Genomic DNA, 57,671 nt, shown 5'->3' with positions numbered 1-57,671 from the left:
GCGCAGGGCGCGCAGCGCGTCGGCGCGGGTGCGCAGGCCGCGGTCGCCCACGTAGGCGACGAAATCCGGGTCGTTCATGACGCGCAGGAAGAATTCGGCGTCGTCTTCGCCGATCAGGCGCAGGCGTAGTCTCTCGGTCTTAGCAATGTCCATCATTCATCCGAAGTGGGCCAATGGTCGGGGTCGTGCAATAACTGGTACATCACGTAGGCGTCGACATAGCCGAGCCGCTTGTGGCGGTAGGCCTTCGGCAGGGTGCCGACGATCGAAAATCCGAGCCGCTTCCAGAGCCGGATGGCGGCGGTGTTGGTGCTGACCACATGGTTGAACTGCATGGCCAGGTAGCCCTGGCGGCGCGCCTCGTCGAGGCTGTGCTCGCCCAGCATGCGGCCCACGCCCACGCCCTGGGCCGAGGGGCTGACCATGTAGGACGCATTGGCCACGTGGTGGCCGCGCCCGGGCTGGTTCGGCACCAGGCGGTACATGCCCAGCACCCGGCTGCTGCCGAGCGTGGCGACGTAGCTGCACACGCCCGCTCCCAGCCAGTAGTGGTGGCCGGCTTCGCGCGAAGTGGCGGTCGTGAAGGGGTAACTCTCGCCGATTGCGAGGTGGGCGCTGAAGATGCTCCACATCGCCTCGAAATCGGCGTCCTGGGCAGGGCGGATCTGGATGTCTTTCACGGCGGTGGACTGGAAGTTACCAAACTTGAAAGCGACCTATTCTGCCGCAAACCGCCCGGTTTTTCATCTACCGTGCGCGTCTTTAATTGTCTGGCATGCCATGCGGAAATCAACTTCGCCGGGCCGGCCGGGCAGGCTGAGACGCGCATGGGCCGGCGGAGACTCGGCCACGATCTGTCCGCGGCGCAATACCAGGCGGCGCGCGGCGCGCAGCCTGATCGCCTCGACCGTCGAGCCGGCGTCGAGCACCACCAGGTCGGCGTGGCAGCCCGGCGCCAGTCCGTAGCCCTCAAGGCCGAGGATGCGCGCGGGGGTTTCCGTCACCGCCAGGAAGCACTGGTGCATGGCCTCGAGCCCGGTCATCTGGGCCACGTGCAAACCCATGTGGGCGACTTCCAGCATGTCGCCCGAGCCCATGCCGTACCAGGGATCGAGCACGCAATCGTGACCGAAGGCAACGTCAACCCCGGCGGCCAACAATTCCGGCACCCGCGTCATCCCCCGTCTTTTGGGATAGCTGTCGTGGCGTCCCTGCAGCGTGATATTGATGAGCGGATTGGCGATCGCCGCCACGCCGCTTTCCGCGATCAGGGGCAGCAGCTTGCTCACGTAATAGTTGTCCATCGAGTGCATCGAGGTCAGGTGGGAGCCGGCCACCCTGCCCTGCAGGCCCAGGCGCTGGGTTTCATAGGCCAGGGTCTCGATGTGGCGCGACAGCGGATCGTCGGTCTCGTCGCAGTGCATGTCCACGCGCAGTCCCTGTTCCGCCGCGAACTCGCACAGCAGGCGCACCGATTCCGCGCCCTGGGCCATGGTGCGCTCGAAATGCGGGATACCGCCGACCACGTCGACGCCCATGCCGATCGCCCGCTTCAGGTTGTCGAAGGCGCCCGGGCTGCGCAGGACGCCGTCCTGGGGAAAGGCCACCAGCTGCAGGTCGAGGTAGGGGGCGACCCGGCGGCGCACCTCCAGCAGGGCCTCGACGGCCAGCAGGCGCGGGTCGCAGATGTCGACGTGGGTGCGGATCGCCAGCAGCCCGCGCGCCACCGCCCAGTCGCAATAGCGCATGGCGCGCTCGGCCAGCGCTTCCTGGGTCAGCTGCGGCTTGAGTTCGCCCCACAACTGGATGCCTTCGAGCAGGGTGCCGCTGCGGTTCACGCGCGGCAGGCCATAGCTGAGCACGGCGTCCATGTGGAAATGGGCGTCCACGAAAGGCGGGCTAACCAGGTCCCCGTCGAGCGCGATCTCGCACGCCCCCTGGGCGGCCAGGCTTGGTTCGACGGCGGCGATGCGCCCTCCGGCGATGCCGATGTCGATGCCGGTCCTGCCGTCCGGCAAGGTGGCGTTGCGTAGGACGAGCTCCATGCACACTCCTGTAATGGGGATAGCCGATTGTAGCGATTCGGCGCCCGATGTGGCCGTGTTCACAAGCAAACCAGAAATTAATGCTGCAACGCAATAATATCCTTAAATAATTGTTTATGATTGTGCGTTGCAACAAGCCACAATCATGGATACACTAGGAATATTGCAGTGCGCCATATTTGACCGACAAGGAAATCTCATGACTTCACTTCCCGAGCAATTGTCCGCAGCACGCAGCGCCCAGCTGGAGGCCCAGTTCACCCTGTTCCGTCACCTGACGACGCGCGCCTTCGACAGCGCCAGCCGGGTCATCGCCCTGAACCTCTCCACCTCGCGCGACTCGGTCGAGCGCTCTTCCCAGGCGGTGCGCCAGCTGATCGCCGCCAGCGGCCCGGCCGATCTGGCGGCCCTGCGCGAGCACGCCGAGGACCAGGTGCGCAGCCTGTTCTCGTACAGCCGCGAGCTGTTCAGCATCGTCGCCGGCGCCCAGCCTTATGCGGTGCGCCCGGCCGCCGCGCCCCTGCTGGCGCCGCCCGCTTCGGCTCCCGCTTCTGCTCCCGCTTCTGCTCCCGCTTCGGCTCCTCCTTCGGCTCCGGCTCCCGAAGCCGAGACGGCCGCCACCGTCGCTGCGGTCGAGCAGGCCGTGGCCGAGGTGAGCGCGCCGGCCGCCCAGGCCGCCGAGACGGTCGCCGCATCCACGCAGGAATCGGTGCAAGCCGCAACCGAGGCCGTGGCCGAAGGCGCCGCGGCGGTGAGCGACGCCGTCAAGGCCGAGTCGGAACAACTGGCCGCCTACGTGCAGGAGCACGTCGGCGCCGAGGAGCCGGCGGTGGTCGCCGACGCCATCGCGCCGGTGGACGAGCCGGCGCCGGTGGCCAAGCCCAAGCCGATCGCCCGCGCGGCCGGCAAGGGTGCACCGAAAGCGGCCGTGGCGCCGCACCCGGCCGCCGCCCCGGTGGCCGACCTGGCGGCGGTGCCGGTGCCGGCGCCCAGAGGCGAGCAGGGAGCCAAGCGCAAGAAGTGATCGCGCGCTGCGCCCGGTTTGCAAACCGACTACACTAGCGGGCTTCGGCCCGCTTTTTCATTGGTCGGGCGCATCCCAGGGAATAAACATGAGTTTGGCAAGGCTGATCGGCGGCTTCGTCCGCCGGCATTGGCAATCCTATGCCTCGTCGGCGGTGATGCTGGCGGGCGTGGCCGTCTGCACGGTGCTCATCCCGCGCAAGGTCGGCGCACTGATCGACGGCCTGGCCGCGCACAGTCTCGACCAGGACGCCCTGATGCTCGGCCTGGCCCAGCTGCTCGGGCTGGGGGTGGCGATCTACGTGCTGCGCGTGGGCTGGCGCATCCGCCTGTATTCGGCGGCCTACAACCTCGGCGTCGAACTGCGCACCCGCCTGTACGCGCGCCTGGCCAGCCAGGGCCCGGCCTTCTACCAGCGCCAGCGCACCGGCGACCTGATGGCCCTGGCCACCAACGACATCGACGCCATCGAGATGGCGGCCGGCGAAGCCATGCTGGCCGGCTTCGACGGCACCCTCACCCTGCTGATGGTGCTGGGCATCATGACCCTGGGCGTGGACTGGCGCCTGGCCACCATCGCCCTGCTGCCCTTCCCGCTGATGGCCTACGCCTTCTGGCGCATCTCGACCCGCATCCACACCGCCGAGAGCGACGCCCTCAAGCGCTTCTCGGCCCTCAACGACCACGTGCAGGAAACCCTGAGCGGCGTGCGCACCCTGCGCGCCCTCGGCCTGGAAACGCGCAGCGCGGCCCAGTTCGGCGAACTGGCCGGCCAGGCCGCCAAGGCCAGCCTCACGGCCCAGAAATGGGAAGCGGCCTACGAACCGGCGGTGGGCCTGACCCTGACCGCCGCCACCGGCCTGACGCTCGGCCTGGGCGGCTACCTGGTGTGGCAGAACGAATTGACGGTGGGCGCGCTCACCAGCTTCTCGATGTACCTGGGGCAGCTGATCTGGCCGATGTTCGCGGCCGGCTGGGTGCTGTCCCTGATCGAGCGCGGCCGCGCCGGCCTGGCGCGCCTGCAGCCCCTGCTCGACGCCCCGCTGACGGTCGAGGACAAAGGCACGCTGGAGCGCATCGGCAAGGGTCCGCTCAGCCTGGAGCAGGTCAGCTTCAGCTACGGCCACGGCGCCGCCGAGCGCCCGGCCCTGGACGGGGTCTCGGTGAGCCTGCAGCCGGGCCAGACCCTGGGCCTGGTCGGCCCCACCGGTTCCGGCAAGTCGACCCTGCTGCGCGTGCTGCTGCGCCAGGCCACGCCCCAGCGCGGGCGGGTGAGCTGGGCCGGCCAGCCGCTCGAGGCCTACCGCCTGGCCGCCCTGCGCGCGGCGACCAGCTGGGTGCCCCAGGAATCCTTCCTGTTCTCGGCCACGATCGCCGAGAACATCGCCCTGGCCCGCCCCGGCGCCTCGCGCGCCGAGATCGAGGAAGCGGCCAGGATGGCGTCGATCCACGACGACATCCTGCGCTTCCCGCACGGCTACGACACGCCGGTGGGCGAGAAAGGCATCACCCTCTCCGGCGGCCAGCGCCAGCGGGTGGCGATCGCGCGCGCCCTGCTCGCCGACAGCCCGCTGCTGCTGCTCGACGACGCCCTGTCGGCGGTCGACACCGGCACCGAGACCCGCATCCTCGAGCACCTGGCCGAGCTGCGCGCGGCGCGTCCCGAGCGCGCCGCCATCATCGCCAGCCACCGCCTGTCGGCCGTGGTCGGCGCCGACCGCATCGTCGTGCTGCGCGAAGGCCGCATCGTCGAAGCCGGCACCCACGAGGAACTGCTGCAACTGGACGGCTGGTACGCCAGCCAGTGGCGCTATCAACAACTGGAGGCCAGCATTGACGCCGCCTGAGGACGACAAGAAGAAGGACTTGCGCAGCCAGGGCCGGCGCGCGCTCGGGCTGCTGCGGCGCGCCGCCGAGCCCGACCGCCGCCACCTCTACTGGGCGGTGTTGTGGCTGGCGCTGGCCGCGGCCTTCGAAGTGGCCGGTCCGCTGCTGGGCAAGGCCCTGATCGACGACCACCTGATCCCGCGCAATCTCGACTGGCCACGCATGGCCCTGCTGCTGGGCGGGCTGGTGGTGACCGGCTGGATCGCGAGCTGGGTGCGCTACCTGCAACTGGTGCGCCTCTCGGGCGTGGCGATGCGCTCGGTGCAGCGCCTGCGCGAATGGGTCTACGGCCACGTGCTGCGCCTGCCGATGGCCTTCTTCGACCGCGCCATCACCGGCCAGCTGGTGAGCCGCGTCACCAACGACACCGAGGCGGTCAAGACCCTGTTCATCCAGGTGCTGTTCGTGATCCTCGACAGCACCATCGTCCTGATCGGCACCATGATCGCCATGGCCTGGCTGGACTGGCGCCTGATGCTGATCGTGCTGACCCTGGTGCCGGCGGTGCTGGGCATCGTCTGGCTCTACCAGCGCCTGTCGGCGCCCGCGGTGACCCGCGCGCGCGCCCTGCGCAGCGACATCAACGGCCAGATGGCCGAGTCGATCGGCGGCATGAGCGTGCTCCAGGCCAGCAATGCCGAGGGCCGCTTCGGCGAGCGCTTCCTGGCCACCAACCGCAGCCACTACCACGCGCGCCTGGCCGAGCTCAAGGCCAACGCCTTCCTGCTGCGTCCCGCGCTCGACCTGCTCAACGTGGTGCTGCTGGCCATCGTCATCTATGGCTTCGGCCAGCGGCAGATGAACGCGGTCGAGGTGGGCGTGCTGTACGCCTTCATCAGCTACATCGCGCGCGTGGTCGAGCCGCTGATCCAGATCACGATGCAGTTCAGCGGCCTGCAGCAGGCGGTGGTGGCCACCTCGCGCGTGGCCGCCCTGCTCGACGAGGAAGGCGCGGCCGAGCATGCGGCCGGCCGGGTCGGCACCGAGCTTGCCCACGATCCCGAGGCGCCGGCGGTGCGGGTGCGCCACCTGGAGTTCGCCTACGTACCGGGCCAGCCGGTGCTGCACGATCTCTCGCTCGACATCCCGCAGGGCGCCTTCTTCGGCATCGTCGGCCACACTGGCAGCGGCAAGTCGACCCTGCTCTCGCTGCTGCTGCGCTACTACACGGCCGACAAGGGCAGCATCGAGATCGGCGGCCTGCCGCTGGCGGCCATCGGCAACGAGCGCTTCCGCAACGAGGTCGGGCTGGTGCCCCAGGATCCCTTCATCCTCGCCGCCAGCGCGCGCGAGAACATCGACATGGGTCGCGGCCTGCCGCTCGAACGGATCGAGGCGGCGGCGCGTGCCGCCCATGCGCACGAGTTCATCGCCGCGCTGGAGCAGGGTTACGAGACCCAGCTGGGCGAAGGCGGTTCGCGCCTCTCGTCGGGCCAGAAACAGCTGGTGGCGATCGCGCGCGCCCTGGCCGGCCAGCCGCGCATCCTGCTGCTGGACGAAGCCACCTCGCGCATCGACAGCGCCACCGAGCAAATCGTGCAGCAGGCGCTGGAAGAGCTGCGCGGCCAGGTGACCATCGTCGCCATCGCGCACCGCCTGTCCACCATCCGCGAGGCCGACCGCATCATCGTGCTCAACCACGGCAGGATCAGCGAGGCCGGTGCGCACGACGAGCTGATGCGCATCGAGGGCGGCCTCTACCAGCGGCTCTACCTGCTCCAGCAGATCGCGGTGCCGGACGGCGACAAGGCCTGAGCGCTTCCTGCGCTAGCGGCTGGAATTGAGGCAGCCGGCCGCCAGCGCGGTGCCGCTCACCAGCAGGGCGCCGTGGCGGTAGAGCTCCCAGCGCCGCGCCTCGTCCACCGCCACCACCACCACGCCCATCGCGCGGTCGCTCCACACCAGGCGGCCGTCGACCGCGTCCAGCGCGGCCAGGACCTCCCGGGGCGTGGCGCCGGGCTGGAACACCACGGTCGCCGTCTGCGCCGGGACGCCGGGCGGCGTGCGCAGCGCCCAGGCGCCGGCGCCGCCGGTGAAGGCGCACAGCAGCAGCATGGTGGTGGCCGAGCCGCGCAGCTCCGGCCCGCCTTGGCGCAGCAGCCTCCAGCCGGCGACCAGGGGGACGAGGCCGAAGGCGGCCAGCCAGGCCAGGTCCCATGCCAGGGGGTTCGCGCTGTCGATGCGGATGCGATGGATGCCCAGCAGCCAGTGCGAGAGCACGGCGTCGATCAGGTGCCAGACCCCGAAGCCGACCAGCAGCGCGCCCGCCAGCGGCCAGCCCCAGGCGACGCCGCGCTCACGCCCGGTGCGCCACAGGCGCCACAGGGCCAGGGCCGCGACCAGGTACATCAACAGGTGGAAGTAGCCGTCCCACAGCACCTGGGTGCGCAGGTCGTCCAGGCCGGGCACGAGGCTGAGCAGATGGTGCCATTGCAGGATCTGGTGCAGCAGGATGCCGTCGAAGAAGCCGCCGAGCGCGAAGCCCAGCGCCGCGCCCCATGTCGTCCATGGTGATTTCCACATCCTTGGCCTCCTCGCGTCTGAGAAGGGCCAGTATAGGGCGCGGGCGCGGCGCGCGACGCCGGCTTCGCGGGAGCGCGGCAAGCACGCGTGCCTGGCCCCGGACCGGGGTGGACTGTGGAGAGCGGAGAAAGGGCCGCCTGGCCGGTCTGACACTGGTATGTGTCTTTTTGGTGACAATTGATGAGAAAGTGGAATTGCTGAGCTGCAACGACCCTATAATTGGTCCGACTCCACTTCGTCGGTTGAAGGCCGACGCCAAGAGACCGACCCATGTCCGCCGCCCTGCTCCGCGTCCTGAAGCGTCCACGCAGCCTCGCGCTTGCCGCGTCGTTGTGGGCCTCGCTCTGCGTGCTGCCGGCGCAGGCGGATCCGGGCGCGCAGACGCCGCTGGCCCAGCGCCTGGCCGAGATCCGCGAAGTCAACCGCTTCATTCCCGAGCGCGCCCTGCCCATGCTGCAGGCGATCGACGCCGAGGGACGGGCGGCGCCGCTGCCCGAGCGCACCGAATTCCTGAACCAGCTCGCCGCCGCCCAGTACGCGCTCGGCCACGACGCGCTGGCCCTGGCCACCACCAATGAACTGATCGAACTGGGGCGCACCCACCAGGACAATGCGGCGCTGGCCAAGGGCACGCTGCGCAAGGGCTACATCGCCTTCGGCGAGCACCGCCTGGCCGAGTCGCACCGCCTGATCTGGGAAGCGGAAAGGCTGGCCAAGACCACCCAGGACTTCGACCTGCGCCTGCGCACCACCATCTCGTCCGGCGAGTCGTATGCCGAAGACGGCAACCTGCCGGTGGCGCTGGAGCGCCTCGAATCGGCCGCCGCGATGGCGCGCGAGAAAGGCGACCCGGTGCAGGTGGTGATGGCGCTCAATGCGCTGGTGCGCCTGTACGGCACCATGCGCGAGTTCGACAAGGGCTTCCGTCTGCTGGAAGAAGCCACGACCATCGCCCTCAAGACCAATTCGCCGGGCCGCATGGCCACGCTCAAGAGCGCCGAGTACGGCCTGGCCATCGAGACCAAACAATACCAGCGCGCGCTGCGTGCGCTGCAGCATGGCATCGCGCTCGAGCGCCAGATCGGCGCGCATTCGATGGTCGCCTATTCGCTGGTGAACCTGTCGGACTGCTATCTGAAGATGCACGACTTCCGCAACGCCGCCAGCTATGCGGAGCAGACCATCGAGGCCGCGCGCCGCCTCAACGACCCGGGGTTGGAGACGACCGCGCGCCTGAACCTGGGCCAGGCCTTGATGGGCCTGGGCCGCCTGGCCGAAGGCAAGCGCCAGATGGAAATCGGCATGCAGGGCTACGAGGCTTCCGGCGCCAAGCCCGAGCTGCAGGCGGTGCTGGTGGAATACGGCAGCGCGCTCGAACGCGCCGGCGACCTGGCCGGGGCGCTGCGCGCCTACCACCGCGAGCGCAAGCTCTCGAACGAACTGTTCGAGCAGCGCCGCCAGGAAGCCATGCTCGACCTGCAACAGAAATATGAGGCCGACAAGAAGCAGCGCCAGATCGAGCTGCTGCGCAGCGAGAACCAGGTCAAGTCGGCCGAGATCGACAACCGCCGCCTGCAGCAGCGCATCTGGTGGCTGCTGGCCCTGGTGTTTGCGCTGGCCTCGGCCGTGGTCGGCCTCCTGTACCGCAAGGTGCGCCACGCCAACGCCGCGCTGCACGAGAAGAACCGCGAACTCAAGCAGCAGAGCGTGCGCGACCCGCTGACCGGCCTGTACAACCGCCGCCACTTCCTCGAATTCATGCGCAGCCTGCCCGCCAGCGGAGCCGGTTGCCTGCACGAGGAACAGACCGGCGCCCTGTTCCTGCTCGACGTCGACCACTTCAAGCACATCAACGACACCCACGGCCACGCGGCCGGCGACGCGGTGCTGACCGCCATTTCCAACGGCCTGCGCGAGATCCTGCGCGAGACCGACATGATCGTGCGCTGGGGCGGCGAAGAATTCCTGGCCTACCTGCCGACCATCCCGCGCGGCGGGCTGGACGAGGTGGCCCAGCGCATCCTGAACGGCGTGTCCGAGATCCGCATCCCCTACGGCGATGGCACGCTGACGGTCCACGTGTCGATCGGCTTTGCCCCCTTCCCGATCGCGGTCGGCGCCCAGATGCTGGCCTGGGAACGGGTGGTGAACCTCGTCGACATGGCGCTCTACCTGGCCAAGTCGCACGGCCGCAACCGCGCCTACGGCGTGCGCGGCTTCGCCGACCCGCACAAGGCTTGCATCGACGAGATCGAGCGCAACCTGGAACAGGCCTGGCGCGCCGGCCAGGTCGACCTGTCGGTGGTCCTGGGCGGCGAGTGGAAGGAACTGCGGGTCGTCAGCGCCTGAGGCCGAACCTCTAGTTCGCCTGCATCTTCTCGCCGGCGCGCTCGACCCGGCGGCCGAGTTCCTCCTTGGCCTTGTCCAGCTCCCGGCTGGCGTCGCGCGTCGCGTCCTTGACCTTGTCGCGCGCCTCTTCGGTGGCGCGGTCGGCCTTGGCCAGTTCGTCCTGCACCGTGTCCGACACCCGCGCTCCCGCTTCGTCCAGCACCTTGCCCGCCTTCTGGGCCGGACCCATGCCCTCGTCGTCGCGGCCGCAGCCGGCCAGCACGGCGAGCGCCATCAGCGTGCCCACCATCATCGCTTTCATCTGTACCCTCCTCGGTTTCATGTGGTCGTCAGCTGTAAAACCGTCGCACCGGCGCAGGCCGGTGCCCAAGTTTGCATGCACTGCCACAAAACTAGCAACTTGGGCACCGGCCTGCGCCGGTGCGACGTGTACGGGTGACAGGCGCGAGGCGCCACATCACTAACGCGCATCGGGGTCGCCGCGCGACGGATCGGCGAGCGGATGCTCGCGCCGCCCCTCGTCGATGCGCTTGCGCAGCGCCCTCGTCTCCTCGTCCTCGCCCCAGCGTTTCGTGAACGCGGCCAGCCGCTGCCGCGCCTTGTCGTAGGCATCGGCCTTGATCAGCTTCTGGATCGCGCCGCGCGTCTCGAACCAGGCTTCGCGCCGCCGCTCGGCGCGGGTGCAGGCCGCCGCCGCCTCGTTCAGCGACTGCTGCACCTGCTTCAACTGCTGCTGGGTGGCGCGGGTAGAGCGCAGCGCGATCAGCTCGTCCTGGGCTTCGCGCGCCTTGCATTCCGTTGCCAGCGCCACCGCCTTGTCCATGCGGCGCTCGATCAGGGCCTTGGACGGCTTGGCGATCAGCCAGACCACCCACAGCACGGCCAGGGCCAGCGCCCACCAGCGCAGGCGCACCGGGCGGCGGCCCGGCTGTTGCTGCTGCGCCGGCCTGGGCGGCGGCGGGGGCGGTGGCGGTGGCGGCGGCGGCGGCGGCGAGCGCGGCGGCGCTGGTGGTGGCGGAGGTGGTGGCGAAGGCGGGGGCGCTGCCCGTGGCGGCGCTGGCGGCGGCGCTGGTGGCGGCGACGGCGGCGGCGGGACCGCGGCCTGCGCGGCCGGCGCCGCAGCCACAGCGGCCGGCGCGACCGGCTTGGCAAGCGGCGACGGGGCCGCGTGTGGCGCCGCCGGCGATGGCGCGGGCGCGCCCGCCGCCTGCTGGGCCGCGCCGCACCAGGGGCAGAAGTTCACCCGGCGCGGGAAGGCCCGGCCGCAGCCGGGGTTGACGCAACGGTAAGAGTCGTCGTTCTCAGCCATGCCGTCCTTTTACTGCGGGTCCGGAATGCCGTCGTCGGGGTCGGGGATCGCCTCGCCCAGCACGGCCGCCAGTTCCGGCAGCGCGCCCACCGTGCTCCAGGTGTCCTGCTTCGGGTTCCAGCGCATGTCCCAGGCGCGGGTGGCGTGGTCGATCTCGCCGCGCGCCGCCTGCTGGGCGATCTCGGCCACCGTGTATGGTCCGCGCTGGGCGCCGTTCACGAACAGCTTGTAACGGCCCGCGCCCGCCGCCGGCATGGCGGCTTGCGGCGCGGCCTTGCGCTGCAGGACCTCGCCCGCCCTGTCCTCGCCGGCCAGCACCTCGGGCAGGATCACGCGCTTGTCGACCGGACGCTCGACTTCCCAGCTGTAGGCGTCGCCCGCGGAACCGAGCACGGTCTCGGTCCACAGGCCGATGTTGGCCAGCGCCGCCTCGATCTGGACCGGCGACAGCCCCGGGTCGGCCGCCTGGGCGCGCCGGATCCACTGGTCGTAGAGGCGGCGCGCGGTGATGTTGGGCAGCGAGGGCGAAGGCAGCTGCGCGCCGGTCTCGTCGACTTCCAGGCGCGGCTCGTAGACCCGCAGCTGGTAGTGGCGCATCAGGGTGGCCAGGAGGGCCATCTGCTGCGGCCCCATGTTCGCCAGGCGCGATTGCACCGCCGCGATCACCTGCTCGCGGTAGTAGGGCGGCAGGCCGTTGGAGCGGATCGCGTATTCGTTGCCGATCTGTAGCCACTCGCCGGACCCCGGCTCGACCTCGAACACGTACTGCCCGCGCGGCTGGAAGCTGGCTTCGCGGTCGCCCAGGTCGGGCTTGCGGCGGATGACGCCCAGCGCGATCGCCTGCAGGAACCACTCGTAGTCGTCGGCCAGCCGGTTGAGTTCATCCATCGAGGGCGAGATCGGGTGGCGGAAGCGGGTGGCGTCGAAATGCAGGTGGGTCGGGATCTTCGGGTTCTCGATCTGGTAGGAGGCGCGCCAGGTCGGCAGGCCGCGCAGCACCGTCATCGGGTAGCCCGACAGCTCGATGTAGCAGACGGCGCGCCCGTGCATGCCGGTGTTGACGATCGAGACCAGGTCGCCGTGGAAGTACCCGGTCGGCACGGCGGCGCGGATCTCGGCTTCCATCTTGCGCCACTGGCCGACGTCGCCCACGCCGATGAAGCACTTGAACTGGTCGGCGGCGGGCGTGAACTCGGCCGAGAAGCGCGCGTTCACCCAGGGCATGGCGCTGCGTATCCACTCGGCGAACACGCGCTGGCGCTCCTGCGGCGACAAGGCCCCGAGGCGCTCCAGCAGCGGGTCGACCGGCTCCGGCCGGGCCAGCTCCTGGCTGGATAGCTGGAGCTGGGCGCGGCGGAACAGCTTGAGCAGCAATTGCGAGCGCAGGCGCTCGTCGCCCAGCTGCGGGAACAGGCGCGCCGAGCCGCCGAATTCGAGCAGCACCTCTTCGCTCCAGGCGCTGACGTCGCCCGTCAGGCGCAGCGGCGGCGGGACGCCCTCCCCCGCCAGCTTGATGTAGGTGGCGTGCTCTTGGCGCGCGTCGGCGCGCAGCTGGCCGATGCGCTGGTCGGCCGCCGCCAGCATGGCCTGGACCTGGCGCCTGCCCTCCTGGAATTCGCCGGCGACGCCGCTCCACTGGGCGTTGCCCTGCTCGTCGGTGCTCTGCGGGTCGCCCAGCCAGGCCGACAGGTTGCGCATCACCTCGATCGCCTGGCCGGCGCTCACCGCCAGCAGGTGGAAGCGCAGGTAGTCGGCGATGTCGCGCTTGAGGTGGTTCATCACCTCGCGCGCCTGGGGCTCCTTGCCGAACAGGCGGCCGGCGGCCTGCGACAGGTTGTTGAGCGATTCCTCGACCTGACGGGTGCGCAGGGCGTCGCGGATGTCCCGGTAGCGCCGTCCATTGCGCTCGGCGTTGCCGAGGTCGCGCTGCAGCAGGCGCGCCTTGACCTGCTCCAGCAGCGAGAGCACGAATTCCAGCCCGCCCTGCTTGCGGTCGTCGAGCAGCGCATACAAACGGTCGCGCACCCTGGTCTTCAGGCGCGCCGTCAGTTCGCCGGTGTGGCGCTTGATGCGGTCTTCGCTGGTCTCGGCGGTGGCGCCGGCCTCGCGGATTGCGTCGCGCTCGAGGTTGGGCAGCAGCTCGGCCACCTTCTCGCGCCACAGCTTGATGTCGTAGGAAGCCATGATGCGGTCGACCTCGAGCTGCACCTTGCTCTCGACCCGCTCCAGCAGCGAACGGCCGTCGCGGTCCAGCAGCAGGGTGTGGGTGAGCGTGTACTCGGGGAAGGCGGTGACGTCGACCGTTCCCTTGCGGAAGTCGGGGAACTCGTCGAAGGGACGCTCGGCCATGTCCATCTGCTCGCGCATGAAGCTGTCGCGCTCGGCGTCGCCGGCGCGGCGCGCGGCCGTGCCGTCGGCCGATACCAGGCCGAAGAAGGCTTTCACCATCAGGCCGGCCAGCTCGTAGGCGCGGATGTCCTCATGCAGGCTTTGCTGGGTGTCGAGCACCGCCTGGCCGAAGCTGGAATAGACCTTGGAATAGGACAGGCGCATGTCGCCGAAGCGCTGCTCCGGCACCTTCGGATTGTAGGGGCCGAGCTTGTGCTGCTGCTGGTTGACCGCCACCGAGCGCTTGCGGTTGGCGAAATCGGCCGAAGCGAAGTCCTCGAACAGGGTGTCGGCCACCATCTGGTAGACGTCCTTGACGTCGAGCGTGGCCTTGTTGGCGAGGTTGGCGGTGTCGACGAAATACACGTCGTCGTAGGGCGCGCCGCTGCCGGCGATGCTGTCCGGCTCCATCCAGTGCACGCGCGCGTTCATGTCGCGCATCGCCGTCTCCAGCTCCATCAGGGTGGCGTAGGCATTGGCCTCGGTGCGCTCCTTGTTGGCCTTGGCGAAGCCCGAAGGCATGAGCAGCACCAGGTCGACCTGGCTGTCCGAGACCTCCTGGCGCGCGATCGCCTTGGCCAACCAGCCCAGGTCGATCACGCTGCCGGCGCCGGTGCCGCCGGCGCAGGAGGCGATGACGACGATGCGGAACTTGGAGGTGTCGACCTGCAGGCCGAGCCGCTGGTAATTCTCCTTGCGCTCGATGCCGGCGTTACTGCTCAGGAAGTTCAGCGCGCCCTTGATGCGGCCGCGCAGCTTGGGGTATTTGTCGAACAGGTAGAGCCGCGCCAGCGCGCGGATCTGGCCCGCGCCCTTGGAGGGGTCGATGCCCAGCGAACGCAGCTTCTTGGGGCGCAGCGGCATCCAGTTCTCGATCAGCGGGAAGCGCGCCAGGCTGTCGTCCGATTCGTGGTACTGCGGCAGGTCGAGCGGTTCGACCAGGCGTTCCTCGTCCGACAGGCGCACCAGTTCGTACCACGGGTCGGTGCGCTGCGATTTGCCCTCGTCGATCACCGCATTGTTGTCGAGGTCGAAGTGCAGGAAGCGCGCCACCGGGAAGTCGCCGATGGACTCGACCCGGGTCGGCTGGTGGCGGTTCCACACCGCCGACAGGATGCGGCGGCGGATGCGCATCATGACTTCCATGCCGGTGCCGCCGGCGCCGATGAAGAGCGTGGGGCGCAGGTCGACCTTGAGTTCGGTCTTGGGGTTGAGGGCGGAAGGGTTGGGGAATTCTGCCATGATGGTCTCGTCAGGTAGGCGTCAGCGGCGGCCGATGAAGAGCGCCGCGACCAGGGCCACCAGCCCGACCGCGACGAGCGGCCCAGTGACGGCGAAGGTCAGAAATTTGCTGGCGTTGATGATCGCCAGCACCGCCGCGGCGGACAAAAAGCCCAGGCCCACGAACAGCAGCCAGCCCGCGCTGCCCGCCGACGAGGGCGACACGCGCCGCACCACCAGGTGGTGCACGTAGGCGTTGCGGACGAAGAAGTAGACGACCAGCAGGATCAGGAACACCACGCCGCCGATCGCCAGGTCGCGGGTCGAGGTGTCGGTGGCCGCGGCCGCGCCCTCGGGCGGCGGCACCACTTCCAGCGGGCGGCCGGCGGTCTCCGGGCTGGTCTGCGGCAGCGAGTCCTGGGGCGAGGCCGATTCCTCCGGCAGCTTGAAGCCGGGATCGGCGGGCGAGGGAGCGGCGGGAGCCTGGGTTCCTTGCATTTCTTGGTCCTTTCTTCTTAGCGGCCCAGCCTCACCTGCGCGCCTTCGCGCAGGTCGAGCAGCTGGTGGCCGAACAGGGTGGTCTTGAGCTGGGCCACCTGCTGGCCGGCCTTGTCGTAGATCGGTTGCGTGGTGCCGGGGCGGGCCCGCATGGTGCGCGCTTCGTCCTCCACCGTGAGGTGGGCGACGCGCGGCCGGGCGTAGGCATAGGCCGCGGCGCCGGCTGCGGCCAGCAGGGCCAGCACGCCGCCGCCCAGGGCCAGCAGCGGTCCCATGCCGTAATGGACCCGCACCTCGACCGGCAGCACGGCGCTCGAGGCCTGCACGCGCGCCGGCGGAATGAAGATGTCGGGCAGCGGGTCGCCCGGGAACAGTTCGGCCATGCGCGCGCGGAAAGCCTCGGACAGCACCAGCTTCTGGTCGGCCAGGTGCAGCGCGATGGTCCCCGGCAGCACGTAGGCCGAGCCGGCCGACTTGAGGGCGGCGGCCGACCACCGGTCGGGGATCTGGGCCACCGGCAGGGACATCGTCGAGCCCAGCGGCGCCGGCTTGCCGGGCGCGAGGTCGTCGATGCGCGCGCCCGCCAGCCTGATCGGGCGCTCTTCGCCGCCCAGTGTCGAGCGTGCGCTCAGGGTGGCCGAGGCGATGGTGTAGGGGTAGATCGTGTTTTCCAGGTTCCACTCGATGCGCGCCGAGGGCTGGCGCGCCTCGGGGGCGACGTCGGCGCGCAGCACGCCGCCGGCCGCCGTGCGGAAGGACACGCCGTCCGCGTTCTCCACCTTGCGCGGGGCCAGCCGCACCGTGTCGCGGTCGAGCGGCTTGAGGCGGGCCGGCGGCTCGGTGATCACCTGGCCGATGCGGTTCGACGCCACCAGGGCGTCGAGCGCGCGGCTGCCCTCCTCGCCCACGGCGAAGGCGTAGATCATCAGGCCGTTGGCCTGGTAGTGGCGGCCGCGCACCGGCATGCGCAGCGGGAAGGCGAGCGCCTTGCGCACCGCCTGGCCGCCGTGGATCAGCTGGTAGAACTCGCGGTTGCGCGCGGCCGTGGCCTGGTCGTTGTTCGGGCTGTTGCGGTTGTTGGTGAACAGCCAGACGATGCCGGGCTTGCCGCCCAGGGCCTGGTGGATCCCGGCCTGCACCGCTTCGCCCAGGTCGGTATCGGCCAGCGCGCTGGAGCCGGGCTTGCGCGCGGTCTCCAGCCCGGCCAGGGCGGCGCCGACCCGCTGGCGCAGGTCCTGCCCCGCCTTGAACGAGGCCAGCGCGCGCGGCGACGGCGCGCCGGGCCGGGACTGGTTGAAGGCGGCCAGCACCACCGGCTCGCCCGGCTGCACCACGCTGGCGGCCAGGGCGCCTACCAGCGGCTTGAAGCGCGAGGCCGGATCGGCATAGAAAGGCTCCATCCAGCCCGAGTTCTGCACCAGGAACACGTGCGGGATGGCGCGCGCCGGCGCCGGCAGCAAGGCCAGCGCCAGCGCGGCCGGCAAGGCGAAGCAGCGCGCCGCGGACATGGGCAGGCCCGCCATCACGCCAGCTCGTCCAGGCGCCAGCCGCGCATCTGGTTCCAGTCGGGGTGGTGCAGCCACAGGTGGCCGTCGTAGACCAGGGGCACGCAGTCGAGCGGACGCGCCAGCCGTGCGATCTCGTCGAGGATGACGTTGCGGCGGCCGATCCATTCGACCGTAACGCGCGGGATCACACGCCCGTCCAGCGCCTCCTCGGCGCGGCCGGTGTACTTGTGCAGGCGCAGCACCAGGCCGCTCGGCTGGCTGCGGTTGTTGTTGAAGCTGCGCAGCAGGGGCACCACCAGGCTGTCGTCTTGGCTCAGGTCTTCCACGTGCTCGGCCGACCATGGCTCGTCCACCACCGGGTGGCCGCGCCGGAACAGGAAGTTGGCGAAGCCCAGGCGCGCGCCGTCGATGGCGGCATGGGCCGGCTGGGCGCTGCCCAGCTCGAGGAAGGAATAGCCCTGGCCGTCATGGCCGATGTGCCACAGGCGGCCGTCGCGGCTCTGGGTCGGCCCGCCGAAGTCCAGGCGCGGTTGCCAGCCGGGCGGCCAAGGCAGGAAACCGGGCGCGTCGCCCGGACGCCAGACCAGTTGGCCGGCCTCGTGCAGCCAGAACAGCCGGCCGTCGTAGCCGAAGGGGCGTGACCAGCCGGCCGCCGGCAGCTCGGGGCAGCTGAGCTGCTGTGGCTCGCTCAGGTCGAGGCGGGCGTTCCACAGGAAGACGTGGCCGGGGCTGCCCACCAGGCAGGCGATGTGGCGGCGCATGAGGCCGGGGGCGGCCAGCACCGGGGCGTCCATCGCCGTCTCCAGGCGGTAGGTCTCGCTGATCGGGTTGATCCACAGGCGCTGCAAGCCGCCGGCGGTGGGCAGCAGGGCGACTTCGCCGCGCCGGCCCTCTTCCCGCGGCAGCCATGCGTAGTCGGAGGCCGTGAACGCGAGGCTGGCGGCGCCGTCCTCGGGGGCCAGCACGTGCCACAACTGGGCCAGCGGGTCCCAATACTGGAGCACGCCGCGGCCCGGGGCCAAGGCCAGCAGGCGCTGCTCCGGAAAACCGTAGCGGGCCGCCGCGAACACGGCGTAGGCATTGGGCGGCGCCGGCATCAGGCGATCGGCGCGGCCGGCGAAGGGGGCGGCGGGACGCTCTTCGATCGAGTCGCCGAGCGCCAGCGCGGTGACCGGCAAGCCGTGCGGCACATGGCGCGGCAAGAGTTGATCCGCGCCCGGCCCCCACCAGCCGGGCTGGCGCGCGGGAATCGCGCCGCTCAGGCGCTGCAGCGGGCTGCCGCAATCCGGACAATGGGCGAAGCCCTCGGGGTAGATGGGCGAGCATTCGCAGACGCTGGGGAGCGAGGCGCCGAGCAGATGGGCGAGGTCGGGCAGGCGCGCACGGGCGTGGGCCTGCCAGTCGACCGGGCCCAGGCCGTCGGTCGCCAGCAGCGCGAACTCGCGCGTCCTCTCGTCCTCCTGCCAGATGCTGGCCGGAGTTTCCCATCGGTATGCCATGTGCTCACCGTTCGATGCGTCGTGATTTGCCGAAACAAGGCCTGTCGAGGCCGTTGTTGTTGCTCAAATCATAGCGCCGCGACCTGTCGAGCGGCGCGCCGTACACGGGGTAGCGCGCCCTGACACTTCCGGGATCAAATAGCGGGCTGTTCAGCGGAACTTTTTGCGCGCACCCGTATAATGGCGGGCTGAAACGCCTCTTCCTCCCACACCATGAACGCCGCCGTCCCCGCTCCCGCCACCGACACCCCCGACCTGCCGCCTCGCGCCGTCGATGCCGCCAGCGCCCACCTGGGCGACGTGCTCAGGATCGCGCTCGAACACGGTCCGCAACAGGCGGCCCTGGTCGTCTACGACACCCGCACGCCACTCGCGCGCGCCCTGCTGGAAGCCTACCGCCGCAACCTGCCGCAGGCCCGCTTCGTCGACTTCGACGCGGTCACGCCGGACGCGGTGCTGGCCGCCTTCCGCCAGATGGCGGCGAAGGACCTGGTGGTGCTGGTGCAGTCGACCAACTTCCGCCTCGACGGCTTCCGGGTGCGGGTGGAGCTGTTCAAGCTGGGCCTGAAGGTGATCGAGCACGTGCACCTGTCGCGCATGCCCGGCGTGCAGGGCGAGCACTACATCGCCGCCCTGGCCTACGACCCGGCCTACTTCCGCGGCACCGGGCGCGCCCTCAAGGCGCGCATCGACGCGGCCCCGCATGCGCGGGTGGAAGGCGGCGGCGAGGTGCTGCGCTTCGCCTCGCCCTTCGAGCCGGCCAAGCTGAACGTCGGCGACTACAGCGAGATGCACAACGTCGGCGGCCAGTTCCCGATCGGCGAGGTGTTCACCGAGGCGCTCGACCTGGAAGCGGTGCACGGCCGGGTCCAGGTGCACGTGTTCGGCGACACCAGCTACCGCTCCAACCGTCCGGACACGCCGGTCACCCTGGTCATCGACAAGGGCCGGGTGGTGGGCGCCGAGAACGCGACCCCGGCCTTCCAGGAAGTGCTGGACATCATCCGCGCCGACGAGGGCGAAGTCTGGGTGCGCGAGCTGGGCTTCGGCCTGAACCGCGCCTTCACGCGCGAGCTGCGGGTGGACGACATCGGCACCTACGAGCGCATGTGCGGCATCCACCTGTCGCTGGGCGCCAAGCACGGGGTCTATCCCAAGCCCGGCTTCAAGCGCAAGGATGCGCGCTACCACATCGACGTGTTCGCCGTGACCGACGCCGTCTACCTGGGCGAGGAACGGGTCTATGCCGATGGGCGCTGGCTGGTCTGAAGCCCATGTCCGACGCCAAAAAATCGGCTTTCCCTCTGCAAAAGTCATGCTATTATGAAAATCTTGCAAGCTTTCACGGGGCGGCCGAGATGCCGGACGAGGTCTACAGCCATGTCAGCGAGATCCAGGCCATCGGCGCGGTCCCGCGCATCCTGGAGACCGTCGCCGCCCTGACCGGCCTGCGCTTCGTCTGCATCGCCCACGTCACGGCGACCTCCTGGACCACCTGCGCCGTGCACGACCGGCTCGACTTCGGCCTGCGCCCGGGCGACGGCCTCGACATCGACACCACCATCTGCCGCGAGGTGCACGAGACGCGCCTGCCGGTGATCATCGACAGCGTGCGCCACAGCGAGCGCTATCGCGACCACCATACGCCGCGGATGTACGGCTTCCAAAGCTACTTCTCGATCCCGATCTTCCGTCCCGACGGCTTTTATTTCGGCACCCTGTGCGGCATCGACCCGGAGCCGGCGCGCCTGAGCGAGGAAGCCACCGTCTCGGCCCTGACCCTGTTCGCCGAGCTGATTTCGCACCAGCTCGAATCCGAGCGCTCCCTGCGCGAGGCGCGCACCGCGCTGTTCTCCGAACGCGAGACCGCCGAGCTGCGCGAGCAGTTCATCGCGGTGCTCGGTCACGACCTGCGCACCCCGCTGTCGGCCATCCTGAGCGGCAGCGCCGTGCTCGCGCACAAGGTGCAGGACCCGGCCGCGCGCCAGGTGGTCGAACGGATCGCCTCCAGCGCGCGCCGGATCGCCGGGCTGGTCGACGACGTGGTCGATTTCACGCGCGGACGCATGGGCTCGGGCATCGCGCTCGAGCTGCGCGAGCACCACGACATCGGCGCGGTGCTGGAACAGGTGGTGGACGAGCTGCGCGGCGTGCATCCGGGGCGCCGCATCGAGAGCGCGATCGCGGCCTCCCTCACCCTGCGCTGCGACGCCAGGCGCCTGGCCCAGCTGCTGTCCAACCTGCTCAAGAACGCGCTGCTGCACGGCGACGCGCAGCAGCCGATCCAGGTGCGCGCCGCGGTCGAGGGGCCGAGCTTCGTGCTCCAGGTAAGCAACGAGGGGCCGGAATTGAGCCCGGGCACCATCGCCCAGCTGTTCAAGCCCTATTGGCGGGCGTCCTCGCGCCCGGGCAGCGAGGGCCTGGGCCTCGGACTGTACATCGTCGACCAGATCGCCACCGGCCACGGCGGCGCGATCCGCGTCACCTCGGAAGCGGGGCGCACCAGCTTCACCTTCAGCATGCCGACCACCTGATCCCTCCGAGGAGGGAGGTGGCGTCAATACATGACGCGCTGTGGAACCGACAAACAGTCCATGTATCAGCTTTTTTACAATTCCCCCGAACAATTGACGTATAGGTAAAGCTAGAATAGTTTTTCCTAATTCCAAAACAATTCCAGGGGAAATATGATTCGTTTGCCCATTGGCCTGGCGGCCTTGTGCCTCGCCGCTTCGGCTTTCGCAGCAGCGCCTTTCGACGACAAGTTCCGCCAGCTCGATGAACTGCTCCCGACTCCGGGGGCGATCCGCACCGCCTCCGGCGCGCCGGGCCATGCCTACTGGCAGCAGCGCGCCGACTACACGATCCGCGCCACCCTCGACGAGAACCGCCGCGCGCTGAGCGGATCGGGCACGATCACCTACTACAACAATTCCCCGGATACCCTCAAGTACCTCTGGCTGCAGCTCGACCAGAACATCTACAAGCCGGATTCGGACGCGCGCCAGAGCGCCACCGTGGCTTCGCGCGAAGCCTGGGCCAAGCCGCGCAGCCCGGAAGAGGGCCTGAAGTTCGACGGCATGCGCTCGCTGCTCACCGCCGCCGAGTTCCCGGGCGGCTTCAACATCACCGCCGTCAAGGACAGCGGCGGCCGCGCCCTGCCCTACACCATCAACAAGACCATGATGCGGGTCGACCTGCCGCAGCCGCTCAAGCCCGGCGCGCGGGTCTCGTTCAGCGTCGACTGGAACTACAACATCAACGAGCAGAAGGTGCTCGGCGGCCGCTCGGGCTACGAGAAGTTCGACGACAAGAACGACCTGTTCGAGATCGCCCAGTGGTTCCCGCGCATGGCGGCCTACTACGACGTGTATGGCTGGCAGCACAAGCAGTTCCTGGGCGCCGGCGAATTCACGCTAGAGTTCGGCGACTACGACGTCAAGATCACCGTGCCGAGCGACCACATCGTGGCCTCGACCGGCGAGCTGCAAAACCCGGGCGAGGTCTTGACCGCCGCCCAGCGCGAGCGCCTGGCCCAGGCCCGCAACGCCAAAAAGCCGGTGATCATCGCCAGCCAGGCCGAAGCCGAGGCGCGCGAGAAGCAGCGCGCCAGCGGCACCAAGACCTGGCACTTCAAGGCCAAGAACGTGCGCGACTTCGCCTTCGCCACCAGCCGCAAGTTCATCTGGGACGCGATGGGCGTCAAGAGCGGCAACCTGAACGTGATGGCGATGTCCTACTATCCGAAGGAAGGCAACCCGCTGTGGGAGAAGTATTCGACCCAGGCGATCGTCCACACCATCGAGCAGTACAACAAGTATTCCTTCGACTACCCCTACCCGACCTCGATCTCGGTGAACGGCCCGGTGGGCGGCATGGAATACCCGATGATCACCTTTAACGGTCCGCGCCCGGTGAAGGACAAGAAGACCGGCGAGATCACCTATTCCAAGCGCACCAAGTACGGCCTGATCGGCGTGATCATCCACGAAGTGGGCCACAACTACTTCCCGATGATCGTCAACTCCGACGAGCGCCAATGGACCTGGATGGACGAGGGCCTGAACTCCTTCGTGCAGTCGCTGGCCCAGGAAGCCTGGGAAGAGAACTGGCCGGAGATGCGCGGCGAGCCGCGCACCATCACGGACTACATGAAGAGCCGTAACCAGGTGCCGATCATGACCAACTCGGAGTCCCTGCTCCAGTTCGGCAACAACGCCTACGCCAAGCCGGCGACCGCCCTGAACATCCTGCGCGAGACCATCCTCGGCCGCGAGCTGTTCGACTTCGCCTTCCGCGAATACTCGCAGCGCTGGAAGTTCAAGCGCCCGACCCCGGCCGACTTCTTCCGCACCATGGAAGACGCCTCGGGCACGGACCTCGACTGGTTCTGGCGCGGCTGGTTCTACACCACCGACGCGGTGGACATCAGCGTGGACGGCATCAGCGAATACACGGTCGGCACCAAGGACCCGGAAATCGAGAAAGCCTGGCAGCGCGCGCGCAAGCAGGCCGAACCCGTGTCGGTCACCGACCAGCGCAACAAGGGCATGGTCCGTCGCGTCGACCAGCATCCGGAGCTGAAGGACTTCTACAACGAGAACGACGACTTCACGGTCACCAACAAGGACCGCAACAAGTACGCCGAGACCATGGAAGGCCTCGAGGACTGGGAAAAGGAACTGCTCAAGTCGGGCAAGCACCTGACCCTGGTCGACTTCAGCAACAAGGGTGGCCTGGTGATGCCGCTGATCCTCGAGATCGAACTCAAGAGCGGCAAGAAGTACATCGAGCGCATCCCGGCCGAAGTGTGGCGCTTCTCGCCCGAGAAAATCACCAAGCTGTTCGTGACCGACGAGCCGGTGGTGGGCCTGGTGCAGGACCCGCACTGGGAGACCGCCGACATCGACACCAGCAACAACGCCTGGCCGCGCAAGGCCCAGCCTTCGCGCCTGGAACTGTTCAAGACCGAGCAGAACCAGAACAACCTGATGAAGGACTTCAACACCAAGCTGAAGACCAAGGAGCAGCGAGAGGCAGCGAAAGACGAGTAAGCATAGTCTTCGTTGCAGCAGGCATGGGCGGCGCGGCCGCCCATTCAACCGGCAGGGTCGCGCACCCTGCCGTTTCCACATCCAGAGCACCCATCGTTCCAGCATGACCAACAAGCACCTGCAGGCAAGCCTTGCCACCCTGACCCTCGGCCTCCTCGTCGGCCTGAGCTCGACCGCCGTCGCCGCGCCGGCCATCGAGGACAAGTTCCGCCAGCTCGACGAGCTGCTGCCGACCGCGAACGAATACCGCACCGCTTCGGGCGCGCCGGGTCACGCCTACTGGCAGCAGCGGGCCGACTACCGCATCCGCGTGAGCCTGGACGAGGCCAAACGCGCCATCAGCGGCAACGGGACCGTCACCTACCACAACAACTCGCCGGACACCCTGTCCTACCTGTGGGTGCAACTGGACCAGAACATGTTTCGCGCCGATTCGGACAACCGCGCCATCGCCACCCTGCCCTCGCGCGATGCCTGGCAGGCGCGCGGCAACGACGGCGTCAAGTTCGAGGCCCTGCGCTTCCAGCTCGCCTCGCGCGCGTTCGAAGGCGGCATCGCCATCCACGGCGTCACCGACAGCGACGGGCGCAAGCTGCCCCACGTGATCAACAAGACCATGATGCGCATCGACCTGCCGCAGCCGATGAAACCGGGCTCGCGCTTCTCGTTCAACGTGTCCTGGAGCTTCAACATCCCCGAGATGAACGTGCTGGGCCGCCGCATGGGCTTCGAGCGCTTCGACAAGGACGACAAGAACGACCTGTTCGAGATCGCCCAGTTCTTCCCGCGCATGGCCGCCTATTACGACGTGAAGGGCTGGCAGAACAAGCAGTACATGGGCGACGGCGAATTCACGCTGGAGTTCGGCGACTACGAAGTCGAGATCACGGTCCCGGGCGACCATATCGTGGCATCGACCGGCGAGCTGCAGAACCCCGGCGAAGTGCTCACCGCGGCCCAGCGCGAGCGCCTCGCCCAGGCCCGCAAGGCCAAGAAGCCGGTGATCATCGCCACCCAGCTTGAGGCCGAAGCGCGCGAAAAGCAGCGCGCGGCCGGCACCAAGACCTGGCGCTTCAAGGCGAAGAACGTGCGCGATTTCGCCTTCGCCTCCAGCCGCAAGTTCATCTGGGACGCCCAGGGCATCAAGAGCGGCGACACCGAGGTGATGGCGATGTCCTATTACCCGAAAGAGGGCAACCCGCTGTGGGAACGCTACTCGACCCAGGCCATCGTCCACACCATCGAGCAGTACAACAAGTACTCCTTCGACTACCCCTACCCGACCGCGATCTCGGTCAACGGCCCGGTAGGCGGCATGGAATACCCGATGATCTCCTTCAACGGCCCGCGCCCGGTCAAGGACAAGAAGACCGGCGAGATCACCTATTCGAAGAGCACCAAATATGGCCTGATCAGCGTGATCATCCACGAGGTCGGCCACAACTACTTCCCCATGATCGTCAACTCCGACGAGCGCCAGTGGACCTGGATGGACGAGGGCCTGAACTCCTTCCTGCAGTTCCTGGCCGAGCAGGCCTGGGAAGAGGATTATCCGGGCCGCCGCGGCGAGGCGCGCGACATCGCCGCCTACATGCGCAGCACCAACCAGGTCCCGATCATGACCAATGCCGAATCGACCCTCCAGCGCGGCAACAACGCCTACGCCAAGCCGGCCACCGCCCTGAACGTGCTGCGCGAATCCATCCTGGGCCGCGAGCTGTTCGACTTCGCCTTCAAGGAATACGCCGAGCGCTGGAAATTCAAGCGCCCGACGCCGGCCGACTTCTTCCGCACCATGGAAGACGCCTCGGGCACGGACCTCGACTGGTTCTGGCGCGGCTGGTTCTACACCACCGACCCGGTGGACGTGAGCGTGGACGGCATCAGCGCATACACGGTCGGCACCAAGGACCCGGAAATCGAAAAGGCCTGGCAGCGCGCGCGCAAGCAGGCCGAACCCGTGTCGGTGACGGACCAGCGCAACAAGGGCATGGTGCGCCGCGTCGACCAGCATCCGGAACTGAAGGACTTCTACAACGAGAACGACGACTTCACGGTCACCAACAAGGACCGCAACAAGTATGCCGAGACCGTGGAAGGCCTGGAAGACTGGGAAAAGGAACTGCTCAAGTCGGGCAAGCACCTGACCCTGGTCGACTTCAGCAACAAGGGCGGCCTGGTCACCCCGCTGATCGTCGAGATCGAACTCAAGAGCGGCAAGAAGATCGTCGAGCGCATCCCGGCCGAGGTATGGCGCTTTTCGCCCAAACAGGTCACCAAGCTGTTCGTGACCGACGAGCCGATCGTCGGCCTGGTGCAGGATCCGTACTGGGAGACCGCCGACATCGACCAGAACAACAACGCCTGGCCGCGCAAGCCGGTGCCCTCGCGCCTGGAACTGTTCAAGACCGAGCAGGACCAGAACAACCTGATGCGCGACTTCCGCACCCCGCTCAAGAAGCCGGCTGCGAAGGCGGCTGAGAAGCCGGCTGAGAAGGCCACGCCATGATCCTTCGGCTGATCAAGACCGCCTGCCTGGCCCTGCTCATCGCGCTGAGCACGGCGGCGCACGCGCACCGCTTCCACACCGGCATCACCGACATCTCGTACAACGAGCGGACCAGGAGCACCGAGATCGTGCACATCTACATGGCGCACGACATCGAGGCCCTCCTGATGAACCTCTACCAGCGCCAGTTCGACCTGAGCGACCCCGAGGACCAGCAGGTGCTGCGCAAGTACATCGACCAGCAGTTCGGCATCAAGGGGCCGGACAACAAGCCCCTGCCGCTGCGCTGGGTCGGCATGACGGTCGACGCCCAGAGCGTCACCATCTACCAGGAGGCCGAGCAGACCCCGCTGTCGCAGGCGGCCACGATCCGCCACGGCGTGCTGGTCGACTTCCTGCCCGACCAGGTCAACACCGTCAACCTGACCGAGAGCGGCGTCACCCGGTCCCTGACCTTCCTGCGCGCGGCGCTGGAGCAGCCGGCCCGCCAGCAATCCAAATAAAGCACCGATGAACTTACGCCTGATTCCCTGCGCGCTGGCCGCGCTCTCCGTCCACACCGCCGCGCAAGCCGACGACTTCATGCTCCAGCGCGTGCTGGTCGAAGGCGCGCGCGCCAGCCAGCTCGGCGTCGCCGACTCGGCCGGCGCCGGCAGCGCGGGCGCCAAGGACCTGGCCAACCGCATCGCCTACCGCCCGGGCGAGCTGCTCGAAGTTACGCCCGGCCTGATCGCCAGCCAGCACAGCGGCGAAGGCAAGGCCAACCAGTTCTACCTGCGCGGCTTCAACCTCGACCACGGCACCGACCTCGCCACCTGGGTCGACGGCATGCCGGTCAACCAGCGCAGCCACGCCCACGGCCAGGGCTGGACCGACCTCAACTTCCTGATCCCGGAACTGGTCGGCCGCCTCGACTACCGCAAGGGTCCCTACTCCTCGCGCGAAGGCGACTTTTCCTCGGCCGGCGTGGCCTCCCTCAGCTACGCCAACCGCCTGGCGAAGCAGATCGCCAGCGCCAGCGTGGGCCAGGACGGCTATGCGCGCACGCTGCTGGCCGGATCGCGCGAGCTGGCCGGCGGCGCCCTGCTCTACGCCGTCGAGGGCATGCGCAACGACGGCCCCTGGACCCGCGGCGACGGCTACCGCAAGACCAATGCGGTGCTGCGCTACAGCCGCGGCTACGCCAACAACGGCTGGAGCGTGACCGCCATGAACTACAGCGGCCACTGGAACGCCACCGACCAGATCCCCGTGCGCGCGGTCGAACAGGGCCTGATCGGCCGCTACGACAACCTCGATCCGACGGACGGCGGCGAAGCGCGCCGCGCCAGCCTGTCGGGCGTATGGCGCCGCACCGACGCCGACTCGGCCTCGAAAGTCAGCGCCTACCTGATCCGCAACCGGCTCGACCTGTATTCGAACTTCACCTACTTCCTGAACGATCCGGAGAACGGCGACCAGTTCGCCCAGCCGGACCGGCGCGTGACCACCGGCATGGACGCCCAGCACACCTGGCACCTGCACCGCGGCGAAGAATTCTCGTCCGATGTCACCATCGGCGCCCAGCTCCAGAACGACAACATCTTCAACGCCCTGCTCGACACCCGCGCGCGGCGCCGCATCGCCACCACGCGCGAAGACCACATCGTCGAAACCAGCGGCGCCGTCTTCGTCGAGAGCGCGGTGCGCTGGACCGAGGCGCTCAGGAGCGTGGCCGGCGTGCGCGCCAGCCGCTACCGCTTCCGGGTCGACAGCGACCGGCTGGAAAACAGCGGGCGCGCCCACGACACCCTGGTCACGCCCACGCTGAACATCGTCTACGGCCCCTGGACCTCGACCGAGCTGTACGCCAACTATGGCCATGGCTTTCACAGCAACGACGCGCGCGGCACGGTGGCCCGCATCGACCCCAAGACCCTCGATCCGGTCGATCGCACGCCTGGCCTGGTGCGTTCGCGCGGCTATGAATTCGGTATCCGCAGCGAAGCCATCCCGAAGATGCAGACCTCGCTCGCGCTCTACCGCCTCGACTTCGATTCCGAGCTGAGCTACATCGGCGACGCCGGCAACACCGAGGCGGGCGACCCGAGCCGCCGCTACGGCATCGAGTTCTCGAACTACTACCGCCCGGTCAAGTGGCTGTCGATCGACCTCGACGCCGCCTATGCGCGCGCCCGCTCGCGCGGCGGCAACCCGGCCGGCAACCGGATTCCCGGCGCGATCGAAGGCGTGGCCCAGCTCGGGCTGACGGTGGACCGCAGCGGCCCGTGGTCGGGTTCCCTGCGCCTGCGCTGGTTCGGCCCGCGCCCGCTGGTCGAGGACGACAGCGTGCGCTCGCGATCCAGCCTCACCCTGAACGGGCGCATCGGCTACCGGATCGCCAAGGACCTGCAGCTCGAACTGGAAGGCTTCAACCTCGCCAACCGGCGCGACTCCGCCATCGACTACTTCTACGAATCGCGCCTGAAGGGCGAGGCGCAGGCCGTGGCCGACGTCCATTTCCACCCGATCGAGCCGCGTTCCTTCCGCCTGAGTCTCGTCAAGAATTGGTGAGCATCAGACTGGCTGCGTGGAAAAGTGCTACGCTAATCGGCATGAGTACACCGCAAGCTCCCTACACCGAACCCTCGCAACTGGCGGACGCCCTGCGCACCCAGGGCTACGCCCTGCTGCGCCCCGCCGACCTGTCCCACCTGGCCGGCTGCAGCCTGGCCGAGCTGCACTCGCTCGTCCCGAGCTGGGACCGGCTCGAGCTCGACAACTACCTGAAGGACGGCGGCCGCTACCGCCGCCGCCGCCACTCCTGCTTCATCGACGACGGCGCCGCGCTTGCGCAAACGCCGCACCGCGCCCACTGGCAGCCGGTCGAGTACAACGCCCTGCACGGCGGCATGCACCGCCTGTTCGCGCCGATGGAGCCCGACACCGTCGCCAACCCGGCCTGGACCCGCCTGCTGCGCGCCCTGGGCGCGGCCTGCTCCCAGGTGCGCGGCCCGCAGCGCTGGTTCGTCGAAGCCCACCAGTTCCGCATCGACACCACCGACGGCATCGGCCGCCCGACCCCGGAAGGCGCGCACCGCGACGGCGTCGATTTCGTGGCCGTCATCCTGATCGACCGCCACGCCATCAAGGGCGGCGAGACCCGCGTGTTCGAGGCCGACGGCCCGGCCGGCCAGCGCTTCACCATGCTCGAACCCTGGACCCTGCTGCTGCTGGACGACGCCGCCGTCATCCACGAGTCGACCCCGATCCAGCCGCTGGGCGAACACGGCCACCGCGACACCCTGGTGCTGACCTGGCGCGCCGGCGGCTTCCAGGGCGAGGGCGCCTGAGCGTTTATCCAGCTGGCTTAGCGTTTGGTCAATTTCACGTAAGCAATAGACGATATAATTCGGGAACTGTTCCTCTACGATCTCCCGAGTATGTCGCCGTCGCGTCCTTTCCTGGCAGTGCCCTCCCTGTTCGCCACGGCGCCCGCGTCCACCTGACGGCGGCATGCGCTTCCCGGTTTCCCATCCGCTCTGCGCCCTGCTGCTCTGCCTGGGCGCCCTGCCGGCGCAGGCCGCGCCGTCCACCGACTGCGCCCGCCTGTACCGCGAGGCCCAGCGCGCCGGCGGCGCGGGCGCTTTCAGCTGGAGCACCCAGGCGGCCCCGCCGGCTGCCCTGCCTGCCGCGCCCCTGAGAATCGCCCTGTGGGGCGACAGCCTGACGTCCTCGCGCGACTTCATCGACGCCGCCCTCGAGGCCTCCGGCATCCGCGCCCAGGCGGCCCATCCGAGTTTCATCCAGGCCGGGGCCGCGATCCCGGGCCTGCGCCTGCCGCTCAAGGCCGCCTGCGCGGCGGGCAGCTGGCAGACCGGCCACGCCTACAAGGAAGTACGCAAGCCGGCCGGGTATTCGCCGGGCCTGGTCAGCATGCAGAGCGACACGCCCGGCGCCACCCTGTTCCTGGACTTCCGTCATCCGCAGGCGACCGCCCGCCTCAGGCAGCTCGACATCCTGTTCGAGAAGTCCGCGCCCCAGGGCTCGCTGCTGCTGGCCGTTTCGGTGGACGGCGGCGACGAAGAGATGGTGCCCCTGAGCCGCACTCCGGACCGGGTGCTGCGCATCCAGCCGGCCGCGCCCTTCGCCAGCATCCGCCTGCGCCTGGTCAGCGGCCTGCTGCGCCTGCACGGCTTCCTGCCGCTCTACCAGGACGCCCCGGCGGCCATCCTCGACACCCACAGCGTCCCGGGCGGCACGCTGCGCGCCTGGGCCAATGCCGACGAGCGCCTGTTCCCTCCCGCGCGGGCCGCCGGCGAAGACTATGACCTGATCCTGGTGCAGTACGGGACCAACGAGGGCGCCGCGCCGAGCTTGCGCCGCGCCCAGTACGAGAGCTACCTGCGCACCCATCTGGCGCGCCTGCGCGCCTTTCATCCGACGCCGCGCTGCGTCCTGATCGGACCGCCCGACCGCGGCGCCGGCTACGGCGCGATCCACCAGCAGATCGCGCAGGCGCAGAAGAAGATCGCGCCGGAATTCCGCTGCGCCGCCTGGGACTGGCAGGCCGCCATGGGCGGCACCGGGAGCGCGGCGCGCTGGGCGCGCATGGCGCCACCGCAGATGCAGGGCGACCTGACCCATTTGAGCGCCAAAGGCTACCAGGCCAGCGGCCGCAAGTTCGCCAACGACCACCCGCTCGACACTCATTGACACGGCTCCGATGAACTCTCACAGCCACAAGGGGAACGCCCGCTTTGCCGAACTGGATGGGCTGCGCGCGCTCGCCGTCGTCTCGGTGATCCTGTTCCACCTCGAGATCAGCAGCGTGCTCGACGCCGGTTTCTTCGGGGTCGACATGTTCTTCACGATCTCGGGCTTCATCATCACTTCCCTGCTGCTGCGCGAGTACCGCAGCGCCGGCGCCTTCGGCTTCATGAATTTCTATTTCAGGCGCCTGAAGCGCCTGATGCCGCCGGTGCTGGTGCTGATCCTGGTGGCCTTGCCGGTCACCGCCGCCGTCTCCGATTCGGCCTACGCCTGGCTCAAGGCGGACGTGCCGGCCGCCCTGTCCTATATGTCGAACTGGTGGCAGATCGTGGCGAAGCAGGACTACTTCGACACCACGCCCCACGTCCTCAAGCACCTGTGGTCATTGGCGATCGAGGAACAGTTCTACCTGGTGTGGCCGCCGGTCGCCTACCTGCTGCTCAAGCGCTGGGGCGTGCGCGCCGTAGGCGCCTTCGCGGCCGCGGTCGCGCTGGCGGGCGCCGCCTGGATGGCCTGGCGCTACCAGCTCGACCCCGGCGCGCCCGACCACAATCCGCTCTACCTGGGCACCGACACCCATACCATGGGCCTGTTCGCCGGCGCCGCCCTGGCCTGCTTCTGGGACCCCTGGGCCAGGAAGAGCGGGGACGCTGCCTCCACCACCTGGCGCGTGCTGGCCCTGGCCTCCCTGGCCCTGCTCGGCTTCATGATGCAGACCATGAACACCTCCCAGCCCTTCCTCTACCAGGGAAGTTTCCTGCTGGTGCCGGTGCTGACCTGCGTCGTCATCTACACCACCATGAGCGACCGCGACTTCGCAGTGTCGACCCTGCTGCGCAATCCGGCGGTCCAATGGGCCGGCCTGCGTTCGTACTCGCTCTACCTGGTGCACTGGCCGGTGTTCTGCTGGATGCGCCTGCTGGATGCGGGCGACTTCGCCGACTGGCGTAACCTGGCGCTCGCCCTGGGCCTGACCGCCCTGCTGTCCGAGGCGCTGTACCGCGGCGTCGAACAGACCTCTTCGCGGCTGGACCTGAACACCCCGAAAGTGTTGCGCAAAGGAATGGTTATCGGCGCCTACGTTATAATGGCCGGGCTGGTGGCCCTGGCCACCGTCCGTGACGGCGCCCTCCAGGCGCCGCTGCAGATAGCCGGGCCGGCGCCGCAGACGCTACCCGCGACAGCGAGCCCGGGCACGAGCGCCGGCGCGCCGGCGGCGCCCGCCGAGGACATCGATGCGGGCGCGGTGATCTCGGGCGGCGAGGACATCTACGCCATCGGCGACTCGGTGCTGCTCGGTGCGAGCAGCTACCTGTCCAGGACCATCCCGGGCATCCACATCGACGCCGCCGTCGGCCGGCAGGCCAGCCAGGGCTTGAAGGTGGTGCAGGAATGGCGCGCCAGGGCCGGCAAGGCTTCCACCGTGCTGGTGCACCTGGGGACCAACGGCTACATCAACGAGGACCAGTTCCGCGAACTGCTGCAGGCGCTGGCGGACCGCAAATCGGTCATCGTCATCAACGTGCACGCGGGCCGCCGCTGGACCGCGCCGAACAACGAGATCATCGGGCGCCTGGCGCGCGAGTTCGTCAACGTGCGCGTGATCGACTGGGACGCGCTGGCCGCGAACCATCCGGAGTACTTCGTCAAGGACGGCATCCACCTGACGAAGAAGGGCATCCTGGCGCTGAGCGCCCGGGTCAAGGCGGCCACCGGCGGCACGGTCATCGCGCCCGGTTCGCCCACCATGCTGGCCGCCGCCGGACCGGCGGCCCAGGCCGCGCCCGCGCCGCTGCGCAGCCGGTTTGAAGCGCCGGCGCCCGCGCCGGTCACCGAGCCCACGCCGGCCGCGCCGCCGGCGCAGGCGGAACCGGCGTCCGAGCCGGCGCCCGAATCGGCCCCAGTACATGCGCCGGCGCAGGAAGCCGCGCCCGAGCCGGCGGCCGGCGACACCGCGCCGCTGCCGGAAGGCGCGGCCGCGGGCGAGGCGCTGGCGATGCTGCGCTGGCAGCACGACGAATAACAGGCAGACGGACGGCCGCGGTCCCGCATGCCGCAGCTGAACGAAGGAGGCGCATGCGTGCCCTGCGTAATCTGATGATCTTGATACGGGTGCTGGGCGTGCTGGCGCTCGCCCTGCTCTTGTACGCCTGGATCGACCCGGTGCGCGTCAGCGGCTGGCTGGACGCCATGGGCGGCGAAGACGCCGCCCGCTCGGAGCAGCTCGAAGCTGCCGCGACCGAGATGCCCGACCTGGACGCCATCCCCACGGTGGCGCGCCCGCTGCACGTGAGCCGCGCCCAGGCCGCGATGGCGCGCTGGCTGGGCGCCCGCTACCGGGTGTCGCCGGCGGCGCTCGAGGCCCTCATTGTCGAAGCCGACCGGCTCGGCAAGACCTACAAGCTCTCGCCCAACCTGATCATCGCGGTGATGGCGATCGAATCGAACTTCCACCCCTACATCCAGAGCGAAGCCGGGGCCCAGGGCCTGATGCAGGTGATGCCCGGCATCCACGCCAAGCGCTACGAGAAGTTCGGCGGCAAGACCAGCTTCGTCGACCCGATCGTCAGCCTGAAGGTGGGCGCCGAGATCCTGCGCGACTGCGTCAAGCTCAAGGGCGGCTCGGAGACCGAGGCCCTGCGCTTCTATTTTGGCGGCGGTCCCGCGAGCGACGCCTATGTCGAGAAAGTCAGGGCCGAGCAGCGGCGCCTGAACATGGTGGCGGCCGGCGTGCGCGTGCCGACCAGCGATTGAACCTCTACTTCACCGGAGCCAGCATGCGCCGCGCCCTGATCCTCACCCTGTCCGTATTCGGCCTCCCGGCCGCCGCCAGCAGCGCGGCGCAGCCGCCGGTGCTGCGCCAGCTCCTGGTCCAGGCGCCCGCCGTCACGGCCGAGCTGCTGTGCGAGAAGAAGACCGCCGCGCCCCGCCCGGCCGCCGCGCCCGACCCCGATCCGCTCGAAGTGCCGAGCGGAGACCTGGTCGCCAGCATGATCGCCGAAGCCCTGCCCGCGCCCCAGGCCGCCGGGCCGGCGCCGCTGCCGCGCTTCAAGCCCGCCGGTGCCGGCCTGCGCATCGCGATCTGGGGCGACAGCCACCTGGCCGCCGGCTTCTTTTCCGACGAACTGCGCAAACAGCTGAAATTCCCGCTCGAAGCCAGCCCCAACCTGCTGCTGCCGGCCAACATGGGCCGCGCCGGAGTGCGCCATCCAATCCGCCAGTCCTGCGTGTCGACGCACTGGAAGTACGAACCGGGCTACCTGGGCGGCGAGAGCGCGGCCGCGCCCGGCCCGGGCTTGATGAGCATGTCGAGCGAGCAGGCCGGCGCCAGCCTGGCCTGGGACCTGCGTCAGCCGGGCCAGTGGGCCGGCTACGAGCGGGTGCGCATCCTCTACCAGCAGACCGACACGCCGGTGACGGTAGCGGTGGCCGTCAACGGCGAGCCCGACAAGGAAGTGGTGCTCGACGGCGCCGCCGGCCCCGCCGTGCTGGAACTGGCCTCCGAAGGACAGATCACCCAGGTGAGGCTGCGCCTGGTCGAGGGACGCCTGCGCTTTCATGGCCTGGAGCTGGCGTCCAGCCAGGCCAAGCCCGTCCAGCTCGACGTGTTCGGCTATCCGGGCGCCACGGTGGCGGCCTGGAAGCACGCCCGGCTGGACTATCTGTCCTCGTGGTTCACGGCGCGCGACTACGGGCTGGTGGTGCTGGAATTCGGCACCAACGAAGGCAACGTCAAGCCTTTCGACGCCGCCGCCTACCGCGCCACCCTGGTCGACTCGGTGCGCGCCATGCGCGGCCTGTTCCCGCAGGCGGCCTGCATCCTGGTCGCGCCGGGCGACCGCGGCATCCTGGTGCGGCGCTCGGCCAACCTGGGCAAGACAGCGAAGCCGCGCAAGGGCGGGAAGGCCGGCGTCGACCTGTTGCAGTATTCGCGTATCCACGCCGAGATCGGACGCATCCAGGCCGAGGTGGCGCGCGAGGCCGGCTGCGGCGTGTGGAGCATGCTGGATGCCATGGGCGGGCCCGGCAGCGCCTACCAGTGGGCGCGCCAGTCGCCGGCCCTGATGTCGCGCGACCTGATCCACTTCACGGTGGCCGGCTACCAGCGCCTGGCGCGCAAGTTTGCCGAGGACACGGGCCTGGGCGCGCAGCCGGCGCTGGCCCGCTGAGCGCCGCGCGGCGACGGCACAAAAAAAGACGCCCGCGAACCTTGCGGTAGCGGGCGGGAATCCAATTTTCGGAGAAAACTGGAGGAGACGGTTTCAATATAATCCAATTTATTGTGCAGTGCAATACCGTAGAACTACGGTGTGCCTTTTGCCGGAGAAACGTTTCCAAATACAGTGATTTTTGTTGTATTTGCGGCACTGCGTCAGTTACCGCTACCTTTTAGCGGTACCGAAAAGCATCATCTAACAACACATCGACTGCCGTCTCGGGCGCCGCACCGGCGCCGGGATCCATCCCGAGCGCTGCGCGCAGCCGCGCGGCCTGCAACGGCGGGGTGGGCGTGGCGGCAGCCATTGCCACCGCCGACGGGGTCGGCGCCTCGTGCACTGCGCTCACCGGGGAAGCGAGCGCGCCCGGCTGCGAGGGCGCGCCCGGGGTGGCGCGCAGGGGCGGCGCCGCCGATGACTGCCGCGCCCGCGACGGCGCCTCGGCCGCCAGCGGCAGTCCACCCTGCGCCAGCGCAAACGCGGTCCGCTCCCAGGCGCGGGGCTCCCCTGCCTCGAGCGCCACCTGCGCGTCGGCCAATGGCGCCGCATTCGCCACTTCCAGGCCGCCGGCCCGCAGCGCCGAGACCAGCAGACGAAACGGGTCCTTGCGCTTGCCGCCCCGGTAATCAGGCGCGAGGAAGTCCGCGCTCGTGAACAGGCTGCGCAGGACCGCGCGCTGCTCGCCGCCGCTGCGGCGCCAGGCGGCTTCCATCCGCTTCACCAGGCTGGCGGGCGGCCGCTCGCTGACGAAAAAAACGGCCAGGGACCGGCACAGCGACCGGGGCGAAACGCCCGCGGACAGGCCGGGCAGCGCCGCGCGCAAGTCGCGATAGGGACCGAAAAGGTGCGGACGCGCCTGTTCGGCGATGGCGGCCAAGCTCGCCGGGCTGGCGGGCGGCAACTGCGCCAGCCAGAACGCCAGCAGCACCTCCTCCAGCTGCCGCCCGCTCGCGATGGCGCGCAGCAGGCGTTCCTGGCGCGCCAGCGCGTCCGCCTCCCCGGGCCGGGCATCGGCGCGCGCCAAACTCAGCGCGTGCACCCGGCGCGCGGCGGCGCCCGTCAATCCCGGCGTGGCGGGATCGAGCTGGCTGTCGAGATGGGACGCCAGCCCGGAGGCGCGCAGGGCGCCGATCTCGCCCGGACGCGGCCCGTAACCCATCCGGTTCAGCACGTGCAGGGCCTCATCGGCGCTGAGCGGGGTCGCCGCGCGCGCGCCGTCCGCCAGCAGGCAGCAGAGGGCAAGCAGGGTTGTCGGCATCAGGCGCATGGCTTCTCCATGCAGACATGGTATATCGCGGACCGGGCCATGAACGATAAACGCGCGCGCCCGTTTCCGAAGCCGAGTTTGCTACACTTCTTCGCTTACCTAAAAGTGATAGAAACCTATGCAAATTCACCGGATTTCCCGCGCCGCCCTGGCTGCTTGCCTGGTGGCGCTGAGCCTGGCCGGCTGTGCGGGCGGCAAGGACGAGCAGGCGGCCGCCCCCAAGCCTGCCCTCACCGTCTCCACCGGCCTGCCCTCCACCGCCACCCTGCCGCTCGACCTGAGCGCCAACGGCAGCATCGCCGCCTGGCAGGAAGCCGTGATCGGCAGCGAATCGGGCGGCCTGCGCCTGCTCGAAGTGCGGGTCAATGTCGGCGACGTGGTCAAGAAAGGCCAGGTGCTGGCCGTGTTCCAGGATGAGACGGTGCGCGCCGACGTCGAGCAGGCGCGCGCTGCGCTGCAGGAAGCCGAGGCCAACGCGGCCGAGGCGGCCGCCAACGCCGAGCGCGCCAACAATCTGCGCAGCTCGGGAGCGCTGAGCGAGCAGCAGGTGACCCAGTACCTCACCGCCGGGCGCGCCGCCGCCGCGCGCGTGACGGCGGCCCGCGCCACCCTCACCCAGCAGCGGCTGCGCCTGAAGTACACCCAGGTGCTTGCGCCGGACGCCGGCGTGATCTCGGCGCGCAGCGCCACCGTCGGCGCCGTGGTCGGCATCGGCACCGAATTGTTCCGCATGATCCGCCAGGGCCGCCTGGAGTGGCGCGCCGAAGTCACCGCACAAGACCTGGGCCGCATCAAGCCCGGCATGCAGGCCCTGGTGCGCGCCGCCAGCGGCGTCGAGGTCAGCGGCAAGGTGCGCACCGTGGCGCCCTCGGTCGACCCGCAGAGCCGCATCGCCCTGGTCTACGTCGACCTGCCGCCGGCGCTGTCGCCCGGCGCGCCGCTCAAGGCAGGCATGTTCGCCAGCGGCCGTTTCCGGCTGGGCGAATCGACCGCGCTGACCGTGCCGCAGTCGGCGATCGCGGTGCGCGACGGCTTCTCTTACGTGTTCCGCCTGAACCGCGACAGCCGCGTCAGCCAGCTCAAGGTCGGCACCGGGCGCCGCCTCGGCGACCGGGTCGAGATCACCCAGGGCCTGGAGCCGGGGGCGCCCATCGTGGTGAGCGGCGCCGGCTTCCTGAATGACGGCGACCTGGTGCGCAATGTCCCGGCGCCGGCGCGCGCCGAGGGGCGGGCGCCATGAATTTCTCCGCCCTCTCGATCCGCAGCCCGATCCCGGCGATCATGCTGTTCGCCCTGCTCACGCTGGCGGGGCTCCTGGCTTTCAAGGCCAACAAGGTGCAGGACTTCCCGGACATCGAACTGCCGATCGTGACCGTGAGCGCGGTGCTGGACGGCGCCGCGCCGGCCCAGCTCGAGACCGAGGTCGCACGCAAGATCGAGGATTCGGTCGCTACCCTGCAAGGGGTGAAGAACATCTATACCCGGGTGCTGGACGGGGTGGCCACCGTCACCGTCGAGTTCATCCTGGAGAAGGACTTGTCGGATGCGGTGAACGACGTGCGCGACGCGGTCTCGCGCGTGCGCGCCGACCTGCCGGCCGAGATGCGCGACCCGACCGTGACCAAGACCGCCACCGCCGGCCGCGTGGTCGCCACCTTCACCGTGGCGCGCGCCGAGGGCGCGGGCAGCAGCGTGGATGACCAGGAACTGAGCTGGTTCGTAGACAACGATGTCGCCAAGCGCCTGCTCAGCGTGCCCGGCCTGGGCGCGGTCAAGCGCGTGGGCGGCGTCACCCGCGAGGTGCGGGTGGAGCTCGACGACGCGCGCATGGCCGCGCTGCGGGTCTCGGCCCTGGACGTCTCGCGCCAGCTGCGCAACGTGCAGCGCGAGGCGCCCGGCGGGCGCGGCGACGTCAGCGGCGCCGAGCAGTCGGTGCGCACCATCGCCACCGTCAAGTCGGCCCAGGAGCTGGCCGACATGGAGGTGCCCTTGCCTGACGGGCGGCGCATCCGCCTGAGCGAGGTGGCGACGGTGAGCGACACCGTGGCCGAGCCGCGCGCCATCGCCGAGAAGGACGGGCGCAAGGTGGTGGCCTTCGAGGTGTTCCGCACCCGCGGCGCGGGCGAGGTCGACGTGGCCGAGGGCGCGCGCGCCGCGGTCGCCCAGCTGCAGAAGGAAAACCCGAAGCTGGTGCTGCGCGAGGTGATCGACAACTCCTACGCGGTCGAGGAGAACTTCGACGCCTCGATGGAGATGCTGTACGAAGGCGCGCTGCTGGCGGTGCTGGTGGTGTGGTGGTTCCTGCGCGACTGGCGCGCCACCCTGATCGCGGCGGCCGCCTTGCCGCTGTCGGTGATCCCGGCCTTCCTCGGCCAGTACCTGTTCGGCTATACGCTCAACATGGTGACCCTGCTGTCGCTGGCCCTGGTGGTGGGGGTGCTGGTGGACGACGCCATCGTCGAGATCGAGAACATCTCGCGCCACCTCCACATGGGCAAGAGCCCGATGCAGGCGGCGCTCGAGGCGGCCGACGAGATCGGGATGGCGGTGATCGCGACCACCTTCGCCCTGGTGGCGGTGTTCCTGCCGACCGCCTTCATGGGCGGCATTCCCGGCAAGTTCTTCAAGCAGTTCGGCTGGACCGCGGTGCTGGCGATCCTGTCCTCGCTGGTGGTGGCGCGCCTCCTGACGCCGATGATGTGCGCCTACCTGCTCAAGCCGGCCAAGCCGCAGGAGGAAAAGGACGGCCCGATCATGCGCCGCTACATGGCGGCCATGCAGTGGTGCCTGCGCCACCGCCTGGCCACGGCGATCGGCTCGGCGGTCTTCTTCGCCGCCTCGATCGCCCTGGTGCCCCTGCTGCCGACCGGCTTCGTGCCGCCCGCCGACCGATCCCAGACCCAGATCAACATCGAGCTGGCGCCCGGCGCCACTCTGGCCGAGACCCGCGCGGTGGCGGAGCGGACCCGCCTGGCGGTGATGCAGGTGGCGGGCGTGAAGGACGTGTTCAGCTCCATCGGTGGCGGCTCCAGCGGCGACGCCTTCGCCCCCGGCGCGGCGGCCGAGGCGCGGCGCGCGGTGCTGACCCTGAACACGGTGCACCGCGACGAGCGTGACGTGGGGCTGTCCGACATCGAGCGCGCGATCCGCGAGAAGGTGGCGGCGATACCGGGCGCGCGCTTCACGGTGGGCGCGCCGGACACCGGCACCAAGATGCAGCTGGTGCTGCGCAGCGAAGACCCCGACGCCCTGGCGCTGGCGGCGCGCCAGGCCGAGCGCGAGCTACGTACCCTGCGCGGGATCGGCAACGTCAGCTCCAGCGCCTCGCTGGTGCGGCCCGAGATCATCGTGCGCCCCGACTTCGCGCGCGCGGCCGACCTGGGCGTGACCGCCGCCGCCATCGGCGAGACGGTGCGGGTGGCCACCGCCGGCGACTACGAGCAGGCCCTGCCCAAGATGAACCTGTCCGAACGCCAGGTGCCGATCCGGGTCAAGCTGCCGGACGCGGTGCGCGCCGACCTCGACGCCATCGGACGCCTGACGGTGCCCGGCGCCCAGGGCCCGGTGCTGCTGTCGAACGTGGCCACCATCACGATGGAAAGCGGCCCGGCCCAGATCGACCGCCTGAACCGCAGCCGCAACGTGACCCTGGACGTGGAACTCCAGGGCCGCTCGCTGGGCGAGGTGAACGCCGAGGCGCGCGCCCTGCCGGCCTTCCGCAACCTGCCGCCTTCGGTGACCATCGCCGAGCTGGGCGACGCGCAGGAGATGCAGGCGCTGTTCGCCAGCTTCGGCGTGGCGATGCTGATCGGGGTGCTGTGCATTTACGGCGTGCTGGTGCTGCTGTTTAACGACTTCATGCAGCCGGTGACCATCCTGGCCGCGCTGCCGCTGTCGATCGGCGGCGCCTTCGTGGCCTTGCTCCTGACCAGCAACGCGCTGTCGATGCCGACCATGATCGGCCTGATCATGCTGATGGGTATCGTGACCAAGAACTCGATCCTGCTGGTGGACTACGCGATCCTGGCGCGCAAGGCGGGCATGAACCGTTTCGACGCGCTGGTGGACGCCTGCCATAAGCGCAGCCGCCCGATCGTGATGACCACCATCGCGATGGGCGCGGGCATGGCGCCGCTGGCGCTGGGGCTGTCGGGCGATCCGAGCTTCCGGGCCCCGATGGCGATCGCAGTGATGGGTGGCCTGATCACCTCGACCCTGCTCAGCCTGCTGGTGGTGCCGGCGGTGTTCACCTACGTGGACGACTTCGAGCATTGGTTGAAGCGCATGGCGGGCAAGCTGCGCAGGCGTCCGGGGCAGCCGCCGGCGCCGGCGGAGAAGCAGCCGGCGCTGTGACGGCGCCCTGAGCGCTGGCCACCGGCCCGCGCTCAGGCCGCCGGCTGCTTGCGAAAGCCCACGCCGAGCCGGTTCCAGCCATTGATGGCGATGATCGCCACCGTCAGGTCGACCATCTCCTTGTCGCTGAAGTGCTCGCGAAGCTGCGCGTACTCGGGGTCGCCCGCCCCGGTCTCCGGCAGCCGGGTCAGCGATTCGGCCCAGCCCAGGGCCGCGCGCTCGCGCGGGCTGAAAAAAGGCGTCTCGCGCCATACGGTCAGGCCATGCAGGCGGCGCTCGGTCTCGCCAGCCTTGCGCGCGTCCGCGGTGTGCAGGTCGACGCAGAAGGCGCAGCCGTTGATCTGCGACACCCGGGTATAGACGAGGTGCAGCAGCGCGGGTTCGAGGCCGAAGCCGGAGACCGCCTTTTCCAGCGCCAGCATGGCGTTGGTGGCCTCGCGCGAGGCCTTGTAGTAGTCGATACGTGCGTTCATGATGGCTCCCTGGTGTGTTGATGCGTCCATGGTAAGAGGCCGGCCCCGGGCGCGGGGATGCCAATGCGAGGCAAAGCCGGGAGGCCAATCGGGGCAGGCTGGTTCACCCGGCGGCAGGCGCGTCGGGCACGCAGGCTTGCTAGGGTCGCGAGAGGATGAAGGAAATCCCCGTCCGCTCGTAGCATTTCGACCAGGTATTCATGCTCTCGAAGTCGCGGTATTCGCCCCCGTCGGCGGGGTCCATGTACTCGAAGGGAGACTGGCCGTTCAAGGGACGCCGCAAGACGTAATGCAGTCCGATCTTGAAGGTGGAGACAATGACGAGTTCGCGCTCCGCCCCGGTCGGTCCCGGCGAGGCGGTGTGCAGAATCGTGATGCCCTGGTCCTCGCAGGCCTGGAGCTGATCCTTGTACAGCCACTGGAGCAGGGATTTATAGGCCCCCGGAGCGGCATACATTTTGACATCCAGGCCCATCAGCCGGGCAGCCGCGATCACCCGGCTGGGCAAGGAATAACTGGCCATGTCGCCGCTCGTCACCGCGTAGATCGCCTTCTCGACCTTGGCCTGGCCGCTCACCAGCGCGTTCTCGTAGGGCTTGCTGTCCCAACCGCGCAGCGCTTCGTACACTTCGGTGGTGTTGCCGGTGATTGGCGTTCCGGGTTCCCTGGTCGACCACAGACCGCGTTTAGGAAGATGGTCCACGCCCAATTCCGAGGCGGCGCACATGAGCGACGCCGCCCCGCAGGAGTTCGTAAAAGTTTGCTGGTATCTCGCCACGACGCGTCTCCAAACGGCCACGGGGCCGGCCTGCCGTCACCCCATGTCAATGCAAAAAAATAAACCCCCTTCCCGCACCGAAGCGGTAGAAGGTTCTCCGCTCCTAGATACGCAGTGCAAGCCCAGCAGGATGCGGCCTTGATCGCCGCGGGTGCTGCTGCCCGGCCGCAGGAAGCCAATCCGCACACGACGGCGCCAGTTCGGCGACAATAAGGGAGCCAATTTTTCGACCACACCATGGAATTGCATCTCTTGCTCGAAGGCCGCAAGGATCTCGCCGGCCAACTGTTCCGTCAGCTGCGCGAGGCCATCCGCGGCGGCCGCCTCGCCGACGGCGTCCAGTTGCCGCCTTCGCGCCTGCTGGCAAGCCAGCTCGGCGTGTCGCGCAAGACCGTGGCCGAAGCCTACCTGCGCCTGGCGCGCGACGGCTACGTGAGCGCGCGCGTGGGCGCCGGCAGCTTCGTGCGCGCCACGCCCCAGGCAGCGCCGCGCCCGGTCGCCGCCGGCGAGCTGGCCGGCGCCGCCACCCTGGCGCGCTGGGCCAGCCTGGAGCGGCCCCTGCACCATGCCGCGCCCGCCGGGCAGTCGCGCTACGAATTCATCGGCGGCGCCGTGGCGCACGCCCGCTTTCCGCACGAAGCATGGCGGCGCTGCCTGCTGCGCGCCCTGCGCTCGCCCGGCGCGCCGGGGCGCTACGGCGAGGCGGAAGGCCTGCCGGCGCTGCGCCAGGCGATCGCGCGCCATGCCGGCTTCACGCGCGGCGTGCGCTGCACGGCCTCGGACGTGGTGGTGACCGCCGGCGCCCAGCAGGCGCTCGACCTGATCGCGCGCGTGCTGGTCGAACCCGGATGCACGGTCGCAATGGAGGAACCGGGCTACCCACCGGCGCGCCTGCTGTTCGCCAGCCAGGGCGCGACCGTGGTCGGCGTGCCGGTGGACGAGGAAGGCATCGTGCCTGAGCGGATTCCGGAGGGAGTGCGCCTGGTCTACGTCACGCCCGCCCACCAGTTCCCGCTCGGGATGGCGATGAGCGCGCCGCGCCGTCGCGCCCTGCTGGAGCGGGCGCGCGCGATCGGCGCGGTGGTCATCGAGGACGACTACGACAGCGCCTTCCGCTACGGGGTGCAAGCGGCCGACAGCCTGCAGAGCATGGACCGGCACGGCATCGTGGCCTACGTCGGCACCTTCTCGAAAGTGCTGCTGCCCGAGCTGCGTTGCGGCTACCTGATCGCGCCGCCCGCCATCCTGCAGGCGGTGGCGGCGGCCAAGCATTTGAGCGACTGGCACGTGAACACCCTCACCCAGGGGGCGCTGGCGGATTTCATCGACAGCGGCGAGCTGGGACGCCACATCCGGCGCGTGCATGCGGTGTATGCGGCGCGGCGCAAGCGCCTGCTGGCGCGGCTGGACGGTGACCTCGCGCCTTGGCTAGAGGCGCTGCCCGCGGACTGCGGCCTGCACGTGGCCGCGCTGTTCCGGCGACCGGTGGACTTGCCGGCGCTGCTGCGACTGGCGCGCCGGGTCGAAGTCGGCCTGTATCCGCTGGACGGCTTTTATACCGGACCGGCGCGCCAGGGCCTGCTGTTCGGGCTGGGAGCCATCGAGGTGCTCGACATCGATCCGGCCCTCGACCGGCTGGCGGCGATCCTTGGCGACTCAGGAGAAGTGGCGGGCGGCGGGCAGGCTTGACGATCCGCCCCTGCGCTTCGACGCTGCACAAAAAACAAAGCCCGGCCGAGCATAGGCTGGCCGGGCTCTCTACTTCCCGCCGGAAGGCGGTCCGCGATCAATAGTCGCGATAGTCGCGGTAGCGGGAGTCGCGCTTGTCGCTCGAACCGCCCAGCAGCTTGGCCAGCACGAAGCCGATGCCGATCGCGGCCAGCACGGCGCTGCCCGGATTGTTGCGGACGTACTCGCGGCCCTGGGTGCTCAGGTCCTGGTACTTCTCGTTCAGCTGCTGCTGGCGCTGGCCCATGCTTTGCTGGGCGCCGCTCAGCATGCCGGTGACGCGGTCGACGCCGGCGTGGGCGGTGCTGACCAGGCGGTCCACCAGCGGCTGGGCGGCCTGGGCTGCCTTGTCGATGCCCTGGTGCACGCGGTCCGGGGTGATGTTCGACAGCGCGCCCTTGATGCCGTTTTGCTGCTGGTCGGCGTTCATGTCGGACTGGCCGGACTGGCCTGCGCTGGCGCCGCCCATGCTGCCGCTGCTGCCCACGGAGCTGCCGGCGCTGGTGCCGGTAGTGCTGCCCATGGTGCTGCCCGAGGTGGACGAACCCAGACCGCTGTTGCCGCCGCTGGTGCTGTTCAGCGAGTTGCCGCTGGCGGAGGTGCCGCTGGCGGAATTGCCGCTGCTCGAGCTGCTGCCGAGCGAGCTGCCGCTACCGGCGCTGCCGCCCAGCGAACCGCTGCTGCCTGCGCCGCTGCTGGCGTTGCTGGTGCCGCCGACGGCGCCGCTGCTGGTGCTGGTTGCGCTGCTCGGCGAGGCGTTGGTGCTGCCGAGGCTGCCGCCCGACGCGCCGCTGCCCAGGCTGGAACCCGACGCACCGGTGCTGCTCTTGCCGAGATTGGAATCCTGGCTTTTACCGATGCTCGAACCTGCGCCTTGGCTTGCGTCGCTGCCTTTTCCCTCGGTTGACTTCTGATTATCCATGATGTATCCCTCGTAAAAATTTGACCAACGCGGAGTAGACCGATACTCGACTGTCCACCACATTCTTCCTCGATTTCGCCCGCTAATGAACGAAGCGACGAGAATGGCCTGCGCTACATCAACCAGTGTCGAAAGACTTTGCCCTTAGTCAGGTTTTCGAGGCCTGAGCACAAAGCGAGCTCAACACTTGCGAAGATAGTCGCCATTCCGTCGTCGTGGCCGGGCGCACGCCTCGTGGCGTCCGACACGAGCGCAGAATCGGACCACTGCGCCGCGATACAAAAAATACAACGGACAAGGTGACCGGACCGTGCGCTGACTAACAGAGCTCGGCTATCCGCCGCGATCCTGCTTGCATCGCGCCGGCAAATGCCGTCTGCATGCCGCCCGCACGCCAGATTTCGCTTGCATCGAAGCTCATCCTGTATAAAATACGAATGAGAATCATTATCAATTAGATGCGGAGCGATCCATGTGCGAGAAAGAAGCCCTGCGCGATCCCGGCCTGCCCTGTGCCCATGTACCTCAGGGATCGCGGCGGCGCCGGGTCTGGGAACTCAGCCATGCCTGCCACTGCCCCCTGATCGGGGTCGGACTGCCCCTGGGCGTGCTGCGCAAGCTGGTCGAGAAAGTGACCGGCGGCCGCCTGTTGCACGACGACTATGAAATCCACGTGGGCGCGGTCAGCGAGTGCCTGGCGCGCACGCCGGTGGCCGAGGCGGTGCAGAAAGAGCTGGAGCGCCGCTATGCGGTGGCCATCGCGCGCTTTCGCGCCGCCAGGACCGTCGAGGAAGTCGGCGCGCTGTGGGACGCGGCGGTGGCGGCCGGCGAGGTCGCCGGCGCCTTCTGGGCCGGCCTGAGCCATCCGCGCTGCGACGCCGCCCTCGAGGAAAAGATGTGCCGCGACATCCACATGGTCCAGCATCAGGCCGGCGCCTGCGCCCGCGCCGACATCGACAGGTTCAAGGCGGTGCTTGCAGAGAACGGTCGGCTGGAGCGCGAACTGACGCGCATGCAGGAACGTTGCCGGGCGCTGGTGCAGGACAAGGCCGACCAGGCCGCGCGCCAGGAACGGCTCCTGATGCAGGCGCGCGCGGGGGCGATCGCCAAGGACACCGAGATCCAGCAACTGCGCCTGGAACTGGAGCGGCTCGCCGCCGCGGTGCCGGAGCTCGACACCCGCCAGCGCCTCGCCAACCGGGTCGCGCAGCTGGAGGCGCGCGAGGGAGCGCTCAAAGCTCAGCTGGCCGAACTGAAGGCGGTGCGCAGCGAGACGCCAGCGCCCCGCGAGGAGCCTGCCGCTGCGCCTGCGCCGGCGCCCGAGGCGCTGCCGGTGCGGCTCTACAACCGCAGCGTGCTGTGCGTCGGTGGGCGCAGCGCCAATGTCCCGAGCTACCGCAGCCTGATCGAACGCGCGGGCGGACAGTTCGCCCACCATGACGGCGGACTCGAAGACAGCAGCAGCCTGCTCGACGCCAGCCTGGCGGCGGCCGACCTCGTGATCTGCCAGACCGGCTGCATCAGCCACGCCGCCTATTGGCGGGTCAAGGACCATTGCAAGCGCACCGGCAAGCGCTGCGTCTTCGTCGAGAATCCCAGCGTATCGAGCCTGGCGCGTGGCTTGCAGGACGCCGGCAGCGACAGCCCGGCGGCGCAGCGCGCCTGAGTTCCGATATATCCCTTCCGACGGGCGATCGGCATTCGACTCATGGGGGAGGTCGTGGGCAGACTTTTCGGGGGTAGGCCAACTCAATCGGCCACGGCCGGCGACCTGAACGCGGAAAGGGCGGATCCAACCGCTCTCGAAGCGCGCCGAGGCACGGAGCGTTTGCACCGAGCGCTCCAAGCACAGGGCTGCTCAGGCCGTGGGCGTGCGAGTTCGGATTTCGCCACCGAGTGTCGGGGTTAGCGCACCCGGATCCGTATGCAGCCAAGCCGATGACCTGTCCAGGACTTTCTACAGCCGGGGCCATGACGCGAGCTTGCGACAGCGTATGCATGACCGGTGACGCCCCATCAAGCTTCTAATGATCACCAAGTCGGGGGGCTCAGTTCTCGTACTTCGGTGTCACCTTTTCGTGAAAGTGCTTCGATTTTCACCGCCCGGCCCTCGCTATGCCCGTCTGCCGGCACAGCCCTGAGCACAGCAATTGCTTCGTCGAAACGGCCCAGCAAGCGTAGCAGTTCTCCTTGCTGGATCATGCTGCGCGGATGCTGCTCGCCATCTCGCAGCATGTCCAGGATGACCTCCATATTGGACCGCTCGGCGGCCGCTGGCCAGCTTGGCCCGTCGAGGACACGGGAACCATCGGATCGGGTGCGGTAGCGGTCGTTCAAACACCACCAGATGCGATTCCGGAGCCAGAGCACCCGGTTCCTGTCCACGCCCTTCGAGCGCGACAAAACGTACACCACGTCGTCAAAATTGACCCGACCGACATACTGCGCCTGTCCCCATGACCTCATGGTTTCGGTCCATTCTTCGTACGCCCGAAGTTGTCCTCCCGGGTCGCCGCGCCAACGCAGCCAGGCCCTCGTCAACCGACCAATGGGTCTTTCCGCCTTGGGCATGACTCCGACGGGCTCGATATCGTCCAGCCAGAATAGCGCCGCGCAAGCGTTACACCGGACCAAGGGTTCCTGATGCCAGGACATCGTTGGCACGCCATCGGACCAATCCCGCGTGCCGAAGAAGTTGATGCTGCGTAGCCGCCGACGAAGAAAGAAGGCGTTACACCCGGGGCATACGTGTACTGAGGGAGCTGAGTAGCTGGTCATGGCGTTATCGTACCGCCACAATACCGGCGTAAGCAAAGACCAGGTGCCACCGCACGGCGAACAGACCAAACTGGAGGCGAAGCTAGTTGCATGCCGGTTAAACGAGCAGTGGAATACGACAACAAAGAAAAAAGGGCTACATGCTTTCGCTTGTAACCCTTTGAACTTATTACTGAATCTTGGTGCCGCTGACCGGAATCGAACTGGTGACCTTCGCATTACGAATGCGCTGCTCTACCGACTGAGCTACAGCGGCGGAAAGAACCGTATTCTAGCAAACAACGCCACAAACTTGCTAGTGTGTATCGCAAGCTTGTGGCGTCGCGCCGTGAAGATGGCTTACTGCTGGTGATAGCCGGTCACGACCTCGACTTCTTCCTTCGAGCCCAGGAACACCGGCACGCGCTGGTGCAGCTTGGACGGCGGAATGTCCATGATGCGTCCCAGTCCGTCGGTCGCGGCCCCGCCGGCCTGCTCGACGATCATGGCCATCGGGTTGGCTTCGTACATCAGGCGCAGCTTGCCCGGCTGCCCCGGATCGCGCAGGTCGGCCGGGTACATGAAGATGCCGCCGCGGTTGAGGATGCGGTGCACGTCGGCCACCATCGAGGCGATCCAGCGCATGTTGAAATCCTTGCCGCGCGGGCCGGTGCTGCCGGCCAGCAGCTCGTCGACGTAGCGCTGCACCGGCGGATACCAGTGACGCTTGTTCGACATGTTGATCGCGAATTCCTTGGTCGACGGCGGAATCTGCATATTGCTCTCGGTGAGCACCCAGGAACCCATCTCGCGGTCCAGGGTGAAGCAGTGCACGCCATTGCCGGTGGTTAGGACCAGCATGGTCTGCGGGCCGTAGACCGCGTAGCCGGCGGCGACCTGGGCGGTGCCTGGCTGCAGGAAGTCCTGCTCAGTGGGCTGCGTCATGCCTTCCGGCGCCTTTAGGACCGAGAAGATGGTGCCGATCGAGACGTTGACGTCGATGTTGGAGGAACCGTCGAGCGGATCGAAGAGCAGCAGGAATTCGCCCTTCGGGTAGCGGCTCGGGATCTGGCGGATGCTTTCCATCTCTTCCGAGGCCATGGCGGCCAGGTGGCCGCCCCACTCGTTGGCCTCCAGCAGGATCTCGTTGGAGATCACGTCCAGCTTCTTCTGCACTTCGCCCTGGATGTTCTCGGTCTCGGCGCTGCCCAGCACTTCGCCGAGGGCGCCCTTGCCCACCGAGAAGCTGATGCGCTTGCAGGCGCGCGCGACGACCTCGATCAGGAGGCGCAGCTCGGCGTTGATGTTCTGGTGCAGGCGTTGTTCCTCCACCAGGTATTGAGTCAGGCTGACGCGTTTCATGGACTTCCTTTGGTTTGGTTTGGATTCTTGTTGTGAGCGGAGCGCTCAGTTCGCCAGTGCCTTGCTGACGACCTCGCGCACGTCGTTCGAGAGCTCCGGCTGGCCCGCCACCTGCTGCAGGGCCATCTGCATCTTCGTCTGCAGGGCCGGCGCATAGCGGCGCCAGCGGTCCATGGCGCGTGCCAGGCGCGCCGCGACCTGCGGGTTGAGCGCGTCCAGCGCCAGCACGTTCTCGGCCCAGAACACGTAGCCGCTGCCGTCCGGCGCGTGGAACTGCACCGGGTTGTTGGCGCAGAAGGCCGCCACCAGGCTGCGCGCGCGGTTCGGGTTGCGCAGGGTGAAGGCCGGGTGGCGCATCAGCGCGCGCACCGCCGCCACGTCGGTGGTCGGGGCGGTCGCCTGCATCATGAACCACTTGTCGACCACCAGGGCCTCGCCCTTGAACTCTTCGTAGAACGCGTCCAGCGCGTCGGCCGCTTCCGGCACCCGCGAGGCGATCAGGGCGCCCAGCGCGGCGGCGCGGTCGGTCATGTTGTCGGCGCTGTCGAACTGGCGCTGGGCCAGGGCCACGCTCTCCTCGTCCGGCGCGGCGTTCAGGTAGGACAGGGCCAGGTTCTTGAGCGCGCGCTTGCCGGCGGACGCGGCGTCCGGGCTGTAGGGGCCCGGAGTCTGGTTGGCCTCGTACTGGGCCAGCAATTCCTTGCGCAGGCGGGTGCCGATGTCGGCGCGCATGAACTGGCGCGCGGTGTGCACGGCCATCGGGTCGACCGCGTCGAGCTGCTCGGAGATCATGGTCTCGGAGGGCAGCAGCAGGGCCTGCTCGCGGAAGGCCGGGTCGAGCGACGCGTCGCCCAGCATCTTGCGCATCGCCTCGATGAAGGTGTCGTCCAGGTCCAGGCGCGAGGAGATGCGCGCCTCGCCGGTGAGCTTGAGCAGGCGGCCCATGGCCAGGCGCTGGCCCGCTTCCCAGCGGTTGACCGGGTCGCTGTCATGGCTGAACAGGTGCAGCAGCTCGGTGTCGCTGTAGCCGTGCTGCAGGATCACCGGCGCCGAGAAGTCGCGCAGCACCGAGGGCACCGGCTGTTCGCCCACGTTCGAGAACACGAAGGTCTGCTCGGCCTCGGTCAGCTCGAGCACGGTGGTGGTGCCCAGGTCCTTGCCGTCCACGGTGAGCGGCATGTCGCGCCCTTCGTGGTCGAGCAGGCCGACCGCCACCGGGATGTGGAAAGGCAGTTTTTCCGGCTGGCCGGGGGTCGGCGGGCAGGACTGGAAGATCGTCAGCGTATAGGTCTTGGCGGCCTCGTCGTAGCGGGTCTCGAAGCGCAGCACCGGGGTGCCGGCCTGGCTGTACCAGCGCTCGAACTGGCTCAGGTCGCGGCCGTTGGCGTCGGCCATGGCCATGCGGAAATCGTCGCAGGTAACCGCCTGGCCGTCGTGGCGCTCGAAATACAGGTCCATGCCCTTGCGGAAGCCTTCGCGGCCCAGCAGGGTCTGGTACATGCGCACCACTTCGGCGCCCTTCTCGTACACCGTCACGGTGTAGAAGTTGTTGATCTCGACAAAGGAATCGGGACGCACCGGGTGGGCCATGGGGCCGGCGTCTTCCGGGAACTGGGCCTGGCGCAGGGTGCGCACCTGGTCGATGCGGGTGACTGCGCGTCCGCTGTCGGTGCCGATCATGTCGGCCGTGAATTCCTGGTCGCGGAACACGGTCAGGCCTTCCTTCAGCGACAGCTGGAACCAGTCGCGGCAGGTGACGCGGTTGCCGGTCCAGTTGTGGAAGTATTCGTGGGCCACGACCGCCTCGATGCCCTGGAAGTCGACGTCGGTCGCCACCCGCGGATTGGCCAGCACGAACTTGGTGTTGAAGATGTTCAGGCCCTTGTTCTCCATCGCGCCCATGTTGAAGTCGCTGGTGGCGACGATCATGAAGCGGTCGAGGTCGAGCTCCAGGCCGTAGCGCTCCTCGTCCCAGCGGATGCTGTGCTTGAGCGACTGCATGGCGTAGTCGGTCTTGTCGAGGTTGCCCTCTTCCACCCACACCTGCAGCAGGGCGTCGCGGCCGTCGGCCAGGCGGAAAGTCTCTTCCTGGCACACCAGGCGCGCCGCCACCAGGGCGAACAGGTAGCTGGGCTTCTTGAACGGGTCTTCCCAGAGCGCGTAGTGGCGGCCGTCGTCCAGCTCGCCCTGCTCGATCAGGTTGCCGTTGGACAGCAGCACCGGGTAGCGCTCCTTGTCGGCGCGCAGCATGACCGTGTACTTGGCCATCACGTCCGGGCGGTCGGGGAAGAAGCTGATGCGGCGGAATCCTTCGGCTTCGCACTGGGTGAAGAAATTCCCATTGGAAACATACAGCCCACTCAGGGTAGTATTCTGTTCCGGAACACACACAGTTTCGATCTCAAGGACGACGTCCTCGGGTGCACCGGGAATGACCAGCATATTGTTGGCGAGGCGGTAGTCGCCTGCGCGCAGGGCCTTGCCGTTCATGCGCAGCGCCACCAGTTCAATATCCTCCCCATGCAGTTCGATCGTGGAGCCGGGGCCGGCCGGGTTGCGGCGCAGGCGCAGGCGGCTGGCGACCACGGTGCGGGCGGGGTCGAGGTCAAAACCGAGTTCGACGGTATCCACGAGGTAACTCGGCTGGGTGTAGTCCTTCCGGTAGACGGTCTGGGGCGTATCGGTGCGCATAGGGAGGGTCCGCAAACACAGTGGATGAAGTGCTTATTTTACCAACAAGATTTTGAGGCGCTTCGTACGATTTCGTGTATCGGAATGTGCCGCTCGTAACCGGGTGTAAATTACGCGCAAGAGTTCCGGAACAAAGGCTAAGCTACATCATCGGGGTAATACCGACTATACAAAGGGAGAATGCAATGAAACGCCTGATCATGGTCGCTGCGGGAACGGCGCTGGCGCTGCTGCTGGGGGGCTGCGCCACGACCTACCGCAGCGACGTCACGACCTTCCATCAGTGGCCCGCACAGATGGAAGACAAGAGCTTCGTGTTCGAGGTGCCGCCTCCGCAGGACGACACCCTCGAATGGCGCAGCTACCAGGAGCTGGTGCGCGGCGAGCTGGCGCGCCTGGGCTTCCGCGACGCCAACGGCGCCAAGCCCACGCTGACCGTGGGGATGCGCTTCACCACCACCGACGTGCCGGTGCGGGTGCTGGAGCCGGTGATGTCGCCCTACTTCCATCCGATGCCGCGCTTCGGCTACCGCGGTTACTACCGCCGCTACTGGGGCGGCTGGTACAGCCCGTTCTACGATCCGTTCTGGGGTCCCTACCCGGCTTACCAGACCAGCATCGAGCACTATTACCGGCGCGAGCTGCAGGTGTCGATCAAGCGCGCCGGCGATGCGCAGCGCCTGTATGACGTCACGGTGCACAACACTAGCCGCGAGCTGTCGACCCCGATGGTGATGCCGGCGCTGGTGCGCAGCGCGTTCGCCGAGTTCCCGGGGCAGTCGGGCGTTGCGAAACGGGTGGAGGTGACGCTGGACGAGAAGACTCAGGCGCCGGCGCAGGTGCAGGTCTCGAAGTGAGCGATGGCGTCGCTGCGCGTAAGCGATGGCGTCTCTGCGCGTAAGCGATGGCGTCAATACGCCTAAGCGATAGCGTCAATACGAGTGAGCAGTAAGCTCAATTCGCGTAAGCGTTAGCGTTAATACGTCGTCCCCGCGAAGGCGGGGACCCAAGTTGCACGCGTTTCGACAGCGCAGAAAACTTGGGTCCCCGCCTTCGCGGGGACGACGTTTTTAAGCCGGCGAATAAGGGTGACGTTATGAGGCTGGCGAACAAACGACGTTTTAAGCCGGCGAAGAAGGTCGCGTTATCAGGCCGGCGAAGAAGGACGACGCGCTTTGGCCGGCGCAAAAAAAAGACCCGCAACGCAAGCGTAGCGGGCCAACGGGAGACAACAAGAAACCCGGTTCCTGCAAGCTTGCATCCAGCCTCACCGCAGTGTAGCGAAACGCATTTCACAGTTCCAGGTCGCGTGTTGATCCTTGCAGCGAACGCGGCATGCCGGCGTTCGTCGGCGCCGCGATCGGCGCCCGTGTTTCTCTGGTCGCGGCCTCAGCGCACCATGCAAGGCCGCTTGCTGTCGAAGCGCCAGTTCGGAATCAGGTATTGCATGCCCACCGCATCGTCCCGGCCACCCAGCCCCATCGCGCGGTAGCGCTGGTGAGCCGCTTCCACGGCCTCCATTTCCAGCTCCACACCCAGTCCCGGCGTGGTCGGCACCGCCACCTTCCCATTCACGATGCGCAGCGGATTGCGGGTCAGGTGCTGGCCGTCCTGCCAGATCCAGTGGGTGTCGATCGCGGTGATCTCGCCCGGCGCGGCCGCCGCCACATGGGTGAACATGGCCAGGGAAACGTCGAAGTGGTTGTTCGAGTGCGAGCCCCAGGTCAGGCCCCAGGCCTGGCACAGATGCGCCACCCGGATCGTGTCCTGCATGGTCCAGAAATGCGGGTCGGCCAGGGGAATGTCGACCGCGCCCAGCTGCACCGCGTGGGCCAGCTCGCGCCAGTCGGTGGCGATCATGTTGGTGGCGGTGCGCAGGCCGGTGGCGCGGCGGAACTCGGCCATGGTCTCGCGGCCCGAATACCCCCCTTCCGGGCCGCAGGGATCTTCGGCATAGGCCAGCACCCCGCCCTTGTCGCGGCAGAGGCGGATCGCGTCGCGCAGCAGCCAGCTGCCGTTGGGGTCGAGGGTGATGCGGGCCTCGGGAAAGGCTTCCTTGAGGGCGCCCGCCGCCTCCATCTCGTCTTCGCCGCGCAGCACGCCGCCCTTGAGCTTGAAGTTGCGGAAGCCATAGCGCGCGAAGGCGGCCCTGGCCTGGGCCACGATGGCGTCCGCATCCATCGCCGATTCATGGCGCAGGCGCAGCCAGTCGTCGTCGGCGTCCGGCTCGCTCGCATAGGGCAGGTCGGTGAGCTTGCGGTCGGCCACGTAGAACAGGTAGCCCAGCATCTCCACCTCGTCGCGCTGGCGCCCCTCGCCCAGCAGGTCGGCGACCGGCAGGTGCATGAACTTGCCGAGCAGGTCGAGCATCGCGCATTCGACCCCGGCCACCGCGTGGATCATCACGCGCTGGTCGAAGGTCTGCTGGCCGCGTCCGCCGGCGTCGCGCGCGGCGAAGGCCCCGCGCATCGCGCGCAGCACAGCGTTGAAGGCGCCGATCGGCCGCCCGATCACCAGGGCACGCGCGTCTTCCAGGGTCTGGCGGATGCTCTCGCCGCCCGGCACCTCGCCCACACCCTGGTTGCCGCTGCTGTCGGTCAGGATCACCAGGTTGCGGGTGAAGAATGGGGCGTGCGCGCCGCTCAGGTTGAGCAGCATGCTGTCGCGCCCTGCAACCGGAATCACCTGCATCGCGGTCACCTGGGGCGTGCCGCCTGCGGTGCCGCCCGCTGCGCTGGTAGAGATGCTCATGTCGATGCCTGCTCCAAAAGTTTGATACCGGTATCAAAGTGAAATTCATGATACCGGTATCTTTTCAGCCCTGTCAACGGCCGCGGCGGGCTGTGGGAGGCGGATGTCAGGTGCTGCCGCGTTCGACGATGACGAAGCCCACGTCGCGAATGGGTTCATCGACCTGCTTGTCCTCTGCGCGGTCGATCAGCATGCGCGCGGCGGTGGTGCCGATCGCGGTGCCGTCGATGCGCACCGTGGTCAAGGGCGGGTAGAGATCGCGCGAGAAGGACAGGTCGCCCAGGCCGATCACGGCCAGCTGCTGCGGCACCTTGATCCCCATCGCCAGCGCTTCGAGCAGCACGCCCTGGGCCATCATGTCGGAACTGCAGAAGATGGCGTCGATGTCCGGATCGCGCGCCAGGAGTTCGCGCAGGCCTGCGCGCCCGCTGCCGAGCGAAGTCGGGGCCTTCACCACGCAGGTGGGCACCGCCGCCGGGTCCTTGCCCAGCCCGGGCTGCAGGGCCAGCAGCGTCTCGGCGAAATGCCGGTTGCGGCGCACGGCGCGCTCGTCGTCGGCGCTGATGGCGGCGATCCTGCGGCGGCCGCGCCGGTGCAGGTACTCGGCCACTGCCTTGCCGATCTTCTCGTGCGAAAAGCCGACCAGCATGTCGATCGGTTGATCGGTCAGGTCCCAGGTCTCGACCACGGGAATGCCGCTGGCCAGCAGGCGCCGCCTGCCCTGCTCCGAACGCATGATCCCGGTGAGCAGCACGCCGTCGGGACGGCGGCCGATGATCGCCTCCAGCAGCGCGTCCTCGCGCGAGTTCTCGTAGCCGGACTGGCCCAGCATCAGCTGGTAGCCGCGCGCGGCCAGGGCGTCGGTCAGGGCCTGGATCATTTCGAGGAAGACCGCGCCGCTGATGGTCGGGACCACGGCCGCGACCAGGCGGCTCTTCTTGGACGACAGGCCGCCCGCCAGCAGGTTGGGCACGTAGCCCAGCTTGTCGACCGCCTCGCGCACGCGCCGCAGGATGTCGGGAGAGACCGAGTCACGATTGTTCAGCGCGCGCGAGACGCTCATGGGCGCGACGCCCGCCACGCGGGCGACGTCACGCACGGTGGGCGCGCTGCCCTTGCGGCTCTTGCGGGTCGTCGGCACGGGGGCGCGGCCCTTCGGTTCTGGCTTGCTCATGGCCGCGATTCTAGCATCGCGCATCCACCCTCAGTCCGACAGGGTCAATGCCCCCCGCAGGCGGATCGCGTCGGACGCCGACCCCACCATGATCTCGAATTCGCCCGGCTCCGCCACCCACTGCAGCTTCGCGTTGTGGAAGGAGAGCGTGTCACGGTCCACCTGGAAGCTCAGCGTGCGCCGCTCGCCCGGCTCCAGCTTCAGCTTGCGAAAGCCCTTCAGCTCCATCACCGGCCTGACCAGCGAGGCGACCTTGTCGCGGATGTAGAGCTGAACCACCTCTTCGCCGGCGCGCGCGCCCGTATTGGCCAGGGTGAAGGACACCGTCACCTTGTCGCCCCGCTTCATGCTCGGCTTGCTGATCGCCAGGTCGCCGTAGGCGAAGCTGGTGTAGCTCAGGCCATGGCCGAAGGCGTAGCGCGGCGTGTTGGGCGAATCGATGTAGGCCGAGCGGTAGACGATGTTGGCTTCATTCACCACCGGCCGTCCGGTGCGGTACTGCTGGTAGGAGATCGGAATCTGCCCCACGCTGCGCGGGAAGCTCATCGGCAGCTTGCCCGAGGGGTTGTAGTCGCCGACCAGCACGTCCGCCACCGCATTGCCGCCCTGGGCGCCCGGGAACCAGGCGTATAGGATCGCCGCCGCCTTGTCGGCCACGTTGTTGAACACCAGCGGCCGGCCGGCCATCATGACCACGATCACCGGCTTGCCGGTTGCCGCCAGCGCATCGAAGAGCTGCGCCTGCTGGCCGGGCAGCCCGATGTCGGCGCGCGACTTGGCCTCGCCGCTCATGTCCCAGGATTCGCCGACCACCAGCAGCACGGCCTCGGCCTGCTTCGCGGCTGCCACCGCGTCGGCGAAGCCGGCGCTGCTGGCGCAGGCGACGTCGCAGCCCTGGGCGACCAGCAGCCGGGTGTCCGGCAGTGCGCCGCGCAGGCCCTCGACCACGCTCACCACGCGGCTGGTGTCGGACTGCACGATCCAGCCGCCTTCGAGGTCGCGTTTCGCTTCCGCCAGCGGGCCGATCACGGCCAGCGACTTTAACCCCTTCGACAGCGGCAGCGCATTCTGCTCGTTCTTGAGCAGCACCAGGGTCTTGCGCGCCACATCGCGCGCGATGCGCGCATGCTCCGGGTCGTTCAGCGCCGCCTGCTCGCGCGCCGCGTCCGAGTAGCGGTAGGGGTCGTCGAACAGGCCCATCTCGAACTTCTTGACCAGCACCCGGCGCACCGACTCGTCCAGTCTCGACTGCTTCACCTTGCCGCTCCTGACCTGGTCGGCCAGGTGGCGGGTGTAGGCATAGCCCTCCATGTCCATGTCGCTGCCGGCATCGATGGCCTGTGCGGCCGCCTGCGCCAGGTCGGCCGCGTGGCCATGCTCGACCAGCTCCTTGATCGAGGCCCAGTCGCTGACCACGAAGCCCTTGTAGTTCCACTTGCCCTTGAGCAGATCGCGCTGCAGGTAAGCACTGGCGGTGGCCGGCACCCCGTTCAGGGTGTTGAAGGAATTCATGAAGGTCGCCACGCCCGCGTCGGCAGCCGCCTTGAAGGGCGGCAGGTAGACCTCGTGCAGCTGATGCTCGCTCATGTCGGCCGCGTTGTAGTCGCGGCCCGCGATCGCCGCGCCATAGGCGGCGAAGTGCTTGGCGGTCGCCATCACGCGGTCGAGCGCGCCCAGCTTCTCGCCCTGGAAGCCCTTGACCCGGGCGATGGCGATCTGCGAGCCCAGGTAGGTGTCTTCGCCGGCGCCCTCCATCACCCTGCCCCAGCGCGGATCGCGGCCGATGTCGACCATGGGCGCGAAGGTCCAGTGGATGCCGCTGGCGGCGGCCTCCTTGGCCGCGATCGCGGCCGACTGGCGGATCGCCTCCATGTCCCAAGAGGCCGCCTCGCCCAGCGGCACCGGGAACACGGTCTTGTAGCCGTGGATGACGTCGAGACCGAACAGCAGCGGGATCTTGAGGCGCGACTGCAGGGCCAGCGCCTGGATCTCGCGGGTCTCGCTCACGCCTTTCACGTTCAGCATCGAGCCGACCCTGCCCGCGCGGATGTCGGCCAGCTTGTCGGCGAACTTCTCGCTGCCGGGCCCCGTCATCTGGCGCCCCGAGAGCTGGTGCAGTTGCCCGACCTTTTCCTCCAGCGTCATGCGCTTGAGCAGGGCCTCGACCTTGCGCTCGATGGCGCGGTCCTGGGCTTCGGCGGCGCCGCTGCCGCCAGCCAGGAACAGGGCCGCAACCAGCGGCGCCAGGCTGCTTCGCTTCATGAGCCCTCCTCCCTTATTTGTACTTGCGCTGCATCTGGTCGTAGAAGCGCTTCAGCGTATGGAAGGCTTGCTTCTTCTGGCCGCTTTCCGAGATCAGGCCCTTGCGGTTCCAGAAGTCCTGGAAATACGGATGCGGGCGACGCGGCGAGCGGAAATCGGTCAGGATCCAGGGCGTCATGCCGCGCAGGCCGGGAATCGCGGTCAGCATCGTGATCTGGTTCTTGTACAGCAGGTCCTGGTATTCCTCGCTCCAGCGGGTTTCGTCGTCGGCATGGTAGCCGGCCAGGGCGTCGGCGCCGAACTCCGTGACCACCACCGGCTTGTCGTACTTGATGTTGAAGCGGTAGTTCAGCATGTCCTTGGTGTTGCTC

Annotated in this window: 41 protein-coding genes and 1 tRNA gene (2 of these 42 cut by a window edge); 20 read left to right on the top strand and 22 right to left on the bottom strand. The window is 68.6% G+C overall.

Going from position 1 to position 57,671, the window contains the following annotated elements; all coding sequences use genetic code 11:
- The 3 genes from B0920_RS17990 to B0920_RS17980 all read right to left on the bottom strand — a co-directional run.
- Positions 1 to 153 carry the 5' end (the start) of a GNAT family N-acetyltransferase gene (locus B0920_RS17990; RefSeq protein WP_179119218.1) on the bottom strand. The gene continues 360 nt to the left of window position 1, outside the view, so the window shows 153 of its 513 coding nt (coding positions 1-153); its start codon is at positions 151 to 153; the stop codon falls past the left edge of the window.
- Complete coding sequence (locus tag B0920_RS17985) at positions 153 to 680, bottom strand: GNAT family N-acetyltransferase (protein ID WP_078034024.1); 528 nt, start codon at positions 678 to 680, stop codon at positions 153 to 155. The genes B0920_RS17990 and B0920_RS17985 overlap by 1 nt, the downstream gene beginning before the upstream one ends.
- Positions 681 to 743: 63 nt before the next feature.
- Complete coding sequence (locus B0920_RS17980) at positions 744 to 2,045, bottom strand: amidohydrolase family protein (protein ID WP_078034023.1); 1,302 nt, start codon at positions 2,043 to 2,045, stop codon at positions 744 to 746.
- A gap of 199 nt (positions 2,046 to 2,244) precedes the next feature.
- Here B0920_RS17980 and B0920_RS17975 point away from each other — a divergent pair, with 199 nt between their 5' ends.
- From B0920_RS17975 to B0920_RS17965, 3 genes are all read left to right on the top strand, one after another.
- Positions 2,245 to 3,069 (top strand): phasin family protein, encoded by an 825-nt coding sequence (locus B0920_RS17975; RefSeq protein ID WP_179119217.1) that lies wholly within the window; start codon positions 2,245 to 2,247, stop codon positions 3,067 to 3,069.
- An 88-nt stretch (positions 3,070 to 3,157) separates the two neighbouring features.
- The gene (locus B0920_RS17970; protein ID WP_078034021.1) at positions 3,158 to 4,915 is read left to right on the top strand and encodes an ABC transporter ATP-binding protein; all 1,758 of its coding nucleotides are present in this window, start codon (positions 3,158 to 3,160) and stop codon (positions 4,913 to 4,915) included.
- Complete coding sequence (locus tag B0920_RS17965; protein WP_229455720.1) at positions 4,902 to 6,710, top strand: ABC transporter ATP-binding protein; 1,809 nt, start codon at positions 4,902 to 4,904, stop codon at positions 6,708 to 6,710. The genes B0920_RS17970 and B0920_RS17965 overlap by 14 nt, the downstream gene beginning before the upstream one ends.
- A gap of 12 nt (positions 6,711 to 6,722) precedes the next feature.
- Here the strand turns inward: B0920_RS17965 and B0920_RS17960 are convergent, their stop codons facing one another.
- Positions 6,723 to 7,478 carry a DUF2243 domain-containing protein gene (locus B0920_RS17960; RefSeq protein WP_078034020.1) on the bottom strand — a complete coding sequence of 252 codons (756 nt, stop codon included), beginning with the start codon at positions 7,476 to 7,478 and terminating at the stop codon, positions 6,723 to 6,725.
- A gap of 270 nt (positions 7,479 to 7,748) precedes the next feature.
- On the opposite strand from B0920_RS17960, the gene B0920_RS17955 reads away from it, so the two are divergent.
- A complete protein-coding gene (locus tag B0920_RS17955; protein ID WP_078034019.1) occupies positions 7,749 to 9,827 on the top strand; it encodes a diguanylate cyclase in 2,079 nt (692 codons plus the stop codon).
- Positions 9,828 to 9,837: 10 nt separating this feature from the next.
- Here the strand turns inward: B0920_RS17955 and B0920_RS17950 are convergent, their stop codons facing one another.
- The 6 genes from B0920_RS17950 to B0920_RS17920 all read right to left on the bottom strand — a co-directional run bounded on the left by B0920_RS17950 (position 9,838) and on the right by B0920_RS17920 (position 18,250).
- Complete coding sequence (locus B0920_RS17950; RefSeq protein ID WP_229455718.1) at positions 9,838 to 10,128, bottom strand: hypothetical protein; 291 nt, start codon at positions 10,126 to 10,128, stop codon at positions 9,838 to 9,840.
- Between the two features lie 159 nt (positions 10,129 to 10,287).
- Positions 10,288 to 10,740: a hypothetical protein gene (locus B0920_RS26035; protein ID WP_179119216.1), complete on the bottom strand. Its 453-nt coding sequence runs from the start codon at positions 10,738 to 10,740 to the stop codon at positions 10,288 to 10,290.
- 405 nt (positions 10,741 to 11,145) lie between these two features.
- The gene (locus B0920_RS17935) at positions 11,146 to 14,766 is read right to left on the bottom strand and encodes a tubulin-like doman-containing protein (RefSeq protein WP_078034017.1); all 3,621 of its coding nucleotides are present in this window, start codon (positions 14,764 to 14,766) and stop codon (positions 11,146 to 11,148) included.
- A gap of 21 nt (positions 14,767 to 14,787) precedes the next feature.
- On the bottom strand, positions 14,788 to 15,243 hold the full coding sequence (locus B0920_RS17930) for a hypothetical protein (protein WP_078034016.1): 456 nt from the start codon (positions 15,241 to 15,243) through the stop codon (positions 14,788 to 14,790).
- 17 nt (positions 15,244 to 15,260) lie between these two features.
- The gene (locus tag B0920_RS17925) at positions 15,261 to 16,766 is read right to left on the bottom strand and encodes a hypothetical protein (RefSeq protein WP_229455717.1); all 1,506 of its coding nucleotides are present in this window, start codon (positions 16,764 to 16,766) and stop codon (positions 15,261 to 15,263) included.
- Positions 16,766 to 18,250, bottom strand: coding sequence for a hypothetical protein (locus B0920_RS17920; protein WP_078034015.1), 1,485 nt, complete (start codon positions 18,248 to 18,250; stop codon positions 16,766 to 16,768). The genes B0920_RS17925 and B0920_RS17920 overlap by 1 nt, the downstream gene beginning before the upstream one ends.
- Before the next feature lie 213 nt (positions 18,251 to 18,463).
- Here B0920_RS17920 and B0920_RS17915 point away from each other — a divergent pair, with 213 nt between their 5' ends.
- The 11 genes from B0920_RS17915 (at position 18,464) to B0920_RS17865 (ending at position 34,734) form a co-directional block, all read left to right on the top strand.
- The gene (locus tag B0920_RS17915) at positions 18,464 to 19,519 is read left to right on the top strand and encodes a hypothetical protein (protein WP_078034014.1); all 1,056 of its coding nucleotides are present in this window, start codon (positions 18,464 to 18,466) and stop codon (positions 19,517 to 19,519) included.
- Positions 19,520 to 19,608: 89 nt separating this feature from the next.
- Entirely contained in the window at positions 19,609 to 20,784 is a 1,176-nt protein-coding gene (locus B0920_RS17910; protein WP_078034013.1) for an ATP-binding protein, read from the top strand.
- A gap of 153 nt (positions 20,785 to 20,937) precedes the next feature.
- The gene (locus tag B0920_RS17905; protein WP_078034012.1) at positions 20,938 to 23,304 is read left to right on the top strand and encodes a M1 family metallopeptidase; all 2,367 of its coding nucleotides are present in this window, start codon (positions 20,938 to 20,940) and stop codon (positions 23,302 to 23,304) included.
- 103 nt (positions 23,305 to 23,407) lie between these two features.
- On the top strand, positions 23,408 to 25,813 hold the full coding sequence (locus B0920_RS17900; RefSeq protein WP_078034011.1) for a M1 family metallopeptidase: 2,406 nt from the start codon (positions 23,408 to 23,410) through the stop codon (positions 25,811 to 25,813).
- The gene (locus tag B0920_RS17895) at positions 25,810 to 26,316 is read left to right on the top strand and encodes a DUF6702 family protein (RefSeq protein ID WP_078034010.1); all 507 of its coding nucleotides are present in this window, start codon (positions 25,810 to 25,812) and stop codon (positions 26,314 to 26,316) included. The genes B0920_RS17900 and B0920_RS17895 overlap by 4 nt, the downstream gene beginning before the upstream one ends.
- A 7-nt stretch (positions 26,317 to 26,323) precedes the next feature.
- Entirely contained in the window at positions 26,324 to 28,366 is a 2,043-nt protein-coding gene (locus B0920_RS17890) for a TonB-dependent receptor (RefSeq protein WP_078034009.1), read from the top strand.
- Positions 28,367 to 28,407: 41 nt separating this feature from the next.
- On the top strand, positions 28,408 to 29,145 hold the full coding sequence (locus tag B0920_RS17885) for a 2OG-Fe dioxygenase family protein (RefSeq protein WP_078034008.1): 738 nt from the start codon (positions 28,408 to 28,410) through the stop codon (positions 29,143 to 29,145).
- Between the two features lie 163 nt (positions 29,146 to 29,308).
- Positions 29,309 to 30,508 (top strand): GDSL-type esterase/lipase family protein, encoded by a 1,200-nt coding sequence (locus B0920_RS17880; RefSeq protein ID WP_078034007.1) that lies wholly within the window; start codon positions 29,309 to 29,311, stop codon positions 30,506 to 30,508.
- A gap of 10 nt (positions 30,509 to 30,518) precedes the next feature.
- A complete protein-coding gene (locus B0920_RS17875; RefSeq protein ID WP_078034006.1) occupies positions 30,519 to 32,588 on the top strand; it encodes an acyltransferase family protein in 2,070 nt (689 codons plus the stop codon).
- A 53-nt stretch (positions 32,589 to 32,641) separates the two neighbouring features.
- A complete protein-coding gene (locus B0920_RS17870; protein WP_078034005.1) occupies positions 32,642 to 33,319 on the top strand; it encodes a transglycosylase SLT domain-containing protein in 678 nt (225 codons plus the stop codon).
- Between the two features lie 23 nt (positions 33,320 to 33,342).
- Positions 33,343 to 34,734, top strand: a complete 1,392-nt coding sequence (locus tag B0920_RS17865; protein ID WP_078034004.1) for a GDSL-type esterase/lipase family protein — start codon at positions 33,343 to 33,345, stop codon at positions 34,732 to 34,734.
- A gap of 220 nt (positions 34,735 to 34,954) precedes the next feature.
- On the opposite strand, the gene B0920_RS17860 is transcribed toward B0920_RS17865, so the two are convergent.
- Positions 34,955 to 36,049 (bottom strand): DUF1800 family protein, encoded by a 1,095-nt coding sequence (locus B0920_RS17860; protein ID WP_078034003.1) that lies wholly within the window; start codon positions 36,047 to 36,049, stop codon positions 34,955 to 34,957.
- A gap of 118 nt (positions 36,050 to 36,167) precedes the next feature.
- Here B0920_RS17860 and B0920_RS17855 point away from each other — a divergent pair, with 118 nt between their 5' ends.
- A complete protein-coding gene (locus B0920_RS17855) occupies positions 36,168 to 37,289 on the top strand; it encodes an efflux RND transporter periplasmic adaptor subunit (protein WP_078034002.1) in 1,122 nt (373 codons plus the stop codon).
- Entirely contained in the window at positions 37,286 to 40,402 is a 3,117-nt protein-coding gene (locus B0920_RS17850) for an efflux RND transporter permease subunit (protein ID WP_078034001.1), read from the top strand. The genes B0920_RS17855 and B0920_RS17850 overlap by 4 nt, the downstream gene beginning before the upstream one ends.
- Positions 40,403 to 40,434: 32 nt before the next feature.
- Here the strand turns inward: B0920_RS17850 and B0920_RS17845 are convergent, their stop codons facing one another.
- Entirely contained in the window at positions 40,435 to 40,875 is a 441-nt protein-coding gene (locus B0920_RS17845) for a carboxymuconolactone decarboxylase family protein (protein WP_078034000.1), read from the bottom strand.
- A gap of 139 nt (positions 40,876 to 41,014) precedes the next feature.
- Positions 41,015 to 41,578 (bottom strand): hypothetical protein, encoded by a 564-nt coding sequence (locus B0920_RS17840; protein ID WP_143745826.1) that lies wholly within the window; start codon positions 41,576 to 41,578, stop codon positions 41,015 to 41,017.
- A gap of 312 nt (positions 41,579 to 41,890) precedes the next feature.
- On the opposite strand from B0920_RS17840, the gene B0920_RS17835 reads away from it, so the two are divergent.
- Positions 41,891 to 43,342 carry a PLP-dependent aminotransferase family protein gene (locus tag B0920_RS17835; RefSeq protein WP_078033998.1) on the top strand — a complete coding sequence of 484 codons (1,452 nt, stop codon included), beginning with the start codon at positions 41,891 to 41,893 and terminating at the stop codon, positions 43,340 to 43,342.
- Positions 43,343 to 43,439: 97 nt separating this feature from the next.
- Here B0920_RS17835 and B0920_RS17830 read toward each other — a convergent pair whose 3' ends face one another.
- Positions 43,440 to 44,303: a hypothetical protein gene (locus tag B0920_RS17830; protein ID WP_078033997.1), complete on the bottom strand. Its 864-nt coding sequence runs from the start codon at positions 44,301 to 44,303 to the stop codon at positions 43,440 to 43,442.
- A gap of 472 nt (positions 44,304 to 44,775) precedes the next feature.
- On the opposite strand from B0920_RS17830, the gene B0920_RS17825 reads away from it, so the two are divergent.
- Positions 44,776 to 45,969, top strand: a complete 1,194-nt coding sequence (locus B0920_RS17825; RefSeq protein WP_078033996.1) for a DUF2325 domain-containing protein — start codon at positions 44,776 to 44,778, stop codon at positions 45,967 to 45,969.
- Positions 45,970 to 46,334: 365 nt separating this feature from the next.
- On the opposite strand, the gene B0920_RS17820 is transcribed toward B0920_RS17825, so the two are convergent.
- The 4 genes from B0920_RS17820 to pepN form a co-directional block, all read right to left on the bottom strand.
- Positions 46,335 to 46,874, bottom strand: a complete 540-nt coding sequence (locus B0920_RS17820) for a hypothetical protein (RefSeq protein WP_143745825.1) — start codon at positions 46,872 to 46,874, stop codon at positions 46,335 to 46,337.
- 387 nt (positions 46,875 to 47,261) lie between these two features.
- Positions 47,262 to 47,337 (bottom strand) — tRNA-Thr (locus tag B0920_RS17815).
- 83 nt (positions 47,338 to 47,420) lie between these two features.
- Positions 47,421 to 48,422, bottom strand: a complete 1,002-nt coding sequence (locus B0920_RS17810; protein WP_078033994.1) for a class 1 fructose-bisphosphatase — start codon at positions 48,420 to 48,422, stop codon at positions 47,421 to 47,423.
- A 45-nt stretch (positions 48,423 to 48,467) separates the two neighbouring features.
- On the bottom strand, positions 48,468 to 51,113 hold the full coding sequence (gene pepN, locus B0920_RS17805; protein WP_078033993.1) for an aminopeptidase N: 2,646 nt from the start codon (positions 51,111 to 51,113) through the stop codon (positions 48,468 to 48,470).
- 185 nt (positions 51,114 to 51,298) lie between these two features.
- Between pepN and B0920_RS17800 the strand changes: the two genes are divergently transcribed.
- Complete coding sequence (locus B0920_RS17800) at positions 51,299 to 51,970, top strand: DUF4136 domain-containing protein (RefSeq protein ID WP_078033992.1); 672 nt, start codon at positions 51,299 to 51,301, stop codon at positions 51,968 to 51,970.
- A gap of 532 nt (positions 51,971 to 52,502) precedes the next feature.
- On the opposite strand, the gene B0920_RS17795 is transcribed toward B0920_RS17800, so the two are convergent.
- The 4 genes from B0920_RS17795 to B0920_RS17780 form a co-directional block, all read right to left on the bottom strand.
- Positions 52,503 to 53,864: an enolase C-terminal domain-like protein gene (locus tag B0920_RS17795; RefSeq protein WP_078033991.1), complete on the bottom strand. Its 1,362-nt coding sequence runs from the start codon at positions 53,862 to 53,864 to the stop codon at positions 52,503 to 52,505.
- Positions 53,865 to 53,970: 106 nt separating this feature from the next.
- Entirely contained in the window at positions 53,971 to 55,038 is a 1,068-nt protein-coding gene (locus B0920_RS17790) for a LacI family DNA-binding transcriptional regulator (protein ID WP_078033990.1), read from the bottom strand.
- A 30-nt stretch (positions 55,039 to 55,068) separates the two neighbouring features.
- Entirely contained in the window at positions 55,069 to 57,300 is a 2,232-nt protein-coding gene (bglX, locus tag B0920_RS17785; protein ID WP_078033989.1) for a beta-glucosidase BglX, read from the bottom strand.
- A gap of 13 nt (positions 57,301 to 57,313) precedes the next feature.
- Positions 57,314 to 57,671 carry the end of a glycoside hydrolase family 2 protein gene (locus B0920_RS17780; protein WP_229455713.1) on the bottom strand. It continues 1,562 nt past the right edge of the window, so 358 of the gene's 1,920 nt are visible here — the last part of the coding sequence; the start codon falls outside the window, past its right edge — the gene reads right to left on this strand; it ends in the stop codon at positions 57,314 to 57,316.

It is taken from the genome of Massilia sp. KIM (assembly GCF_002007115.1).
In the GTDB taxonomy this organism is placed as follows: domain Bacteria; phylum Pseudomonadota; class Gammaproteobacteria; order Burkholderiales; family Burkholderiaceae_D; genus Telluria.
Note: the sequence above shows the minus strand (reverse complement) of the source record. Positions and strands in the feature narration are given on the sequence as shown.

Coding starts and splice junctions, on each gene's coding strand:
- B0920_RS17935 (WP_078034017.1), bottom strand. CDS start 14,766: ATGGCAGAATTCCCCAACCCTTCCGCCCTCAACCCCAAGACCGAACTC.
- pepN (WP_078033993.1), bottom strand. CDS start 51,113: ATGCGCACCGATACGCCCCAGACCGTCTACCGGAAGGACTACACCCAG.
- B0920_RS17920 (WP_078034015.1), bottom strand. CDS start 18,250: ATGGCATACCGATGGGAAACTCCGGCCAGCATCTGGCAGGAGGACGAG.
- B0920_RS17835 (WP_078033998.1), top strand. CDS start 41,891: ATGGAATTGCATCTCTTGCTCGAAGGCCGCAAGGATCTCGCCGGCCAA.
- B0920_RS17870 (WP_078034005.1), top strand. CDS start 32,642: ATGCGTGCCCTGCGTAATCTGATGATCTTGATACGGGTGCTGGGCGTG.
- B0920_RS17825 (WP_078033996.1), top strand. CDS start 44,776: ATGTGCGAGAAAGAAGCCCTGCGCGATCCCGGCCTGCCCTGTGCCCAT.
- B0920_RS17895 (WP_078034010.1), top strand. CDS start 25,810: ATGATCCTTCGGCTGATCAAGACCGCCTGCCTGGCCCTGCTCATCGCG.
- B0920_RS17960 (WP_078034020.1), bottom strand. CDS start 7,478: ATGTGGAAATCACCATGGACGACATGGGGCGCGGCGCTGGGCTTCGCG.
- B0920_RS17855 (WP_078034002.1), top strand. CDS start 36,168: ATGCAAATTCACCGGATTTCCCGCGCCGCCCTGGCTGCTTGCCTGGTG.
- B0920_RS17905 (WP_078034012.1), top strand. CDS start 20,938: ATGATTCGTTTGCCCATTGGCCTGGCGGCCTTGTGCCTCGCCGCTTCG.
- B0920_RS17910 (WP_078034013.1), top strand. CDS start 19,609: ATGCCGGACGAGGTCTACAGCCATGTCAGCGAGATCCAGGCCATCGGC.
- B0920_RS17980 (WP_078034023.1), bottom strand. CDS start 2,045: ATGGAGCTCGTCCTACGCAACGCCACCTTGCCGGACGGCAGGACCGGC.
- B0920_RS17900 (WP_078034011.1), top strand. CDS start 23,408: ATGACCAACAAGCACCTGCAGGCAAGCCTTGCCACCCTGACCCTCGGC.
- bglX (WP_078033989.1), bottom strand. CDS start 57,300: ATGAAGCGAAGCAGCCTGGCGCCGCTGGTTGCGGCCCTGTTCCTGGCT.
- B0920_RS17970 (WP_078034021.1), top strand. CDS start 3,158: ATGAGTTTGGCAAGGCTGATCGGCGGCTTCGTCCGCCGGCATTGGCAA.
- B0920_RS17885 (WP_078034008.1), top strand. CDS start 28,408: ATGAGTACACCGCAAGCTCCCTACACCGAACCCTCGCAACTGGCGGAC.
- B0920_RS17850 (WP_078034001.1), top strand. CDS start 37,286: ATGAATTTCTCCGCCCTCTCGATCCGCAGCCCGATCCCGGCGATCATG.
- B0920_RS17930 (WP_078034016.1), bottom strand. CDS start 15,243: ATGCAAGGAACCCAGGCTCCCGCCGCTCCCTCGCCCGCCGATCCCGGC.
- B0920_RS17880 (WP_078034007.1), top strand. CDS start 29,309: ATGCGCTTCCCGGTTTCCCATCCGCTCTGCGCCCTGCTGCTCTGCCTG.
- B0920_RS17800 (WP_078033992.1), top strand. CDS start 51,299: ATGAAACGCCTGATCATGGTCGCTGCGGGAACGGCGCTGGCGCTGCTG.
- B0920_RS17955 (WP_078034019.1), top strand. CDS start 7,749: ATGTCCGCCGCCCTGCTCCGCGTCCTGAAGCGTCCACGCAGCCTCGCG.
- B0920_RS17890 (WP_078034009.1), top strand. CDS start 26,324: ATGAACTTACGCCTGATTCCCTGCGCGCTGGCCGCGCTCTCCGTCCAC.
- B0920_RS17860 (WP_078034003.1), bottom strand. CDS start 36,049: ATGCGCCTGATGCCGACAACCCTGCTTGCCCTCTGCTGCCTGCTGGCG.
- B0920_RS17820 (WP_143745825.1), bottom strand. CDS start 46,874: ATGCCCAAGGCGGAAAGACCCATTGGTCGGTTGACGAGGGCCTGGCTG.
- B0920_RS17845 (WP_078034000.1), bottom strand. CDS start 40,875: ATGAACGCACGTATCGACTACTACAAGGCCTCGCGCGAGGCCACCAAC.
- B0920_RS17795 (WP_078033991.1), bottom strand. CDS start 53,864: ATGAGCATCTCTACCAGCGCAGCGGGCGGCACCGCAGGCGGCACGCCC.
- B0920_RS17875 (WP_078034006.1), top strand. CDS start 30,519: ATGAACTCTCACAGCCACAAGGGGAACGCCCGCTTTGCCGAACTGGAT.
- B0920_RS17865 (WP_078034004.1), top strand. CDS start 33,343: ATGCGCCGCGCCCTGATCCTCACCCTGTCCGTATTCGGCCTCCCGGCC.
- B0920_RS17810 (WP_078033994.1), bottom strand. CDS start 48,422: ATGAAACGCGTCAGCCTGACTCAATACCTGGTGGAGGAACAACGCCTG.
- B0920_RS17915 (WP_078034014.1), top strand. CDS start 18,464: ATGAACGCCGCCGTCCCCGCTCCCGCCACCGACACCCCCGACCTGCCG.
- B0920_RS17790 (WP_078033990.1), bottom strand. CDS start 55,038: ATGAGCAAGCCAGAACCGAAGGGCCGCGCCCCCGTGCCGACGACCCGC.
- B0920_RS17950 (WP_229455718.1), bottom strand. CDS start 10,128: ATGAAAGCGATGATGGTGGGCACGCTGATGGCGCTCGCCGTGCTGGCC.
- B0920_RS17975 (WP_179119217.1), top strand. CDS start 2,245: ATGACTTCACTTCCCGAGCAATTGTCCGCAGCACGCAGCGCCCAGCTG.
- B0920_RS17830 (WP_078033997.1), bottom strand. CDS start 44,303: ATGGATAATCAGAAGTCAACCGAGGGAAAAGGCAGCGACGCAAGCCAA.
- B0920_RS17925 (WP_229455717.1), bottom strand. CDS start 16,766: ATGGCGGGCCTGCCCATGTCCGCGGCGCGCTGCTTCGCCTTGCCGGCC.